Source organism: Citrobacter sp. wls829 (assembly GCF_005280825.1).
Taxonomy (GTDB): Bacteria; Pseudomonadota; Gammaproteobacteria; order Enterobacterales; family Enterobacteriaceae; genus Citrobacter; species Citrobacter gillenii.
Genome location: NZ_SZWP01000055.1, coordinates 57,672 through 115,342, shown reverse-complemented (window position 1 = coordinate 115,342; position 57,671 = coordinate 57,672). Strand labels below are relative to the sequence as shown.

General features: G+C 53.7%; 54 protein-coding genes (2 of these 54 cut by a window edge). 24 read left to right on the top strand and 30 right to left on the bottom strand.

The window, feature by feature from the left end; all coding sequences use genetic code 11:
• Together gpsA and cysE are read left to right on the top strand one after the other, a co-directional pair.
• A protein-coding gene (gene gpsA, locus FDW88_RS10260; RefSeq protein ID WP_117342542.1) for an NAD(P)H-dependent glycerol-3-phosphate dehydrogenase crosses the window boundary here: on the top strand, positions 1–327 show its 3' portion. 693 nt of this gene lie to the left of the window's left edge; the window shows 327 of its 1,020 coding nt (coding positions 694–1,020); its start codon lies beyond the left edge, outside the window; it ends in the stop codon at positions 325–327.
• A gap of 80 nt (positions 328–407) precedes the next feature.
• Positions 408–1,229: a serine O-acetyltransferase gene (gene cysE / locus FDW88_RS10255; protein WP_096759099.1), complete on the top strand. Its 822-nt coding sequence runs from the start codon at positions 408–410 to the stop codon at positions 1,227–1,229.
• Positions 1,230–1,408: 179 nt separating this feature from the next.
• On the opposite strand, the gene trmL is transcribed toward cysE, so the two are convergent.
• The 6 genes from trmL to FDW88_RS10225 all read right to left on the bottom strand — a co-directional run bounded on the left by trmL (position 1,409) and on the right by FDW88_RS10225 (position 7,718).
• Positions 1,409–1,882 carry a tRNA (uridine(34)/cytosine(34)/5-carboxymethylaminomethyluridine(34)-2'-O)-methyltransferase TrmL gene (trmL, locus tag FDW88_RS10250; protein WP_003827329.1) on the bottom strand — a complete coding sequence of 158 codons (474 nt, stop codon included), beginning with the start codon at positions 1,880–1,882 and terminating at the stop codon, positions 1,409–1,411.
• A 46-nt stretch (positions 1,883–1,928) separates the two neighbouring features.
• Positions 1,929–3,269 carry an aromatic acid/H+ symport family MFS transporter gene (locus FDW88_RS10245; protein WP_117342540.1) on the bottom strand — a complete coding sequence of 447 codons (1,341 nt, stop codon included), beginning with the start codon at positions 3,267–3,269 and terminating at the stop codon, positions 1,929–1,931.
• Between the two features lie 209 nt (positions 3,270–3,478).
• On the bottom strand, positions 3,479–4,669 hold the full coding sequence (gene lldD, locus FDW88_RS10240) for an FMN-dependent L-lactate dehydrogenase LldD (RefSeq protein ID WP_096759102.1): 1,191 nt from the start codon (positions 4,667–4,669) through the stop codon (positions 3,479–3,481).
• Entirely contained in the window at positions 4,666–5,442 is a 777-nt protein-coding gene (gene lldR / locus FDW88_RS10235) for a transcriptional regulator LldR (protein ID WP_096759103.1), read from the bottom strand. Before lldR ends, lldD begins: the two co-directional genes overlap by 4 nt.
• A complete protein-coding gene (gene lldP, locus FDW88_RS10230) occupies positions 5,439–7,094 on the bottom strand; it encodes an L-lactate permease (RefSeq protein ID WP_137362501.1) in 1,656 nt (551 codons plus the stop codon). Before lldP ends, lldR begins: the two co-directional genes overlap by 4 nt.
• A 261-nt stretch (positions 7,095–7,355) precedes the next feature.
• Entirely contained in the window at positions 7,356–7,718 is a 363-nt protein-coding gene (locus tag FDW88_RS10225) for a YibL family ribosome-associated protein (RefSeq protein ID WP_096759105.1), read from the bottom strand.
• Between the two features lie 292 nt (positions 7,719–8,010).
• Here FDW88_RS10225 and FDW88_RS10220 point away from each other — a divergent pair, with 292 nt between their 5' ends.
• Entirely contained in the window at positions 8,011–8,217 is a 207-nt protein-coding gene (locus FDW88_RS10220) for a hypothetical protein (protein WP_096759106.1), read from the top strand.
• A 12-nt stretch (positions 8,218–8,229) separates the two neighbouring features.
• On the opposite strand, the gene mtlR is transcribed toward FDW88_RS10220, so the two are convergent.
• The 3 genes from mtlR to mtlA form a co-directional block, all read right to left on the bottom strand.
• The gene (mtlR, locus tag FDW88_RS10215; RefSeq protein WP_096759107.1) at positions 8,230–8,820 is read right to left on the bottom strand and encodes a mannitol operon repressor MtlR; all 591 of its coding nucleotides are present in this window, start codon (positions 8,818–8,820) and stop codon (positions 8,230–8,232) included.
• The gene (gene mtlD, locus FDW88_RS10210) at positions 8,817–9,965 is read right to left on the bottom strand and encodes a mannitol-1-phosphate 5-dehydrogenase (RefSeq protein WP_137362500.1); all 1,149 of its coding nucleotides are present in this window, start codon (positions 9,963–9,965) and stop codon (positions 8,817–8,819) included. Before mtlD ends, mtlR begins: the two co-directional genes overlap by 4 nt.
• A 128-nt stretch (positions 9,966–10,093) precedes the next feature.
• Positions 10,094–12,007, bottom strand: a complete 1,914-nt coding sequence (mtlA, locus tag FDW88_RS10205) for a PTS mannitol transporter subunit IICBA (RefSeq protein WP_115257184.1) — start codon at positions 12,005–12,007, stop codon at positions 10,094–10,096.
• Positions 12,008–12,537: 530 nt separating this feature from the next.
• On the opposite strand from mtlA, the gene FDW88_RS10195 reads away from it, so the two are divergent.
• The 9 genes from FDW88_RS10195 (at position 12,538) to FDW88_RS10155 (ending at position 22,740) form a co-directional block, all read left to right on the top strand.
• A complete protein-coding gene (locus FDW88_RS10195) occupies positions 12,538–12,894 on the top strand; it encodes a DUF3302 domain-containing protein (RefSeq protein WP_117342538.1) in 357 nt (118 codons plus the stop codon).
• Positions 12,895–12,896: 2 nt separating this feature from the next.
• Complete coding sequence (locus FDW88_RS10190) at positions 12,897–14,033, top strand: HlyD family secretion protein (RefSeq protein WP_115257186.1); 1,137 nt, start codon at positions 12,897–12,899, stop codon at positions 14,031–14,033.
• Between the two features lie 70 nt (positions 14,034–14,103).
• Complete coding sequence (locus FDW88_RS10185; RefSeq protein ID WP_115257187.1) at positions 14,104–14,712, top strand: glutathione S-transferase; 609 nt, start codon at positions 14,104–14,106, stop codon at positions 14,710–14,712.
• A gap of 97 nt (positions 14,713–14,809) precedes the next feature.
• Positions 14,810–16,201, top strand: coding sequence for an L-seryl-tRNA(Sec) selenium transferase (gene selA, locus FDW88_RS10180; RefSeq protein WP_137362499.1), 1,392 nt, complete (start codon positions 14,810–14,812; stop codon positions 16,199–16,201).
• Positions 16,198–18,042: a selenocysteine-specific translation elongation factor gene (selB, locus tag FDW88_RS10175; protein WP_137362498.1), complete on the top strand. Its 1,845-nt coding sequence runs from the start codon at positions 16,198–16,200 to the stop codon at positions 18,040–18,042. The genes selA and selB overlap by 4 nt, the downstream gene beginning before the upstream one ends.
• A gap of 189 nt (positions 18,043–18,231) precedes the next feature.
• Entirely contained in the window at positions 18,232–19,383 is a 1,152-nt protein-coding gene (gene yiaY, locus FDW88_RS10170; RefSeq protein ID WP_135911233.1) for an L-threonine dehydrogenase, read from the top strand.
• Positions 19,384–19,475: 92 nt separating this feature from the next.
• Complete coding sequence (gene aldB, locus FDW88_RS10165; RefSeq protein WP_096759116.1) at positions 19,476–21,014, top strand: aldehyde dehydrogenase AldB; 1,539 nt, start codon at positions 19,476–19,478, stop codon at positions 21,012–21,014.
• Between the two features lie 260 nt (positions 21,015–21,274).
• Entirely contained in the window at positions 21,275–21,598 is a 324-nt protein-coding gene (locus tag FDW88_RS10160; RefSeq protein WP_137362497.1) for a DUF3302 domain-containing protein, read from the top strand.
• A 5-nt stretch (positions 21,599–21,603) separates the two neighbouring features.
• Positions 21,604–22,740 (top strand): HlyD family secretion protein, encoded by a 1,137-nt coding sequence (locus FDW88_RS10155; RefSeq protein WP_135911235.1) that lies wholly within the window; start codon positions 21,604–21,606, stop codon positions 22,738–22,740.
• Between the two features lie 16 nt (positions 22,741–22,756).
• Here FDW88_RS10155 and FDW88_RS10150 read toward each other — a convergent pair whose 3' ends face one another.
• On the bottom strand, positions 22,757–23,710 hold the full coding sequence (locus FDW88_RS10150; RefSeq protein ID WP_115257191.1) for a LysR family transcriptional regulator: 954 nt from the start codon (positions 23,708–23,710) through the stop codon (positions 22,757–22,759).
• A 121-nt stretch (positions 23,711–23,831) separates the two neighbouring features.
• On the opposite strand from FDW88_RS10150, the gene FDW88_RS10145 reads away from it, so the two are divergent.
• Complete coding sequence (locus FDW88_RS10145) at positions 23,832–24,572, top strand: MipA/OmpV family protein (protein ID WP_096759120.1); 741 nt, start codon at positions 23,832–23,834, stop codon at positions 24,570–24,572.
• A gap of 86 nt (positions 24,573–24,658) precedes the next feature.
• Here FDW88_RS10145 and FDW88_RS10140 read toward each other — a convergent pair whose 3' ends face one another.
• Positions 24,659–26,614, bottom strand: a complete 1,956-nt coding sequence (locus FDW88_RS10140; protein ID WP_137362496.1) for a glycoside hydrolase family 127 protein — start codon at positions 26,612–26,614, stop codon at positions 24,659–24,661.
• A 10-nt stretch (positions 26,615–26,624) separates the two neighbouring features.
• Positions 26,625–28,025, bottom strand: a complete 1,401-nt coding sequence (locus FDW88_RS10135) for an MFS transporter (RefSeq protein WP_096759122.1) — start codon at positions 28,023–28,025, stop codon at positions 26,625–26,627.
• Positions 28,026–28,277: 252 nt separating this feature from the next.
• Between FDW88_RS10135 and FDW88_RS10130 the strand changes: the two genes are divergently transcribed.
• Positions 28,278–29,093, top strand: coding sequence for a helix-turn-helix domain-containing protein (locus FDW88_RS10130; protein ID WP_117342529.1), 816 nt, complete (start codon positions 28,278–28,280; stop codon positions 29,091–29,093).
• A 39-nt stretch (positions 29,094–29,132) separates the two neighbouring features.
• Here FDW88_RS10130 and araD read toward each other — a convergent pair whose 3' ends face one another.
• The 8 genes from araD to yiaK form a co-directional block, all read right to left on the bottom strand.
• Complete coding sequence (gene araD / locus FDW88_RS10125; protein ID WP_137362495.1) at positions 29,133–29,831, bottom strand: L-ribulose-5-phosphate 4-epimerase; 699 nt, start codon at positions 29,829–29,831, stop codon at positions 29,133–29,135.
• Positions 29,825–30,685, bottom strand: a complete 861-nt coding sequence (locus tag FDW88_RS10120; RefSeq protein WP_137362494.1) for an L-ribulose-5-phosphate 3-epimerase — start codon at positions 30,683–30,685, stop codon at positions 29,825–29,827. Before FDW88_RS10120 ends, araD begins: the two co-directional genes overlap by 7 nt.
• On the bottom strand, positions 30,678–31,340 hold the full coding sequence (gene ulaD / locus FDW88_RS10115) for a 3-keto-L-gulonate-6-phosphate decarboxylase UlaD (RefSeq protein WP_117342526.1): 663 nt from the start codon (positions 31,338–31,340) through the stop codon (positions 30,678–30,680). Before ulaD ends, FDW88_RS10120 begins: the two co-directional genes overlap by 8 nt.
• The gene (locus FDW88_RS10110; RefSeq protein WP_117342525.1) at positions 31,337–32,842 is read right to left on the bottom strand and encodes an FGGY-family carbohydrate kinase; all 1,506 of its coding nucleotides are present in this window, start codon (positions 32,840–32,842) and stop codon (positions 31,337–31,339) included. Before FDW88_RS10110 ends, ulaD begins: the two co-directional genes overlap by 4 nt.
• Positions 32,843–32,934: 92 nt before the next feature.
• Positions 32,935–34,254 (bottom strand): MFS transporter, encoded by a 1,320-nt coding sequence (locus FDW88_RS10105; protein ID WP_137362493.1) that lies wholly within the window; start codon positions 34,252–34,254, stop codon positions 32,935–32,937.
• A 31-nt stretch (positions 34,255–34,285) separates the two neighbouring features.
• On the bottom strand, positions 34,286–35,218 hold the full coding sequence (locus FDW88_RS10100) for a DUF4862 family protein (RefSeq protein ID WP_117342524.1): 933 nt from the start codon (positions 35,216–35,218) through the stop codon (positions 34,286–34,288).
• Positions 35,219–35,241: 23 nt separating this feature from the next.
• Positions 35,242–35,706, bottom strand: coding sequence for a YhcH/YjgK/YiaL family protein (locus FDW88_RS10095; protein ID WP_117342523.1), 465 nt, complete (start codon positions 35,704–35,706; stop codon positions 35,242–35,244).
• 11 nt (positions 35,707–35,717) lie between these two features.
• Positions 35,718–36,716: a 3-dehydro-L-gulonate 2-dehydrogenase gene (gene yiaK, locus FDW88_RS10090; protein ID WP_096759132.1), complete on the bottom strand. Its 999-nt coding sequence runs from the start codon at positions 36,714–36,716 to the stop codon at positions 35,718–35,720.
• A 217-nt stretch (positions 36,717–36,933) separates the two neighbouring features.
• Between yiaK and yiaJ the strand changes: the two genes are divergently transcribed.
• Positions 36,934–37,749 carry an IclR family transcriptional regulator YiaJ gene (yiaJ, locus tag FDW88_RS10085; RefSeq protein WP_096759133.1) on the top strand — a complete coding sequence of 272 codons (816 nt, stop codon included), beginning with the start codon at positions 36,934–36,936 and terminating at the stop codon, positions 37,747–37,749.
• A gap of 117 nt (positions 37,750–37,866) precedes the next feature.
• Positions 37,867–38,340 (top strand): 4Fe-4S dicluster domain-containing protein, encoded by a 474-nt coding sequence (locus FDW88_RS10080; RefSeq protein WP_117342522.1) that lies wholly within the window; start codon positions 37,867–37,869, stop codon positions 38,338–38,340.
• 36 nt (positions 38,341–38,376) lie between these two features.
• Here the strand turns inward: FDW88_RS10080 and avtA are convergent, their stop codons facing one another.
• Positions 38,377–39,627 (bottom strand): valine--pyruvate transaminase, encoded by a 1,251-nt coding sequence (gene avtA / locus FDW88_RS10075; RefSeq protein ID WP_096759134.1) that lies wholly within the window; start codon positions 39,625–39,627, stop codon positions 38,377–38,379.
• 176 nt (positions 39,628–39,803) lie between these two features.
• Positions 39,804–41,834, bottom strand: a complete 2,031-nt coding sequence (malS, locus tag FDW88_RS10070; RefSeq protein ID WP_137362492.1) for an alpha-amylase — start codon at positions 41,832–41,834, stop codon at positions 39,804–39,806.
• Positions 41,835–42,150: 316 nt separating this feature from the next.
• Here malS and FDW88_RS10065 point away from each other — a divergent pair, with 316 nt between their 5' ends.
• Complete coding sequence (locus tag FDW88_RS10065; RefSeq protein WP_096759137.1) at positions 42,151–42,975, top strand: protein bax; 825 nt, start codon at positions 42,151–42,153, stop codon at positions 42,973–42,975.
• A gap of 85 nt (positions 42,976–43,060) precedes the next feature.
• On the opposite strand, the gene xylR is transcribed toward FDW88_RS10065, so the two are convergent.
• Positions 43,061–44,239, bottom strand: coding sequence for a D-xylose utilization transcriptional activator XylR (gene xylR, locus FDW88_RS10060; protein WP_115257197.1), 1,179 nt, complete (start codon positions 44,237–44,239; stop codon positions 43,061–43,063).
• 362 nt (positions 44,240–44,601) lie between these two features.
• Between xylR and xylA the strand changes: the two genes are divergently transcribed.
• The 3 genes from xylA to yiaB all read left to right on the top strand — a co-directional run bounded on the left by xylA (position 44,602) and on the right by yiaB (position 47,966).
• Positions 44,602–45,924: a xylose isomerase gene (xylA, locus tag FDW88_RS10055; RefSeq protein WP_096759139.1), complete on the top strand. Its 1,323-nt coding sequence runs from the start codon at positions 44,602–44,604 to the stop codon at positions 45,922–45,924.
• Between the two features lie 72 nt (positions 45,925–45,996).
• Positions 45,997–47,451, top strand: coding sequence for a xylulokinase (xylB, locus tag FDW88_RS10050; protein WP_137362491.1), 1,455 nt, complete (start codon positions 45,997–45,999; stop codon positions 47,449–47,451).
• Positions 47,452–47,618: 167 nt separating this feature from the next.
• On the top strand, positions 47,619–47,966 hold the full coding sequence (gene yiaB / locus FDW88_RS10045) for an inner membrane protein YiaB (RefSeq protein ID WP_115257199.1): 348 nt from the start codon (positions 47,619–47,621) through the stop codon (positions 47,964–47,966).
• Between the two features lie 13 nt (positions 47,967–47,979).
• Here the strand turns inward: yiaB and FDW88_RS10040 are convergent, their stop codons facing one another.
• Positions 47,980–48,975, bottom strand: a complete 996-nt coding sequence (locus tag FDW88_RS10040; RefSeq protein WP_137362490.1) for an acyltransferase — start codon at positions 48,973–48,975, stop codon at positions 47,980–47,982.
• A gap of 175 nt (positions 48,976–49,150) precedes the next feature.
• Here FDW88_RS10040 and FDW88_RS10035 point away from each other — a divergent pair, with 175 nt between their 5' ends.
• From FDW88_RS10035 to glyS, 3 genes are all read left to right on the top strand, one after another.
• Positions 49,151–49,459 (top strand): YsaB family lipoprotein, encoded by a 309-nt coding sequence (locus tag FDW88_RS10035; protein ID WP_115257200.1) that lies wholly within the window; start codon positions 49,151–49,153, stop codon positions 49,457–49,459.
• 95 nt (positions 49,460–49,554) lie between these two features.
• Positions 49,555–50,466 (top strand): glycine--tRNA ligase subunit alpha, encoded by a 912-nt coding sequence (gene glyQ, locus FDW88_RS10030; RefSeq protein WP_001168551.1) that lies wholly within the window; start codon positions 49,555–49,557, stop codon positions 50,464–50,466.
• Positions 50,467–50,475: 9 nt separating this feature from the next.
• Positions 50,476–52,545 carry a glycine--tRNA ligase subunit beta gene (gene glyS / locus FDW88_RS10025; RefSeq protein WP_137362489.1) on the top strand — a complete coding sequence of 690 codons (2,070 nt, stop codon included), beginning with the start codon at positions 50,476–50,478 and terminating at the stop codon, positions 52,543–52,545.
• Between the two features lie 62 nt (positions 52,546–52,607).
• Here glyS and cueP read toward each other — a convergent pair whose 3' ends face one another.
• The 3 genes from cueP to FDW88_RS10010 form a co-directional block, all read right to left on the bottom strand.
• Complete coding sequence (gene cueP / locus FDW88_RS10020) at positions 52,608–53,147, bottom strand: copper-binding periplasmic metallochaperone CueP (protein ID WP_096759144.1); 540 nt, start codon at positions 53,145–53,147, stop codon at positions 52,608–52,610.
• A gap of 187 nt (positions 53,148–53,334) precedes the next feature.
• On the bottom strand, positions 53,335–53,547 hold the full coding sequence (cspA, locus tag FDW88_RS10015; RefSeq protein ID WP_004126446.1) for an RNA chaperone/antiterminator CspA: 213 nt from the start codon (positions 53,545–53,547) through the stop codon (positions 53,335–53,337).
• A 281-nt stretch (positions 53,548–53,828) separates the two neighbouring features.
• Positions 53,829–54,119, bottom strand: a complete 291-nt coding sequence (locus FDW88_RS10010) for an HTH-type transcriptional regulator (RefSeq protein WP_115257202.1) — start codon at positions 54,117–54,119, stop codon at positions 53,829–53,831.
• A gap of 378 nt (positions 54,120–54,497) precedes the next feature.
• Between FDW88_RS10010 and FDW88_RS10005 the strand changes: the two genes are divergently transcribed.
• Complete coding sequence (locus FDW88_RS10005) at positions 54,498–55,208, top strand: DUF3053 domain-containing protein (RefSeq protein WP_096759146.1); 711 nt, start codon at positions 54,498–54,500, stop codon at positions 55,206–55,208.
• 58 nt (positions 55,209–55,266) lie between these two features.
• Here the strand turns inward: FDW88_RS10005 and ghrB are convergent, their stop codons facing one another.
• From ghrB to FDW88_RS09990, 3 genes are all read right to left on the bottom strand, one after another.
• Positions 55,267–56,241 carry a glyoxylate/hydroxypyruvate reductase GhrB gene (gene ghrB / locus FDW88_RS10000; RefSeq protein ID WP_137362488.1) on the bottom strand — a complete coding sequence of 325 codons (975 nt, stop codon included), beginning with the start codon at positions 56,239–56,241 and terminating at the stop codon, positions 55,267–55,269.
• A 22-nt stretch (positions 56,242–56,263) separates the two neighbouring features.
• Complete coding sequence (locus FDW88_RS09995) at positions 56,264–57,544, bottom strand: MFS transporter (protein ID WP_137362487.1); 1,281 nt, start codon at positions 57,542–57,544, stop codon at positions 56,264–56,266.
• A 64-nt stretch (positions 57,545–57,608) separates the two neighbouring features.
• A protein-coding gene (locus FDW88_RS09990) for a sugar kinase (RefSeq protein ID WP_137362486.1) crosses the window boundary here: on the bottom strand, positions 57,609–57,671 show its final stretch. The gene runs 876 nt beyond the window's last position; 63 of the gene's 939 nt are visible here — the last part of the coding sequence; its start codon lies beyond the right edge, outside the window; its stop codon occupies positions 57,609–57,611.

The window sequence follows — 57,671 nt, the reverse complement described above, 5'->3', positions numbered from 1 at the left end:
GCGCTGGGTGCCGATCCGGCGACCTTCATGGGCATGGCGGGTCTGGGCGATCTGGTGCTGACGTGTACCGACAACCAGTCGCGTAACCGCCGTTTTGGCATGATGCTCGGTCAGGGCATGGATGTTCAGGGCGCGCAGGACAAGATTGGCCAAGTGGTTGAAGGCTATCGCAATACGAAAGAAGTTCGTGAATTGGCGCACCGTTTTGGTGTCGAAATGCCAATAACCGAGGAAATTTATCAAGTATTGTATTGCGGAAAAAATGCGCGCGAGGCAGCATTGACGTTATTAGGTCGTGCACGCAAGGACGAGCGGAGCAGCCACTAGCCGTAAGGAACCGTTTTACTATAACGACCCGACCCGCGTAGAACGGGTTGGTCGTTTTGCTACCTTCTGTGGAGTACGCAATGCCGTGTGAAGAACTGGATATCGTCTGGAAAAATATTAAAGCAGAAGCCCGGGCACTGGCGGATTGTGAGCCAATGCTGGCCAGTTTTTACCACGCAACGCTGCTCAAGCATGAGAATCTCGGCAGCGCGCTAAGCTATATGCTGGCGAATAAGCTTGCGTCGCCAATCATGCCGGCGATTGCTATTCGTGAAGTGGTGGAAGAAGCCTACGCCGCCGATCCGGAAATGATTGCCTCGGCGGCCTGCGATATCCAGGCAGTGCGCACGCGTGACCCGGCTGTCGACAAATATTCCACCCCGCTTTTGTACCTGAAGGGCTTCCATGCGCTGCAGGCTTACCGCATCGGCCACTGGCTGTGGCATCAGGGGCGTCAGGCACTGGCGATCTTCTTGCAAAATCAGGTGTCCGTGACTTTCCAGGTCGACATTCATCCGGCGGCAAAAATTGGTCGTGGGATCATGCTCGATCATGCCACCGGAATTGTGGTGGGTGAAACCGCGGTGATCGAAAACGACGTCTCGATCCTGCAATCCGTCACCTTAGGCGGGACCGGTAAAGCGGGCGGCGATCGTCACCCAAAAATTCGTGAAGGCGTGATGATTGGCGCGGGCGCAAAAATTCTCGGCAACATCGAGGTTGGGCGCGGGGCGAAAATTGGCGCGGGTTCTGTCGTCTTACAGCCCGTACCGCCACATACCACCGCCGCAGGCGTTCCGGCACGGATTGTCGGTAAACCTGACAGCGATAAGCCGTCCATGGATATGGATCAGCATTTCAACGGGATACATCATACGTTCGAATGCGGCGATGGCATCTGATTTCGAGCTATCTTACTTGCCATATTGAACCTGGGCTGTGCTCGTCATCCTCACGTACTGCGTGTACGCTCCGGTGACTGTGCGCAGTCCGTGTGCAATCTGTCTGCGCCGATAACGCTCGAAACGAATAACATCAAATTAATGTAGGTCGGATAAGGCGCTAGCCGCATCCGACAAAATCAACTGCGTAATACGGCGCCCGGATACCCCAGCTGGCGCCAGGCCTCATACACCACCACCGACACCGCGTTAGACAGGTTCATGCTGCGGCTGTCCGGCATCATCGGAATACGAATTTTTTGTTCTGCAGGCAGCGCGTCGAGAATGCTGGCGGGCAGGCCGCGCGTTTCCGGGCCAAACATCAGATAATCACCATCCTGATAGCTTACCGCGCTATGGGCCGGCGTCCCTTTGGTGGTCAGCGCAAAAAGACGTTGCGGATTTTCTGCAGCCACAAAGGCGGCGTAATCAGGGTGGCGCAGTACGGCGGTAAATTCGTGATAATCCAGCCCCGCGCGACGCAGGCGCTTGTCGTCCCAGGTAAAGCCCATGGGCTCAATAATATGCAGACGAAAGCCGGTATTGGCGCATAGGCGGATGATATTGCCGGTATTTGGCGGGATTTCTGGTTCGAATAAAACGATGTTAAGCATACTGCCCCCTTAATAACGGGGGGCAGGATAGCAGAAAGGACGGGTACTATGCGACGGTCAGAGGCTGCGGTTTATAGCGTTGCAGCTTATAAAGCGTTGCGGCAGCAGCCAGCAGCGCGGGAACGCTGAGGAACATCAATATGCTGTCAGCCTGCCATTGCAGAGAAAGTAATTGGGCGCTGGTCATGGTCCCGGCGACGCCACCAAAGCGGCCCACGCCCTGCATCCAGGCAATACCTGTTGCGCGACAGTGGGTCGGGTAAAACGTTGCCGCCAGCGTCTGTAGTCCGGACTGTGCACCGTTCATGGTGATCCCCATCAGGAAGATCAGGGCGCCAAACAGAATGATGTGGTTATGTTCAAACCCGAGCGCCAGTGCAAACAGCATTGTCAGGATAAAACCGATGGAGACGACTTTGTGTGCTTCCCAGCGATCCATCAGCCAGCCGGCCAGCAGGATCCCCGCGGTACCGCCGAAGGTGAACAGTGATGTCAGCCAGGCAGATTCTGCCAGCGGGTAACCCATTCCCAGCATCAGCGTCGGCATCCAGCTCAGCAGCACATAATAGATAACCAGCCCCATAAAGTAGGTCATCCACAGCATCAACGTGCCCGGCAGCCACGGCATGCTGAACAACTGCGCCACGCTGCCTTTTTTGACGTCAGTCCGTTCTTCATCCAGATAAAAATGGGTGACCTGGTCTATATCACCTGGCATAAAGCGACGGGCAATTCGTTTGACCTGCGCAATCTCTTTCCCGCGATGGACCAGATACTTGACCGACTCCGGCAGAAATAACACCAGGAGGATGGTCAGCGCCAGCGGGGCAATTGCCCCGGCGAGCAGGACGCTGTGCCAGCCGTAGTTAGGAATCAGCCAGGAGGAGATAACCCCGCCACCTGCTGCACCGAGCGGGAAACCGCAGTACATGGTGTTAATCGCCATCGAGCGGCAGCGTTTTGGCGCAAATTCTGACACCAACGTGATGGCGTTCGGCATTGCTGCACCCAGCCCGAGTCCGGTGAGAAACCGCCAAAACGTTAACATATTCAGCGTCTGGGCATAGGCGGTGCCCAGACTGGCGAGACCAAAGAACAGGCAGGAAAAAACCAGTACGCGTTTACGTCCCATGCGATCGGATATTGGCCCGGCCAGCAGGGCGCCAAATGAGAGCCCCAGCAGCGCGGCGCTTAATACCGGCCCGAGATCTTGTTTCTTGATCCCCCAGTCGGCTGAGAGGGTAGGGGCAATGTAGCCCATCGCCGCCGTGTCGAAGCCATCAATGGCCAGCACCAGAAAGCCAAGGACGATGATGACCCAATGAAAGCGTGAAAAAGGACTGTCATCTATCGCCTGCTGGATATTCACTTTACCGGAATAAACCATGTCACCCTCGCCCGTTATGATGGTTGTTGTCGTGTGGATTATTATTGTGTGGGTTGTTGTTGTATTAGCTTGTATATACATTTGGCAGGTGAATAAAAAGTTGTCAAATATATTGAGTGTAAATGTTAACTGGTCGTTATTTTTGCATAAAAAATGGCCGGGCTGAGAACAGACCGACCATTCAGAGTGTAGGGTTTTACGGGGTACGGTTACGCGGCGCTACCCTGGACGAGAGGTGCCAGAGCGGCGGGCAGTTGCTTTCCCAGCTCTTGTACCAGTGAGTCACGGCTGATTTCACGAATGGATTTTGCACCGGTCAGCGTCATCGCCACTTTCATTTCTTTCTCAATAAGGTTCAACAGGTTAGCGACACCTGCCTGACCGTGGGTCGCCAGTGCATACAGGTAAGCACGGCCCAGCAGTACGGTATCCGCACCCAGTGCAATCATGCGCACCACGTCCAGACCGTTACGGATGCCGCTGTCTGCCAGAATCGCAATATCGCCTTTCACCGCGTCGGCAATGGCGGGTAGCGCACGCGCAGAAGACAGCACGCCGTCCAGCTGGCGGCCGCCGTGGTTCGAGACCACGATGCCGTCGGCGCCAAAGCGTACGGCGTCGCGGGCATCTTCCGGGTCGAGGATCCCTTTGATTACCATCGGACCGTCCCAGAATTCACGGATCCACTCGAGGTCTTTCCAGGAGATGGACGGATCGAAGTTGTTTGCCAACCAGCCGATGTAATCCTCCAGGCCGGTGGGTTTACCCAGGTAGGTCGAGATATTGCCTAAATCATGCGGACGACCGTTCAGGCCAACGTCCCACGCCCACTGCGGATGGGTTACCGCCTGCCAGTAACGGCGCAGCGCGGCATTCGGACCGCTCATCCCGGAATGTGCGTCACGGTAGCGCGCGCCGGGCGTGGGCATATCGACGGTAAAGACCAGCGTGGAGCAACCCGCTGCTTTAGCACGCTCCAGCGCGTTACGCATAAAACCGCGATCGCGCAGGACGTACAGCTGGAACCACATCGGACGCTTGATCGTCGGGGCAACTTCTTCAATCGGGCAGACGGAAACCGTCGAAAGCGTAAACGGAATACCTTTGGCGTCAGCGGCAGCGGCGGCCTGAACTTCGCCCCGGCGGGCATACATGCCGCACAAGCCAACCGGCGCTAATGCCACCGGCATCGACAGTTTTTCGTTGAACAGGGTGGTTTCCAGACTCAGGTCGGCCATGTTCTTCAGCACGCGCTGGCGTAGTGCCACCTCCGATAAATCTTCGACGTTACGGCGCAGGGTATGCTCTGCATAGGCACCACCGTCGATGTAGTGGAACAGGAAGGGGGGCAGAATGCGCTGGGCTGCGGCGCGATAATCGCTGGCTGCTGAAATAATCATGAGTTGTTCTCCCTGCTAATTTCATTATGGTCACCGGGCAGACGGGTAATACGCGCCTGGCGGGCCTGGTCTTCATCAAAGCGTTTAATGGTGGTGTGGACAAAGCTGAGGTGCGCCATCATCGCCTTACGTGCGCCATCAGCGTCGCCGGCGACAATCGCGTCCAGCACGGCAAGGTGCTGTGCTGTGAGCTGTGAAAACACAGGTGGCACCAGGTACATACGCTGGCGGCTCTGTTTTACCGAGGACTGCAATACGTCGAAGAAACCGCGCATGGTCTGGAGCAGCACCACGTTGTGCGACGCTTCCGCAATGGCGAGGTGAAAGCGAACGTCTGCTTGTGAGGCGAGATCCGGGTCCTCACTCTGCGTGGCCTCAAAACAGAGCCTGATTTTCTCTTTGTCGGCGGTTGTGGCGCGCATCGCGGCATGCCACGCGGTGCTGGCCTCAATGGCGTGGCGGGCTTCGAGAATATCGAAGCTGTAATCCGGATCGTCCGCCATCAGGCTTTTCAGCGGCTGAACGATGTTTTGTTCGGACCAGGCTTCATGCTGCCAGCGGACAAACGTCCCGCCGCCGCGACGGCTGAGCAGCACGCCTTCACTGACCAGCTTTGCCAGCGCCTCGCGCAGTGAATTGCGCGACACGCCGAGCTGTACGGCCAGCTGGCGCTCGGCAGGCAACTTCATGCCCGCCTCCAGCTGTTGTTCTTCAATCAGCGCCCGCACGCGAGTAGCGACCTCGTCGGACAGGCGTCTGGGCATCACTATCATGGGATCATCCAGGTTAAGACATAGGCCTGAAGCGTGGTAATCACACCCACCATACAGGTGAATATCAGGCTGTGTTTCACGGTAAAGCGGAACAGGTCAGATTCTTTACCCACCAGTCCCACGGCCGCACAGGCTATGGCGATAGATTGCGGGGAGATCATTTTGCCGGTTACGCCACCGGTGGTATTTGCCGCCACCAGCAGTACATCGGAGACACCGATTTGCTGCGCTGCCGTTGCCTGTAGGGCTGCGAACAGTGCGTTAGAAGAGGTATCTGACCCGGTCAGGAATACGCCCAGCCAGCCGAGGAACGGCGAGAAGAAGGTAAAGGCGCTGCCGGTGTGTGCCAGCGCTAATGCCAGCGTCGAAGACAGGCCTGAGTAGTTAGAGATAAATGCGAATGCCAGTACCATCCCGATGGAATAGATGGGCAACGCCAGCTCTTTCAGCGTGCTGCCGAAGGTTTGCAGGGCGGCAGAGGGCTTCATTTTCAGCCAGACGATAGACAGCAGGGCGGCAAACAGAATGGCGGTGCCGGTCGCTGAGAACCAGTCAAACTTGTATACCGCCGCGTAGGCCGTGGCTTCGTGTACCACCGGCGGCATGCGGGCCACCAGTTTGTCGAGGAACGGTACCGGAACATTCACCACCCAGTGATACATCACGCCGCCAGGGGCAAACAGCGCTTTAAACGGTGGGATGCTCCACAGCGTGACCGTTGCTGTCAGAAACAGGAACGGTGACCAGGCGCGAACCACCTGGCCGGCGGTGTAGTGAGTGCGGGCCAGCGTTTGATCGACCTGTGAAGCACCCATGTCGCCAAAGCGGAAGATGCGTACCGGCTGCCAGCGTTTCAGGAACAGCGTCAGACACACCAGTGACACCAGAGAAGAGATGATGTCCGGCAGTTCTGGCCCGATAAAGTTAGAGCTGAGGTACTGCGCGATGGCAAAGGAGCCGCCTGCGACCATTACCGCCGGCCAGGTCTCTTTCACGCCGCGCCAGCCGTCCATAATCGCCATGATCCAGAACAGCACGATAATCGTCAGGAACGGCAGCTGGCGGCCTACCATCTGGCCGATTTCAAAACTGTCCAGCCCGGTAACCTGACCAGCAACCAGGATCGGAATACCCATTGCGCCAAACGCCACCGGCGCGGTGTTTACAATCAGGCACAGACCTGCGGCGTACAGCGGGTTAAAGCCCAGGCCAACCAGCAGTGCGGCGGTAATCGCCACCGGGGCGCCAAATCCTGCAGCCCCCTCGAGGAATGCGCCAAAGCAGAAGCCGACAATCAGCATCTGCAGACGCTGGTCCGGGGTAATCGACAGAATTGAGGAGCGGATAATGTCGAACTGCCCGGTCTTGACCGAAATCTTATAGACGAATACGGCGGCGATGATTATCCAGGCAATCGGCCACAGACCATAGAAGAAGCCGTACACCACGGATGCCAGCGCGTGATCGACCGGCATTTTGTAGAACAGCAAGGCGACCAACAGGGCAATCCCTACCGTCCACGTCGCAGCGACATAACCTTTCAGCTTGAGCTTAATCAGCGCGAAGAAAAAGAACAGAATAGGGAGTGAGGCAATCAGGCTTGAAAGCCAGATGTTACCGGCCGGGTCGTAGTTTTGTTGCCAGAGATTCATTGCAGGTCTCCTGGGGGCCGCCGACATAATGCAATGAGTCTGTGCTCATCTCGTCGTCACACTATGTGTAAAAGTGGCCCTGCCAATATTGTTGTGTAGGGGTAATGACAACGAATGGTTAATCAAATGTTATTTATTGGCAACGGCATTGTAAGTTAATTTTAACGAAATGTGAGGGGGTATTCGGATCTGGCTAAAATTGGTAGGGCCAATTGGCGGAGAAATAGGAGACCGGGCAAACGGACGTTGCCCGGAGGGTGATCAAAACTCAGTCTTTGAAAAGCCAGTCATCTCTTTCAGGCCCATTTCACGACCCAGTTCGGTCATCGGGTGTACGATCACCAGGCCGCGCACGCTTTTCTTCAGCTTGCCCATGTCGGCCTGCTCTTTTTTGGTGATGGCGCGACGGAACGGGAGCTTGCTGAGCTTTTGTGCTTCTTTGCTCAACTTCTGACCGTGAACTTCACGCAGGCGCACGATCTCGGCTTCCAGCGTTTCTTTTTCTTTTTCCAGCTCGGCATATTTGTCGGCGGCTTCAACCAGTGACAGGTCTGCCTGCTGGTGGCGGATGGCGTCCAGGCGATCGCTCAGACGTTTAATTTCGTTTTTTTCGACTTCTTTCATAGGATAGCTTCTGCTAAAAATAGGATGAATATCCTATAGTATGCGCGCAGAGGGGGATTATTCTCAACTAATCGAAGATAAATAATCAAATGCTGCAAGTATTATTTCGCTAATGAAAATGTTAGCTGTTTGATTAAAAAGGGATTTTAAGAAATAAGATCGTTGATGGTGCTTTTTGTCGGTGGCGGCATAGTGAAGCACGTTTTCCTCAATATAATTAACCATCCGATCCTAAACTTAAACCATCGACCGCGTAGGCGGGTCGCGGATAATACATGGAGGATTAATCATCATGGCGAAAATAGGCGAGAACGTTTCGATTCTTATTGATAAAACCATCGATTTTATGGCGTCAAGCCAGGCTTTTCGTGAGTACTTGAATAAAACGCCGCCGCGTAACACGGTGCCTTCTGAGGTCCCGCAGGAAAACGTGCCGCTGTATCTGCAGCGTCTGGAGTACTATCGCCAGCTGTATCGACCGCAGCAGGATGAGAAGTAAATCGGTATGACGTTATTTCTGAAAGGCTTTCTTTAAGCTGATTTTAGAAATCAGCTCGGTCAGAGAGAGCACCATGGTTGAGCGTACCATTTGCTGGTAGCGCTGGATTTGCATGGCGTACAAACCTGAGTCTGAGGTATCAAACTGGGGCGGGGGCGGGAGCGCCGTCACGCAGTGCAGTTCACCAAACGGTCCGAGAATTTCGTCGTCGGTGAACGCATATTCATTACCGTCGTGATTCAATTCCTCACGCAGCGCCATCAGCAGTTCCGCATCTTCATACTCAGGGCGGCTGAGCACACCCAGGCCGTAGATCAGCTTCAGACGGACCGACAGATCGCCCAGCGGCCCGTCGCCGTCGAGCAACGGTTCCACTGCATATTTAACCGCGTAGTCGTCTTTGCGAAATACCTGAAGCACCAGGATATTCACCGCCTCGGTGAGTAAATCTACGGCGGTGATGAGGAAGCTGCGTACGGTTTTGCCAGCATTCAGACGCTCAAGCACACGATTTTCAAAGGCCTGCGTTTGTTCCATTATTGCCTGCATATCTGACAATCTGATATTCGGGCGCAGGCTGACCTGCGCCGCACTGTGGATCATTTGGTTGCGTTATATGCGTTAACCGCCTCCGCCACCACGTCGCTGTTGGCATCCAGCCCGGAAACCTGTGCCAGCGCGGCCTGTGGGCCTTTTTCGTCAATCAGCGCTGCCAGTTCCTGCGCCTGCGGGTCTTCTTCACTGCGGTAATGCATCGCCGCAGCAATACCCTGCACCAGATTAAAGTGCGGCAGGCCGTACTCCAGCGTGCCGAGCAGCGGCTTGATTAAACGGTCGCCTGCGCTCAGTTTACGCAGCGGCTGGCGGCCCACGCGCTCAACGTCATCTTTCAGGTACGGGTTTTCGAAACGACTGAGGATTTTCTGAATGTATGCTGCATGTTTTGCCGCATCAAAGCCATAGCGTTTGATCAGTACCGCGCCGCTCTCTTCCATCGCACCTTTTACCACTGCGCGGATTTTCTCGTCGAGAATCGCGTCACGGATGGTCTGATGACCGGTCAATTTTCCGAGGTACGCGGTTATAGCATGCCCCGTGTTCAGCGTGAAGAGCTTACGTTCGACAAATGCCATCAGGTTATCAGTTAATTCCATTCCCGGGATGTTCGGCAGCTCGCCTTTGAACTGGGTTTTGTCGACAATCCACTCGCTGAAGGTTTCTACGGTAACTTCCAGTGGGTCATTGGTGGCAGAGGCGGAAGGCGGAACAATACGGTCTACGGCAGAATCGACAAAACCAACGTGTTCTTCAACCCAGGCTTTATCCGCATCGTCCAGCGCGTTCAGCACGTGACCTTTCAGCTGGGTGGTGCCGCGCACCATGTTTTCACAGGCAATAATATTCAGAGGGGTGCTAATACCCTGCGCTTTACGCTTGACCAGCCCTTTGGCGATGGCAGGCGCAATGCGCTCCAGCACGACCGGACCAACCGCGGTGGTCACGAGATCAACCTGGGCAATCAGTTCAACGACATCGTCGCCGATGCTGCTGACGGCGTTAACGCCGGAAACGGTATCAACCTGCTCATTTTCACCGACAACATGAACCTGATAGCTATGACGGGCATTCAGGGCGTCGAGAACCACCTGATTTACATCCGCAAACGTCAGTTGTATCCCCGCGTCTGCCAGCAGTTTGCCGATAAAGCCACGACCGATATTACCTGCGCCAAAATGTAATGCTTTCATAGTATTAACCTTCATTAATGTTTTTACCCAAGAGGGCTGGGGTGAGGCTTTTCCCTCAACCTAACCCTCTCCACAAGGGAGAGGATTTTGTAGGCCCGGTAAGCATGAGTCCTACCGGGCAATAACGCTTACTTACGACCTGCCAGCAGTTCCAGCACTTCATCCACGCTGGTGGTCTGCGCCAGACGTTCGATCACGGATTCATCATCCAGCGCGTTGGTCAGGCTGGTAATCACCTGGATGTGCTCATTGTTACGCGCGGCGATACCAATCACCAGGCGGGCAATGTCGTCTTCTTCTTCACCGAAGCGCACACCTTCCGGGTACTGACAGAACACGATGCCGGTTTTCAGCACGCGATCTTTAGCTTCGATGGTGCCGTGCGGTACCGCAATGGACTCACCCAGGTAGGTAGAGGTCAGTTTTTCGCGATCCAGCATTGCCTGGACGTATTCCGGCTCAACATAGCCGCCTTTCACCAGTTGCTCACCGGCAAACAGAATGGCTTCTTCTTTGTTGGTGGCTTTACGGCCAAGGAAGATATTCTCCGCACCCAGTTTGAACAGGTTGTTATCACCTTCATCAAAACTGTCTTTCAGGTGGTCACGTACCTTCTCTTCGTTAACGTTGTGGCGCTGTGCGGCAACCAGACGCTCGGTCAGGCTGGTGTACAGACCGCTGTCGAGGAAGTTGGTCAGCGAAATGTGCTGCGCCTGCGGAACCTGGCGCATAGCGCGTTCGGTCAGGTCACGGTGTGTAATGACCAGATCCACATCCGGCGGCAGATTGTTAATCGCGCTGTTGGTGACGGAGATCTGAGACAGACCGGCATCCTGCACTTTCTTGCGCAGTACGCCTGCACCCATTGCGCTGGAGCCCATACCGGCATCACAGGCAACGATGATTTTACGCACATGGCTCAGGTCGTTGGTGACATCGCCCGCAGACAGCGGAGATGAACCTTTGGATTCTGCTTTCATGTCGTGCATGCGACGGGTCGCTGCATCAATGTCATCTTCTTCTTTCACTTTGCTGGTTTTCAGCAGAATGGCTGAGACCACAAAGGAGACCGCCATGGCCGCACAGATTGCCGCGATGTTAGCGAAGTACGCACCTTTTGGCGTCATGGCCAGTACGGCCAGGATAGAGCCCGGAGAGGCCGGAGAAACCAGACCGCCGCCGAGGATAGTCAGCGTAAATACGCCGGTCATACCGCCGAGGATAACGGCCAGGATCAGACGTGGGTTCATCAGCACGTACGGGAAGTAAATTTCGTGGATACCGCCCAGGAAGTGGATGATAGCCGCGCCGCCCGCAGACTGTTTAGCGCTACCGCGACCGAAGAACATGTACGCCAGCAGGACGCCCATACCCGGACCCGGGTTTGCTTCAATCAGGAAGAAGATGGATTTGCCCATCTCATGGGACTGCTGAATGCCCAGCGGTGAGAAAATACCGTGGTTGATGGCGTTGTTGAGGAACAGGATTTTCGCCGGTTCAACAAAGATAGACGCCAGCGGCAGCATGTCATGGACAACCATGAAGTTAACGCCTGCTGCCAGAATTTTGGACAGGGCTTCAACCAGTGGGCCAATGCCGAGGAACGCCAGGATAGCGAGGATCATCCCGATGATGCCGGCGGAGAAGTTGTTCACCAGCATCTCAAAGCCGGATTTAATCTTACCGTCAACCCAGTTATCGAAGTGTTTAATCGCCCAGCCGCCCAACGGACCGGCAATCATTGCGCCGAGGAACATCGGCATATCGGCACCGACGATCACACCCATTGTGGTGATGGCACCGACCACACCGCCGCGATCGCCACCCACCAATTTACCGCCGGTGTAACCAATCAGCAGCGGCAGAAGATAGGTGATCATAGGGCCAACGAGCTTAGCCAGCGTTTCGCTCGGCAACCACCCTGTCGGAATGAATAATGCGGTGATAATACCCCACGCGATAAACGCGCCGATATTCGGCATCACCATGTTGCTGAGGAATCGACCAAAGCTTTGCACTTTGATCTTAATATCGGATGACATAAAAACACCCCTTCTTATGTTTACTATCGCGCAGGCTGAAAGCCCGAGGTTTGTTAATGTAGCGGCAGGAGGTAGCCGGACCCTGTAGATACTGCGAAATCTGGCACTGAATCGTTCAACTGTCCAGTCGACGCCTTTTTATGTGATATTCGTCACGTAAATATAGGGTGTATGGCGGTAGTTAATGTGACATTCATCACAAAACACCAGTACAAAAAAACACCTCACGGTTAGAATTCACCCAAAAAGGCAGAAAAATGTGAATTGGTTCACGTTTTATGTTGGCGTGTTTGTTGAGTCTTTGTGATCTGAATCACAAGAAATTTTCATCTGTTTTTTTCCCAGTGTGATCTGAAGCAGATTCTCCCCCGCCCATTTTTTGCGGAAAATAAAGCAACTTTTACTCAGAAAATATATTTTTTTTGTGGTATGGCAAAAATTGCCAACTCCAGTTATGTTCAAGACATCAGCCAGGGTACATACGGCTGCCAGCACAAAAAAACTCTAATTAGTGTGAATTCGAGGCAGGTATGTTTCTAAATTATTTCGCGTTGGGCGTGCTCATTTTCGTCTTCCTGGTTCTGTTCTACGGAATCATCGCCATCCATGATATTCCCTACAACATGGCTAAAAAGCGTAACCATCCCCATGCCGATGCGATTCATACGGCGGGCTGGATTAGCTTGTTTACGCTCCATGCCATTTGGCCGTTCCTGTGGATTTGGGCCACGCTCTACCAACCCGAACGCGGCTGGGGAATGCAAAACCATATTCAGCCAATGACGGGCAACCCTGATATTGACGCTCTTGCGAAGCGCGTAGCCGATCTGGAACAAAAACTGGCTGCGGTGCAACCCGCCGCTGATAAGAACACGCAGGAGCGCTGATCATGGATCTGTTGATTGTTTTGACCTACGTGGCATTTGCCTGGGCCATCTTTAAGATATTCCGTATCCCGGTAAACCAATGGACGCTTGCTACCGCAGCTTTAGGTGGCGTGTTTATTGTTGCGGGCCTCATTTTATTAATGAACTATAACCACCCGTATACTTACACTGCGCAAAAAGCGGTGATCTCCATTCCAATTACGCCGCAGGTTACGGGGATTGTGAGTGAGGTTACCGATAAAAATAATCAGCTGATTAAAAAAGGCGAGGTGTTGTTCAAACTCGATCCAGGCCGCTACCAGGCGCGCGTCGACAGGCTGCAGGCCGACCTGGTTACCGCAACGCACAATATCGATAATTTAAAAGCGCAACTTTCGGAAGCGGTCGCCAACACCACGCGAGTGTCCGCCGAGCGCGATCGTCTGTATAAAGATTATCAACGCTACCTGAAAGGCAGCCAGGCGAAGGTTAACCCGTTTTCTGAAAGCGATATCGACAACGCCCGCCAAAACTACCTGGCACAAGATGCGCTGGTGAAAGGCTCCGTTGCGGAACAAACCCAGATCCAAAGTCAGTTAGACAGCATGGTTAACGGCGAGCAGTCGCAGGTTGCCTCTCTGCGTGCTCAGCTTGCTGAAGCCAAATACAATCTGGATCAGACCGTCGTGCGTGCGCCAAGTAATGGCTATATCACGCAGGTGCTGATCCGTCCGGGGACCTATGCCGCTGCGCTGCCTCTGCGACCGGTGATGGTCTTTATTCCGGAACAGAAACGCCAGATTGTGGCCCAGTTCCGCCAGAACTCATTGCTGCGTCTTGAACCGGGCGATGAAGCGGAAGTGGTGTTTAATGCGCTACCAGGCCAGGTTTTCTCCGGTAAATTGACCAGCATTCTGCCGGTTGTGCCGGGAGGCTCTTATCAGGCTCAGGGCGCATTGCAGTCCTTAACGGTGGTGCCGGGTACCGATGGCGTGCTGGCAACGATTGAACTGGAGCCGAATGCCGAAGTTGACGCCTTACCGGACGGCATTTATGCCCAAGTGGCGGTTTACTCCGACCATTTCGCCCACGTGTCGGTGATGCGTAAAGTACTGCTGCGTATGACCAGCTGGATGCATTACCTTTATTTGGATCATTGAGACCGTCGTCACCTGCCATTTGCCGTGGCCTGAGCCATACTGATATTTTTGTTGGCAAAAAGGACACGGCATGAAACTCATTGGTAGCTACACCAGCCCTTTTGTGCGAAAAATCTCTATTCTGTTGCTGGAAAAGGGCATTACCTTCGAATTCGTTAATGAACTCCCCTACAACGTCGAAAACGGCGTGGCGCGCTACAACCCGTTAGGAAAAGTGCCCGCGCTGGTCACCGATGAGGGCGAGTACTGGTTCGATTCGCCAATCATCGCCGAATACATTGAGCTGCTGGATATTGCGCCAGCCATGTTACCGCGCGATCCGCTGGCGGCGCTGAAAGTGCGTCAGATTGAAGCGCTGGCGGACGGTATTATGGATGCTGGACTTGTCTCCGTACGCGAACAGGCCCGGCCAGCCGCACAGCAATCAGAAATCGAACTGCTGCGCCAGCGCGAGAAAATTACCCGCAGCCTGGATGTGCTGGAAGGCTATCTGGCAGACGGCACCCTGAAAACGGACACGGTGAATCTGGCCACCGTCGCCATCGCCTGCGCCGTGGGTTATCTCAATTTCCGCCGCGTCGCACCCGGCTGGTGTGTTGACCGACCGCGACTGGTCAAACTGGTGGAAACGCTCTTTCAGCGTGAGAGCTTTGCCCGCACAGAACCGCCAAAGGCTTGATGCGTATTATGTCCGCCTGAGCAAACTCACGGTACAATCCCCCCATATTGCTATCCCTCTCCCCGGCGGAGAGGGCCACCAACAGCCAGGCCCTTTCATGACAACCGACATGCGTTCACTCTACAGCCAGCTTCCTGCGATCGATCGTTTATTGCGCGACAGCGCCTTTCTTGCCTTACGTGAGTCTCACGGCCATACCCGGGTGGTGGAGCTGCTTCGCCATATGCTCGACGAAGCCAGGGAAACGATTCGCGACGCGCAGGCGCTCCCGGCGTGGAGTGACGACTGGGCGCAAGAAGCCAGCGCCCGGCTGGAGCGCGAGTCGCACAGCGCGCTGCGTCCGGTCATCAACCTGACGGGTACGGTGCTGCACACCAACCTGGGTCGTGCGTTGCAGGCGCAAGAAGCGATTGAGGCGGTGATGCAGGTGATGCACGCGCCGGTGACGCTGGAGTATGACCTCGACGGCGCCGGTCGTGGGCATCGCGATCGTGCGCTGGCGGACCTGTTGTGTCGCATTACGGGAGCCGAAGATGCCTGCATCGTTAATAACAATGCGGCAGCGGTACTGCTGATGTTGGCTGCGACCGCCAATGGTAAAGAGGTGGTGGTTTCACGCGGTGAGCTGGTGGAAATTGGCGGCGCGTTTCGTATTCCGGACGTGATGCGCCAGGCCGGGTGCGTTCTACATGAGGTCGGTACCACTAACCGGACGCACGCCAGCGATTACCGTCAGGCAGTGAATGAAAATACCGGTCTGTTGATGAAAGTGCATACCAGCAATTACAGCATTGAAGGCTTTACCAAAACGGTGGATGAAGCCGAGCTGGCGGCGATCGGTCATGAGCTGGATGTTCCGGTGGTGACGGATCTGGGTAGCGGCTCGCTGGTGGATCTCAGCCTGTACGGTTTACCCAAGGAGCCGATGCCGCAGCAGTTGATTGCCGCGGGTGTTAGCCTGGTCAGCTTCTCGGGCGACAAGCTGCTGGGGGGGCCGCAGGCCGGAATTATCGTCGGTAAGAAAGAGATGATTGCCCGGCTGCAGCGTCATCCGCTGAAACGTGCGCTGCGGGCCGATAAAATGACCCTGGCGGCACTGGAAGCCACTCTGCGGCTCTATTTACACCCGGAAGCACTGGCGGAAAAATTACCCACGCTGCGCCTGCTCACTCGTAAGGAAGAGGCGATCCGCGAACAGGCCCAGCGCTTACAGGCACAGCTCGAACAACATTATGGCGGCGAGTTTGCACTGAACGTGATGCCCTGTCTGTCGCAGATTGGCAGTGGTTCGCTACCGGTTGATAGACTGCCCAGCGCGGCATTAACCTTTACCCCGCATGACGGGCGCGGTAGCCGCCTTGAGGCCCTGGCTGCCCGCTGGCGCGCGCTACCGGTGCCGGTCATTGGGCGAATTTATGATGGCCGCTTATGGCTGGATCTGCGCTGTCTTGAAGACGAGCCCCGGTTTATGGAGATGATGCTGAAATGATTATTGCAACAGCCGGACACGTTGACCACGGAAAAACCACGTTATTACAGGCGATTACCGGTGTGAATGCCGATCGTCTGCCGGAAGAAAAAAAACGTGGCATGACCATCGATTTGGGCTATGCCTACTGGCCGCAGCCGGATGGCCGCGTGCTGGGGTTTATCGACGTTCCCGGACACGAAAAGTTTCTGTCCAACATGCTGGCGGGCGTCGGCGGCATCGATCACGCGCTGTTGGTGGTGGCCTGCGATGATGGCGTGATGGCGCAAACGCGGGAGCATTTGCAGATCCTGCAACTGACGGGCAATCCGCAGCTCACCGTGGCGCTGACCAAAGCCGATCGCGTGGATGACGCGCGTATTGACGACGTGCGTGCAGAAGTGCAGTCAACGCTGGCGAACTTTGGTTTTGCCGGGGCGACACTTTTCGTGACCGCTGCCAGTGAAGGGCTGGGTATTGATGCATTACGTGAGCATCTGCTGCAGCTGCCTGCGCGAGAGCTGGCCCGCAATCACACCTTCCGGCTGGCAATTGACCGCGCCTTTACGGTGAAGGGGGCGGGCCTGGTAGTTACCGGCACGGCGCTCAGTGGTGAAGTGAACGTTGGCGACACGCTGTGGCTGACTGGGGTCAACAAACCGATGCGCGTGCGTAGTCTGCATGCGCAAAACCAGGCCACTGAGTACGCTCATGCCGGGCAGCGTATTGCCCTGAATATTGCCGGCGATGCGGAGAAAGAACAGCTCACCCGCGGTGACTGGCTGTTGTCCGATGCACCGCCGGATGCCTTGACCCGCGTCATTGTCTCTTTAGAGCACGCCGCCCCGCTGACACAGTGGCAACCGCTGCATATTCACCACGCGGCCAGCCACGTGACCGGGCGTATTTCCCTGCTCGAAGGGACGCTGGCGGAGCTGGTGTTTGATACGCCGCTGTGGCTGGCCGATAACGACAGACTGGTGCTGCGCGATATTTCTGCCCGCACGACGCTTGCGGGTGCACGCGTGGTGACGCTCAACCCGCCGCGTCGTGGCAAGCGTAAACCGGAGTATCTGCAGTGGCTATCGGCGCTGGAAAACGCACAGAATGACGGCGACGCGCTGGCAGTGCATCTGACGCGTGGCGCGGTGAGCATCCCCGATTTCGCATGGGCGCGCCAGCTTAACGGCGACGGTATGCGCCCGTTGATTGAGCAACATGGTTTTATTCAGGCTGGATATAGCTTGTTGAATGCCTCTGTTGCCGCCCGCTGGCAGCGTAAAATTTTGGATACGCTGGCGACGTACCACGAGCAGCATCGCGATGAGCCGGGACCGGGGCGTGAGCGTCTGCGGCGCATGGCGCTGCCGATGGAAGACGAAGCGCTGGTCCTGCTGCTGATCGAAAAAATGCGCGATAGCGGCGTTATCCATAGCCACCATGGCTGGCTGCATTTACCGGACCATAAGGCCGGCTTTAGCGATGAGCAGCAGGCCATCTGGCAAAAAGTTGAGCCTCTCTTCGGCGATGAGCCGTGGTGGGTGCGGGACCTGGCGAAAGAAACGGGCACTGATGAGCAGGCCATGCGTCTGGCGCTACGGCAGGCAGCGCAGCAGGGCATCATTACCGCGATCGTCAAAGATCGCTATTATCGTAACGATCGCATCGTGGCTTTTGCCAATATGATCCGCGAACTGGATCTGGAAAAAGGATCAACCTGTGCCGCTGATTTCCGCGACAGGCTGAATGTGGGACGTAAATTGGCTATCCAAATTCTGGAATATTTTGACCGTATTGGGTTTACCCGTCGCCGGGGAAATGATCATTTATTACGCGATGCATTACTGTTTCCCGAAAAGTAATGACACAATTAATTCATAGAAAACATGAATTAATACAAAATAGCGGTTGATTTATATAAGCACATTAGATTTTAAACCTAATGTGCTTTTTTAATTTCTGGTGTTATTAAAATAACAACCACGATCATATTTTGATGGGATTTTCACACGTATGCTGCCTACCTCTTTAGAGTAATTAAGGATTGTACAATGGCTGCTTCAACATTTTTTATCCCATCTGTGAACGTAATAGGTACTGGTGCATTGAAGGATGCCATGAATACAATGGCGGAATATGGATTCCGTCGTACGTTAATCGTGACGGATGCCATGCTGACCCAATTAGGGATGGCGGGCGATATTCAAAAGGCCTTACAGGAACGTGATATTTTCAGTGTTATTTTTGATGGTACACATCCTAACCCAACTACCAGCAACGTTGCGGCGGGTCTGAAACTTCTGCAAGAACACCAGTGTGATAGCGTTATTTCCTTGGGCGGCGGCTCACCACACGACTGTGCGAAAGGCATTGCGCTGGTGGCGGCTAACGGCGGCGACATTCGTGACTACGAAGGCGTTGACCGTTCTGCAAAACCACAGCTGCCGATGATTGCCATCAACACCACGGCGGGTACGGCATCTGAAATGACCCGTTTCTGCATCATCACTGATGAAGAACGCCACATTAAAATGGCGATTGTTGATAAGCACGTAACCCCGCTGCTGTCGGTAAATGATTCCTCGCTGATGGTCGGTATGCCGAAGTCTCTGACGGCGGCCACCGGTATGGATGCGCTGACCCACGCCATTGAAGCCTATGTTTCCACTGCTGCCACGCCGATTACCGATGCTTGTGCACTCAAAGCGGTAACGATGATTGCTGAAAATCTGACGGTTGCCGTGGAAGAGGGCAGCAACGCGCAGGCGCGCGAAGCCATGGCCTACGCGCAGTTCCTCGCCGGTATGGCCTTTAACAATGCATCTCTGGGTTACGTTCACGCAATGGCGCACCAACTGGGCGGTTTCTATAACCTGCCGCACGGGGTGTGCAACGCCGTCCTGCTGCCGCATGTTCAGGTGTTCAACAGCAAGGTTGCTGCGGCTCGCCTGCGTGACTGCGCGGCTGCAATGGGTGTGAATGTGGCGGATATGAGCGAAGCGCAAGGCGCTGAGGCCTGCATCGCGGCGATCCGTGAGCTGGCGCAGAAAGTGGCAATTCCGGCAGGCCTGCGCGACCTGAACGTGAAGGAAGAAGATTTTGCTATTCTGGCGACCAACGCCCTGAAGGATGCCTGTGGTTTTACCAACCCGATTCAGGCGACGCATGAGGAAATCATGGCGATCTATCGCGCGGCAATGTAAACCGTGACATCTGTCGTAAAGCAGTAAATGGCTGGCGAATAATTCGCCAGTCCCGTCTACCTTTGTAGTACCCCTACAGCAAGGAGACGGTCATGACCAATAACCCCCCTTCAACGCGTATTCATCCCGGCGAGTATGGTTATCCCCTGAAGTTAAAAGCCCGATACGATAACTTTATCGGCGGCGATTGGGTGGCACCGGTGGACGGTGAGTATTACCAGAACCTGACGCCGGTCACCGGGCAGTTACTGTGCGAAGTGGCCTCTTCCGGCAAAAAAGACATCGACCTGGCATTGGATGCCGCGCACAAAGTCAAAGATAAATGGGCGCATACGTCCGTTCAGGATCGTGCTGCGCTCCTGTTCAAGATTGCCGATCGCATGGAGCAAAACCTGGAGCTGCTGGCGACGGCAGAAACCTGGGATAACGGTAAGCCAATCCGCGAAACCAGCGCGGCAGATGTGCCGCTGGCCATTGACCATTTCCGCTATTTCGCCTCCTGTATTCGAGCCCAGGAAGGGGGGATCAGTGAAGTCGACAGCGATACGGTGGCGTATCATTTCCATGAACCGCTCGGCGTAGTCGGGCAAATTATCCCGTGGAACTTCCCGTTGCTGATGGCGAGCTGGAAGATGGCGCCGGCCCTGGCAGCGGGTAACTGCGTGGTGCTGAAGCCAGCTCGTCTGACGCCGCTGTCGGTGCTGCTGCTGATGGAAGTTATCGGCGATTTGCTGCCACCGGGCGTGGTGAACGTGGTCAACGGTGCAGGCGGAGAAATCGGCGAATATCTGGCGACATCAAAACGCATTGCGAAAGTGGCGTTTACCGGATCGACGGAAGTCGGCCAGCAGATCATGCAGTACGCCACACAGAATATTATCCCTGTCACGCTGGAACTGGGTGGCAAGTCGCCGAATATCTTCTTTGCCGACGTTATGGATGAGGAAGATGCGTTCTTTGACAAGGCGCTGGAAGGCTTTGCGCTATTTGCCTTCAACCAGGGCGAGGTGTGTACTTGCCCGAGTCGTGCACTGGTGCAGGAATCTATATACGAACGTTTTATGGAGCGAGCCATTCGCCGTGTGGAGAGTATCCGCAGCGGTAACCCGCTTGATAGTGTCACGCAAATGGGCGCGCAGGTCTCGCATGGGCAGTTAGAAACCATTCTGAACTACATTGATATCGGTAAGAAAGAAGGGGCGGATGTCCTGACCGGCGGGCGGCGTAAGCAACTGGATGGGGAGTTAAAAGAGGGCTACTACCTCGAGCCAACCATCCTGTACGGCAAGAACAATATGCGCGTTTTCCAGGAAGAGATCTTCGGCCCGGTGCTGGCGGTCACAACCTTTAAAACTATGGAAGACGCGCTGGAGATCGCCAACGATACCCAATACGGACTGGGTGCTGGCGTCTGGAGCCGTAACGGTAATCTGGCCTACAAGATGGGACGTGGTATTCAGGCCGGACGCGTCTGGACCAACTGCTACCATGCCTACCCGGCACATGCGGCGTTTGGCGGCTATAAACAGTCGGGTATCGGGCGGGAAACTCACAAGATGATGCTGAACCACTACCAGCAGACCAAGTGCCTGCTGGTGAGCTACTCTGATAAACCGCTGGGGCTGTTTTAATCTCCTGTCACTTATTGCCCGGTATCGCATAGCGAGCCGGGCATCAAGTTATGCTCTGCAGTTTACTCAGGTAAATGACTGGGGTGAGCGAACGAAGCCAACAAAGAAGCAGCTCAAAAGACGATGGGTATATATAAACCCATATAGCGTTATATAAATAAGGCAATTGCATCCAATCTGGTCATTCCACTATTATGCTCAAATCTATTATTTAAAACTAATAGCATACAAATTCTTTATTTTTAATCCCTGAGGCAAATATGTTTCTTGATTATTTTGCATTAGGAGTGCTTATTTTTGTATTCCTGGTCATTTTTTATGGGGTTATTATTCTGCATGATATTCCCTATCTAATTGCAAAAAAACGTAACCATCCTCATGCCGACGCTATCCATGTTGCGGGATGGGTAAGTCTGTTTACGCTGCATGTTATTTGGCCCTTTTTATGGATTTGGGCAACGCTTTACCGCCCGGAGCGCGGTTGGGGCATGCAACACGCTGATTCTTCCCTGATTCAACTTCAGGAGCGGGTAGCCGATCTGGAAAAGAAACTGGCCGAGGTTAAGACCTCCCCGGCGGAGTAATATCGATGGATTTACTGATCGTTTTGACCTATGTGGCTTGTGCATGGTCTGTATTTAAAATTTTTAAAATTCCTGTAAATAAATGGACAGTACCGACTGCAGCATTGGGCGGTATTTTTATTGTTTGCGGACTTATATTACTGATGAACTATAACCATCCGTATACATTTAAGGCGCAAAAGGCGGTTATTTCTATTCCCGTCGTGCCGCAGGTGACCGGGGTGGTAACAGAAGTCACGGATAAGAAAAACACGCTGATCAAAAAAGGCGAGGTGCTGTTTAAGCTTAACCCAGGGCGTTATCAGGCGAGGGTTGACCGCCTGAAAGCCGATATTGTCACGGCACAGCATAAAGAGCAGGCGCTGGTTGCGCAGTTAGATGAAATGAAAGCGAACACGCAGCAGAAAAAGGCCACGCGTGACAAGTTGGCAAAAGATTACCAGCGTTACGCGCAGGGTAGCCAGGCGAAGGTAAATCCTTTTTCTGAACGCGATATCGATGCGGCACGGCAAAACTATCTGGCGCAGGAAGCGTCGGTAAAATCGTCCCTCGCAGAGCAACAGCAAATACAGAGCCAGTTAGACAGCATGGTGATGGGTGAGCATTCACAAATTGCCAGCCTGAAAGCCCAGCTGGCGGAAGCAGAATTTAACCTCGATCAAACCGTGGTTCGTGCGCCCAGCGATGGCTATGTTACCCAGGTGCTGATCCGACCGGGCACCTATGCCGCTGCGCTGCCGATGCGTCCGGTGATGGTGTTTATCCCGGATCAAAAACGACAGATTATTGCCCAGTTCCGCCAAAACTCACTTCTGCGACTGGAGCCAGGTGACGAAGCTGAAGTGGTATTTAACGCGCTACCGGGGAAAGTTTATAGCGGAAAACTGGCCGCGATTAGCCCGGCGGTTCCGGGTGGCACGTATCAGTCGAACGGCGCGTTGCAATCCTTAAACTCCACGCCGGGTTCGGAAGGGGTGATCGCCACGATTGAACTGAATGAGAATGTGGACGTCAACGCGTTGCCTGATGGTATTTACGCTCAGGTCGCGGTGTATTCGGATCATTTCGCCCATGTATCGGTGATGCGTAAGGTCCTGTTACGCATGACCAGTTGGGTGCATTACCTGTATCTCGACCACTAGGTGCAGACTATTTTACTTACTCAGGTGGCTGTTGTAGCACCTGAGTAAGCTGCTCGCGAATCTCCGCCAACATCTCATCCAGAATAAACTGCACTCGCCAGGGTTGGTATTCACGCTTACGGAAAATCGCGACCAGATCCAGCCACCACTCGTGCTGTTCAGAGAAGCACGGAACCAGCGCCCCAGCCTCAATATCAAGTTGAACGCTTTCATTAGGCGCAAAAACAATGCCCAGATGATTACGTGCCAACGCCAGCGCGGATTGTGTATTATCGCAGACGTAATTTCCTGTCACCCGATAGTCATGCATCTCCTTGCCACCGGCTGAATTGAATCGCCAAATATTGGCGTCATCAATCATCATTGAGTCAATCAAAATACAGGAATGTTGCTCCAGTTCTTCAGGGCTACTGATGGGGTGTTTATCGAGATATCCCTGGCTGGCAAAAGCCGTAACCGCATATTTAGTAATGAAACTGGCAACCAGTGTTTCATCTTTGGGATGTGCGTAGGAAATTAAAACATCACAATCATCAGGGAATTCGACCCCTTCATAAAATGCTTTACGTTCCAGGTTATAGGTTTTCAGCGAGAGGCTAATTCCACCAATATTCTGAATTTTTGCAATAACATGTTGCGATAAGTAAGCAATAATTCCCGTCGGTGCATATACCGTGACCCGACCACGTTTTTCATGCTTATAATCGGCAATAAAATTGTTCAGCTGCTCGTTTCTGTCTAACATGTCATTGATGTAGGGTAGCAACGCGGTGCCAAAGGGCGTCAGGGTAAGTTGTCGGGTGGTTCTGTCAAACACCTTTAATCCAACTTTTGATTCAAAATCAGCAAGATATTTGCTGACGTTGGCCTGCGCAATGCCGAGTACGGTTGCGGCATGGCTGATGTTTTCACTGGCAGCAATGACCGAAATAATTTTCAGTTCCCGGTGTTTGAGTTGTAATTTGTTCATCGCTGAATCCAATATATATATGATTTTATATATTACTATATAAATATGCGTCTTGCACTGATGAAATTGTAAGCATTATTATGCGCCTGCTTTGTAGCTTATTTTAAAATGGAAAGTTGGCATGTTAATTAAACGCAATATTGCGGCGCTAGTTGCTTTGTCTTTTATGGCAAGTGCATCAGCCGCAGAGTTTTCTCTTGGCGGTGGGGCTGTATATAACGAATCTCCTTATCGTGGATACAATGAAAATGTCCATGCAGTACCGCTTATCAGTTATGAAGGCGAATCATTTTATTTTAGGCAAACAACGCTAGGTTATATTCTGTCGAAGAGTGAAAGTAATGAATTTAGCATTACTGCTTCGTGGATGCCGCTTGAGTTTGACCCAGGCGATAACGACGATCATGCGATGAAGCAGCTCGACAAGCGTGACGCAACCGCAATGGCGGGGGCCGCATGGTATCACCATGAGAAATGGGGCAGCGTTAAAGTCTCTGCCGCAGCGGATGTAATGGACAACAGCAGCGGTTGGGCTGGCGAAGTTTCTCTGTTCCGTCCAATGCCGATGGGCAAGCTGACGCTGACGCCGTCCATTGGTGTGCTCTACTACGATGAAAAATTCAACGAATATTACTACGGCATCTCAGGCAATGAGTCTCGCCGTAGCGGGTTATCTAGCTATTCCCCAGGCGATAGCTGGACACCGTATGCCGGTCTGTCCGCAAAATATGCGTTAACCGCTAACCTGACACTGCTGGCCAGCGCCAACTATAGCGTGCTGCCAGATGATATTAAGGATAGCCCAATGGTTGATCGCGATGACAGCTTCACTTTCCTGTCAGGGGTGAGCTGGCGTTTCTAATTCTCACCCGTTTGTCCTCATGGAAGAGGGCAATTTTTTCATGATGTTTTGACGGATGGCGCCAACAGTCGCCATCCGTCATATCATTACTGCTCGTTGACCCAAATCCGCATTTCACCTTCACCACGGTTCGCCCAGCTAAACCACGGAATAAACGTCAGCGTATGCGTTTGCCGGGAAGCGGGGGAGACATCGTAGTGCCACAACGATTGCTGCGTGGCATCATCAGCGCTTTGCTTCACCCCTTCCGTTTGAATCAGTATTTTATGGCTGAATAGCCCTTTCCCCTCAAAGACTCTGAATTCACTCTCTTTGGGCAGCCACAGGTTATGCAATTCCTCGCCGTTATCCGCCTGCTCCAGACAATAGACTAACGGTCCACGTTGAATGGCAACCTTACCGGCAACATGGCGAACCAGCGGATTACCGTATACCCGACGCACCGGCATCGGGAGCGTCAGGCTCAGCGTATCCCCTTCTTGCCAGGTGCGGGTTATGTGCAAATAGCCTTTGCGAATATCTTGTTCTACAGGCAAACCGTTCAGCATTACCTGCGGCGCGGAGCACCAGTCCGGCAGGCGTAGTGCCAGGGTGTGGTGTACTGGCTGCACGGAATCAATGGTGATATTAACCTGCTCATGCCACGGATAATCTCCGCTAATGCGGAGTTTCAGCGTCCCGTTTTCAACGGGTATTTCCATGCTGTTGCCCACATACATATTGATATACAGCGCGTCCTGGCGCGGCGTGTAGAGGTAATGGCCAATCGACGTTAACACGCGCGCGATATTCGGTGGGCAGCAGGCGCAGCCAAACCAGCGCTGGCGAATGGGCTTCACGTGGTCATAAATATGGTTAAATTTTAGAGATTTAGGATGCACTTCCAGCGGGTTAACGTAGAAAAAGTGTTTCCCGTCAAGCGCCATACCACCCAGTACGGTGTTATACAGCGCGCGTTCCATCACGTCGGCGTACTGACTGTCGGCCTCCATCTCCAGCATCCGGCGGGCGAACATCATCAGACCAATAGAGGCGCAGCTTTCCGCATACACAGAGTCGTTGGGCAGATCGTAATCGCTGCTAAATGCCTCGCCGCTGCTTTGCGAGCCGATCCCGCCGGTAATGTACAGCTGGCGCTGGGCCATATTGTTCCATAGTCGCAGGCAGTCCTGGCGCTTGCCTTCGTCCTGGCTTAAGCGGGCCAGGTGGGCCACTCCTGTCATCAGGTAGACAAAGCGCACGGCGTGACCGATGGCGGTTTGCTGTTCAGATATTGGCTGGTGCGCTTGGCTGTAAGGCTTGTCTTTCACCATCCACGCCGGGCCGTAGGTGTGCCAGTAGGACGTGCGACCGCGTTTTTCGTACTCTTCATCGTAGAAATGCGGCTGTGTGCCACGCTGCTCAACAAAATAATTTACCAGCGTCATATACCGTGGTTGCTGCGTGACTTCATACAATCGCATGAGCGCCAGCTCAATTTCCGGGTGTCCGGGATAGCCATGCAGCTGGTTTTCACCGGGTCCAAAAACGTTGTCGATATGGTCTGCCAGACGACATACCACCTCCAGTAAGCGGCGTTTTCCCGCCGCCTGAAAGAAGGCCACACCCGCTTCGATCATGTGACCCGCGCAGTACAGCTCATGACATTCGGCCAGATTCGTCCAGCGTTCTTCAGGGGCCTTAACCGTAAAATAGGTGTTGAGATAGCCATCTTCGCACTGGGCGGCGGCGACCAGTTCAATCACCTCATCGGCGGTTTTTTCCAGCTCGGTATCCGGTTTCTGACACAGCGACCAGGCCACGGCCTCCAGCCATTTGGCCACGTCGCTATCCTGAAAAACCATGCCGTAAAACTCACCGGATTGCTGGCCCGCAGCAATGCGGAAATTCTCGATAGCGTGGCTGGGATCGGCTTCTGCAATGCGGTCATTGAGCGCATCCCACTGATAGGGGATCACCACGTCGCGCACCAGTTGCTGGTATTGTCCGAGGAACGGATCGCTGACCGTGAGCTTATGCAGGTCGACTTCTTGTGCGTTCATTTCGTGCTCCTTAAGGCTGTACATGACGCTGACGCAGATCGGTAGCAATGCGCGACATCATCGGGTTATTGAGTTTGCAAAGGCGGATAGACAGCGCCAGCAGTAGGTGGAACAGGGCGGGCAGCAGCGTCTCCATGGCGGTAATACCTTGCAGCGAACTGGCGGTTTGGTTGCCAGCGCCAGGCTGATAGGCGACAAAAATAAACAACACGCTGATGATCCCGGCACTGGAGGCCCAGGCCAGCTTGATGAAAAACAGGTTGAAGGCGAAATTCATGCCGGAGGAACGCACGCCGGTTTTCCATTCGCCGTAATCATCAGCAAAGGCCATCAGCGAGAAGTGCAGCGGCAGCGTGAAGCCGAGAATAATGCCGTTGCCGAGAATCACCGCCAGCCATAACGTCTGGTGCGCTGGGCCGGTTGGCAGGAACCACATTAACGCTGCCAGCGCCGCCAGTACCAGGTTGGTGTAGTAATAGAGTTTGACGGTGTCGATGCGTCGCGTCAGCGGGCTAACCACCACCGAACCGATGATCGAGGCGAAGGTGACCATGGTGAAAAACAGCGAGGTGTAAGCGGTACTGCCTTCCAGCACGTAGGTAATGAAGTACATGTACCCGCCGCCACGAATATTAAAGACATTGATCAGCAGGAAGGACATCACCAGCATCAGCAGCAGTTGGTCATTTTTACGCAGTCCGCCGATGTGTTCGCGCAGCGTAAATTTCCCCATCATCGCCAGCGGTACCCGCTCGCGCACCCAGAAGAAACAGCACAGGAACATGACGACTGCGATGGCACACAGGATGCCCACGCCAAACTGATAACCCTGCGCGGCGTTGCCCTGACCGAGTATCTCCACCATCCACGGCAGGCCGACGGAGACTAAAAAACCGGCGACACCGCACAGCACAAAGCGCCAGGACTGGCAGGCGATCACTTCATTGTGGCGCGTCGTCATGGTGTTGATCAGCGCACAATACGGCACATTGATCGCGGTATAGCCGACGGAAAGCAGCAGATAGGTGCCAAATGCCCAGGCGATTTTTACCCCCATGCTGGCGTCCGGGACGGTAAAGGTCAGAACGCCAATAATGCCGATGGGAACGGCCACCCACAGCTGCCATGGGCGAAAGCGTCCCCAGCGGCTTTGCGTGCGGTCGGCGAGGACACCCATGATCGGGTCAGAAACTGCGTCAAATACGCGCAGGGCAATAAACAAGGTGCCGACCAGTGCGGGCGTTAAGCCAAACACATCAGTATAGAAAAAAGTCAGGAAGTTCATGATCAGGCAGGTAATAACGGTCCCGCCTGCATCGCCTAATCCGTAACCTATTTTTTCACGCAGAGATAATTTGTCGTCTTGTGCACGTTGTGCCAAATCGTTGGTCGTAATCGGAGCCGAAGTCATAAATAACTCCCGGAGAGGATGTTCAGAAAGTACCCCGCTACATTGCGGGCTTTTATTGTGTCATTTGCAAAGTACGTTATTTATTCTGCACCAAATACACAGACCAACAAGGGAAGGGAAAAGTATAAAAAGATGACAATTCCGACTTAATTAAAAAAGTGTGATTTCGATCCGGCGAGATACTATTTTATCGTGAATAATCAAAGATGAAGGCAGGTTTTTAGGGTGCTAAAAGCGGGAAATTGAATAGTTATGCTTGAATTATCCATGTCACTTCCGATTAAAGTACAAAATGGCGGGCTGTTTATTTCTCGTGGCGTGGGAAGTCATCCGGCGAGGCAACTTCATTCCTGGGAAATTATCTTTGTCGAAAAAGGGACATTAACGATTCGTGAAGGGAACGCTATTTTTAGCGTGCAGGCTGGAGAGAGTTTGCTGTTGTGGCCGCAGCGTTTACATGTCGGCGTGGGACAATTTCCGCCCGATTTAAAATTTTATTGGCTGCATTTTGAAGTGAAGTCCGGTGAGCGTGTTTCACCGCCTGAAGCGCTGCTTTCGATCCCGCAACAGACTCGGGTGGATGAGCCACAATATATTATTTCGCTGTTTCGCCAGTTTTTACGTGAGCAGGAGAATATCCATCGCAGCGTTGCGCTGGAGCTGATCCTGTTGCTGATTTTGCAGCAAATATCCGCTGCCGCCAGCGAACAACCTGCCGATACGCCCGGTAATGCGCTGGCGTGGAAAGCGCAGCAAATGATACATACGCAGTTCCATTTACCCCTATCAGCCTCATTGCTGGCGAAAGAGCTGCATTGCAATGCAGACTATCTGGGGCGTGTATTCCGGGGTGTTTTTCGGCTGACGTTAACCGAAGCGCTGCATCGCCAGCGGGTGAGGGCGGCAGAAAAGCTGTTGATCAGTGATTCGCTGTCGCTGACCGAGGTGGCGTTTAAATGTGGATTTAACGACGTGGGGTATTTTCGCAAAATTTTCCGTACGCACACCAGTCTGACCCCGGCGGCGTGGAAGCGCCGTTATTGCAAAGAGCATATTAATTCGGCGTAGGTTAAGCCTCCTCTTGTTCAGAAGAGGCTTAACTCAGCGTCAGTTTTGCCCGTAATAGGCATTTACCCCGTGCTTGCGCAGGTAATGCTTATCGAGCAGTTCGGATTGCATGTCAGGCAACTGCGGGGCGAGCTGACGCGAGAACAGCCCCATATAGGCACACTCTTCGAGTACTACGGCGTTGTGTACGGCGTCGGCAGCATCCTTACCCCACGCGAACGGGCCGTGCGAGTGGACGAGTACAGCCGGGACCTGCATCGGGTTCAGGTTACGTTGTTCAAAGGTGTTAATAATCACCTCACCGGTTTGATACTCATACTCGCCGTTAATTTCTTCGACAGTCATCAGCCGGGTGCAGGGGATCGCGCCATAGAAATAGTCGGCATGCGTGGTACCCCAGGCGGGGAGATCGAGTCCGGCCTGCGACCAGATCGTCGCGTGGCGGGAATGGGTATGCACGATCCCACCGATCTGCGGAAAACGGCGATACAGCGCCAGATGGGTTGGCGTATCAGAAGACGGTTTCTTGCTGCCTTCGATCACCTTACCGCTGGCGACCTCCACCACCACCATATCGTCGGCGGTCATGACCTCATACTCGACGCCGGAAGGCTTGATCACCATCAGTTTGCGCGTTTCGTCCACTGCGCTGACGTTGCCCCAGGTAAAGGTGACTAAACCATGCGCCGGGAGCGCCAGGTTTGCCGCTAATACTTCGGCTTTTAGTTGCTCTAGCATGTGAATCCCCCTTCCTGCATCCGCGCTTCTATCCAGCGTCGCGCCTGGATAATCTCCAGCACCGGCTCGCTGGCTTTTTCGGTCCACATTTCAATCAGAAATGCGCCGCGATAGTTCAGTTCATGCAATGTTTTAAAGATGCCAACAAAATCCACACAGCCTTCACCAAACGGCACATCGCGAAACTGACCAGGATGCGTTGCGGTCACTGGCAGCGTGTCTTTCAGGTGGATGGCGGCAATACGGTCGATGCCCAGCTGCAGTTCGGCGGTGACGTCGTTACCCCAGGCGCTGAGGTTGCCGACATCCGGGTAGACGGTGAACCACGGCGATGACAGCATCTCATCCCACTTTTTCCACTTGCTGATCGAGTTCATGAAGGCGGTATCCATTATCTCCACCGCTAGCATTACCTGCGCGGCGGCAGCCTGTTCCACCGCCCACGCCAGCCCTTCGGCAAAGCGTTGCTGGGTGCCGTCGTCGTGCTCTTCGTAATAGACGTCGTAACCTGCCAGTTGAATGGTGCGGATACCGAGATCGCGCGCCAGACGAATGGCTTTGGTCATGATTTCGCGCGCCCGCTCGCGTACCGCCTCATCGCGGCTGCCGAAAGGGAAGCGACGATGGGCTGACAGGCACATGGAGGGAATGGCAACGCCGGTTTCCAGCATTGCGCTGACCAGCGATGCGCGCTGGGCTGGCGTCCACTCCAGGCGTGACAGGCGTTCATCGGTCTCATCCACCGACATTTCGACGAAATCAAAGCCGCAGCTTTTCGCCAGCACCAGCCGTTCCGGCCAGGAAAGATCTTTCGCCAGAGCTTTCTCATAGATACCTAATGGATGATTACGCATGCTGTGTTCCCCAGATGGCGTCGATTTGTGCGTGGAATTCGCCAGCGACCTGCGCCGGATGGGCTGCGCCTGCTAGCGCGCGTCCGGCGATAAATGCTTTGACGTTAATGTCGCGGAATAGCGGCAGGTCGGCAGGGGTAATGCCGCCGGTAATCGACAGCTCAAGGCCGATATCGGACAGCGCCTTCATGCGCGCCAGATCTGCGTCGCCCCACTGCTGTCCGCTGGCCTGCGCGTCGCGTCCGCGATGGTAAATCGCCTGGCGAACGCCGACGCGATACCATTCACGGGCGTCGTCCAGCGTCCAGTTGCCGAACAGCTCCATTTGAATTTCACCGCTGCAGGATTGCGCGACGGCGTGGCCTTTTTCGACCGTGGCGAGCGGCGCGGCACAGATGATGGTCATCCAGTTGGCGCCAGCTCCGAAGGCCTGCTGTGCCAGCGTTTCTCCGGCATCGGCTACCTTCCAGTCGGCGACGATGATTTTTTCCGGGCACTGGGCGCGCAGGGCTTTCACTGCGCTAAGGCCTTCGGTTAAACAGAGGATCGTGCCAGCTTCGACGATATCGACATGGTCCTGTAAAAGGGCGACATCGCGCTGGGCTGCTTCCAGGCTAGTGTGGTCGAGCGCCAGTTGCAGTAATGGTCGGCTCATAATGCGTGCTCCTTAATGCGGGCGTGATAGCCCTGTAGTGCGGTAATCAAATCCAGGTATTGGCGGTATTTGCGCTGATAGAGGGCGTGGGTGGTCATGTCCGGCAGCAGCGTGCGCACCGGGTGCTTCAGGGAGCGCTGGGCGTCGCTAAAGTTGTGGTAAACGCCGGTGCCGACACGTGCTGCGAGGGCTGCGCCAAAGCAGCCGGTTTCTTCTACCTGTGGCAGCTCGATGCGCAGGCCGCTGACGTCCGCCAGCATCTGCATCCAGACGTTGGAGTGTGCCGGACCGCCGGTCACGCGCAGGGTATGCACCTCGGTAAAGCGTTCACGCATGCGGTTGAGATGGGTCATGTGGCTGAATACCACGCCTTCGTAAACCGCCTGCAACAGGTGGGCGCGAGTGTGCAGCGCCTGCATGCCATAAAAGCCGCAGGTCATCTCCAGCCCGGCGTTGCTGCCATAGAGAAAGGGCAGAAAAAAGAGTTCGCTACCTGATTTCGGCAGGCTGGCAACGGCCTGATTGATCTCATCAAAGGAAATCTCGCCCCACTGGGCGGTGAACCATTCCAGATTACCGGAAGAGGTCGGGCTGGCTTCGTGAACGATATACTGTCCGTCATTGACGTAGCGGCCATAGACATAGGGATGCGCCTCCTGGTCGCGCAGGCCGTGAGCGATCCCGCTGGTGACCGCCCAAGTACCCATTACCGCGTTGAGTGTGTATTCATCTTCAATACCGGCGCAGAGTGCGGTGGAAACCACGTCAAACAGACCGCCGACGACGGGCGTACCCGCCGCCAGACCGGTGATGGCGGCTGCCTGAGCGGTGATTTCCCCGCATATTTCTGCTGAGCCGACGATGGGCGGCAGCGCGTCATTGATTTCGCTGATGCCCAGCCACTCGGTCAGGCGCGGGTCGTACTGGCCCGTCGCCATGTTGTAGAGGTTGGATTCGGATATATTGCTCTCTTCGCAACCCTTGACGCCGGTTAAACACCAGCGCAGATAGTCATGCCCCATCATGACGCAGCCAATTTGCGCGTAGCGTTGGGGGGTGTGCTCTTTTACCCAGCGCAGTAGAGATGCGGGATGCCCGGTCCACAGTGTCTGACGAGTGACCGGGTAGAGTTGTTCGGGGATCCCGTCCTGTTGCCAGCGCTGGACGATGTCCATCGCCCGGCGGTCAGAAGAGAGGATGGCATTGCCCAGCGGCTTATCCTGCTTATCGAGAAGAAAGAGCCCTTTACCTTGAGCAGAAATGCCGACGCCCTGAATTTGTTGTGCGGATACGCCGGTGCGGTGTAAGAGTCCGGCGATGGTGGCTGCGCAGTGCTGCCAGAGCTGGTGCATGTCACGTTCGGCGTAACCCGGCAAGGGCGACACCGTCTGTAACGATTGCCGGTGAATTCCGTGCTCATGACCTTTAGCGTCGTATAAACCGGCTTTCAGATACGTACCGCCACAATCGATACCCAGCCAGAAGGTCTCTTTTTCACTCATCTTTGATGTCTCAGCTTTGCCGGATGGCGCTGTGCTTATCCGGCCTACGGGTGTTTACAGATCCGGTAAGCGCAGCACCACCGGGCAGGGTTTTACGCAGTGCGTTTATGTGGATTCAGTACTTTTAGCGGGGCAGCACCTGCATCACATTTTGCCGGCAGCAGTAATGCCATCAGTGCGGCCAGCGCCAGTGAAATAGCCAGGCAGTAAACACCCGCATCTTTGCTATAGAGAGTGATGAGCACGCCGACCGCGTAAGGACCGCAGAAACCGCCGAGGTTGCCCAGCGCGTTGATGACGCCACGCGCACCGCCTGCCATTTCAGCGCTGAACAGACGCGCCGGAATGGTCCAGAACACGCCCGCCGCCGATTGCAGGAAGAACCCGCAGCCAACCAGCGCGGAGTAGGCCAGCCAGATGTTATTTTTCAGCACCACGGAGAGGAACATGCACAGGGCAAAGCCAATCAGTGGCAGGCAAACAAACACTTTACGTTTGCCCGTCCGGTCAGAGAGGGTGGAGAACAGGAACATCCCGGCAATGGCGCCGACGTAAGGCAGAATGGCGAGCATGCCAACTTGCCCCATGCTGCTGTGGGTCAACTCTTTGAGGATGGTAGGCAGCCACAGGGTGTAACCGTAAATCCCGGTCTGATAGAAGAAATTCAGTGCGATAAGTTGCCACATAGTTTTGTCGGAAAGCACTGCGCTAAGAGAGGCGTTTTTCACCTCGGTTCCGGCAATCGCCCTTTGCTCTGCTGCCAGGGTCTCGACCAGATAGTTCTTCTCGGCTGCTGAAATCCAGCGTGCTTCCTGCGGACGGTCATAAACGGTATAGGCCCACAGTGCCAGCACAGCCACAGAGAGCAGACCTTCAATAATGAACAGCCAGCGCCAGTCCAGAACCGTAATGATCCAGCCGGAGAGCGGTGCAGTAATGATCCCGGCAATCGGGACAAACATAATCACAATCGCATTGGCTCGACCGCGTTCGGCATCGGGGAACCAGTTACTGATCATCGTCAGCACCACGGGCAACATGCCACCTTCCGCCACGCCGAGTAAGAAGCGCAGAACCAGCAGTTGATACTGATTGGTGATCAAGCCCGTCAGAACGGAGATGACCGCCCACGCAACCAGCGACCAGCCGATAAATTTCTTGCCGCTGCCGTGCACCGCAATTTTTCCACCGGGAACCTGTAAAAACAGATAGCCGATAAAGAAAATACCGCCAGCCAGTCCCGCCATGGTGGCGGAAATACCTAACTCAGCATCCATTCCACCGGGCATCGCAAAAGCGATGTTGACGCGATCCATATAAGAAATAATACAGGCGATCAGAATTGGAGGAATAATTCTCAGCCAACGCTGGCGCGGCACATCATTTTGTGTAGAGCGAGAGGTCGTGTTCATATTAATATTCTCGTAGAGTCGTCTTTTATTTTTATAATTTTGCTTGGTTTAATGCAGTGATGCCGTCACGTAATATCGCTACGCGATGGTTAACGTCTGCATCGGCGTTTATTTCCAGCAATTTAATACCCGCAAACTGCAGGGGATCGGTTCCTGCACAGGTCAATAATTCGCTGGCATGTTCGGTGGTCATCAGACTCTGCGGGCAGAAAGGGGCAAACGGCGCGTGTAAGTCCTGCCATTCGCCATATTCTCCCGTCAGCGTGGTGCCGGAGAACATCAGGGCCCCCAGCTTACCAGCCTGTTTGGCCTGTCGGGTGTGGGCCAGTGGCAGGGTCGTGTTCTGCCCTTCAATGGCGGAACGCGCCCAGTTAATACACACGCTGATGTCGTAGTCGGTAATCACTTCCAGCACGTTTTCTAACGGCAGGAAACCTTTACGTGGTGCGGGGCCGGTCATGGCATCGCAGTGTTCCAGTACTAGATCGCAGGACCAGTCCCAGTTGGCAATCTCTTTAAGGGAACGGGCAAATGACTCGGTGGCCTGAACGACGTTCGGATTTCCCGCCAGCGGGGCGGCATGCAGCTCCAGCGCGATGATTTTCCCGGCGTTGGCGGCATTGATGTTAGTAATTTTCTGATGAAGATGGCGATAGTACTCTACGCAGGCTTTACGCTGATCTTCGTCGCTTGATGCCAGCCCAAAGCCGCCGTTAGTACCGCGACGGCGCATGGTCTCCATAATGGCCGTCACCACTATCTGCCAGCTGCCCGGCGTATGGCGTAATAACCATTCATCACCCAACGGGTGAAGGTGTTCAAGACAAGGCTGTTCCAGGCCGCGAATATCCGGTGTATCTGAGAGTTGTCGCCAGAATTCCTTCTCGTCCTCTTCACTTTGTTGGTGAAATGAGGGTGCACAGGGGTACGCACCGATAATATAACCGGCATGCTTTACGTTCATTTTGTGCTCCTGAAAATAATTTTCTATAAAGAGTCTATTGCCACTTTAACCACTATTTTGCGGATCGGTGTTGCTACCGTTTTATGGCATCCGGGACGATGAACATCCTGCGGGAAAAATATGGCATAGCTTCCCGGAACCATTTCAAAAAAAGATTCATGTTCACTGTCGTGATAAAAAATAATATCGCGCTGTGCTAATAACGATTCGCTGATTTGGTTATTCCCGGTATCAATGGCGATACCGATTTTTTCTTCACCCGAGGCCAGAAACTGAATATCCAGATAGCGGCGATGGACTTCTGGACGGTTTTCGGTAACGTCGCGGGTGGTTAAATCGATAACCTGCGCGAAGATATTTTTACCGTCGATCTCCACCACGCCGGGTTCCAGTTTGCTGAAGTCCGTGCTGCGCAGAAAGTCGAGTGCCCTCTCAATGGTGGCCGGAAGACGACACGGGTTTGGCTGAGCGATATGACCAAAGATCATGGTTTATCTCCTTATAACGCTTGGATTTTGGCCCATACGCTGTCATCAACGGTGATCCCGTTGCGGCGGTTTTCTTCCAGTAAGCGGGTGAACTCGTGACCGGGCAGACGGATTGGCGTGTCCTCATCGGCGCGTTCAGCGGTGGTGATGAAGTCCATAATGCGCTGCAGTTTGGCGTCGCGAGATGCGCCGTCGATCAACTTGTCTACTTCAATGGCGATGAAAATCTGCGAAATGCCGTACTCATCGCTATTGTCTTCGGTGACTTCGGCAACGGAAGCACCGTCTGAAAGCAGGGTGGCAATCATGTCCAGCACGATCGACAGGCCGGAACCTTTCCAGTAGCCCATTGGCAAAATGCGGCGATTTTTCTCGATAACGGCAGGTTCTCTGGTGAGATTACCTTCATCGTCAAATCCGCCGTCTACCGGGAGTTCACGACCGGCCAGACGGTTAACTTCCAGCATGCCGTAGGAGAACATCGACATCGACATATCCACCATGGTGATCGGCGTTGATGGGATGGCGACAATCAGCGGGTTGGTGCCGATACAGCACTCTTTAGAGCCCCACGCAGGCATCACGGCGATGGAGTTGGTCCAGCAGATGCCGATGTAACCTTTTTCTGCCGCCTGCCAGCCATAGCTGCCGCCACGCATCCAGTGATTCGCATTACGCAGCGCCACCAGGCCAATGCCGTGATCGGAGGCCAGTTCGATGGCTCTGTCCATCATCTTTTTCGCGGTCAGGTTGCCAATAGAGCGTTGAGCATCCCACTGTTCAATCGCGCCCAGGCTGGTCGTGCGCTGCGGTTTGGCCTCAGGAATGATGTCGCCGTTATCCAGTTGCTGAATGAAGCGAGGAAAACGGTTCACGCCGTGCGAATAGACGCCGGACTCTGTGGTACGTGCGAACATTTCAGCACAGGCATCTGCGGTTTCAACGGCAATACCGCGCGCCAGCAGTACCCGATTGAACGCTTCTTTCAACTGCTCAAAAGTGACTTTCATTCCTGTTTCCTTAATTAAATTTGATCGCTTTTTTATCTCTAAATTTCACTATGCGAAATCTGATTTCAAATATAGCGATCAAATTTTGACAGATCAACGGGGTGGCCTGTTTTTTAAAATTATCAAAATCAAATGGTTATGTTTTTTTGGTTCAGATCGTGAACTGAAACACACTTTGCGCTACCATCAGAGCGCGACGAAAAGGGGAGCGGAAGCGATGGGCACAAAAGAAAATGAGATGACGCAAGAAAAAGAGAGGCCAGCCGGAAGTCAGAGCCTGTTTCGTGGTTTGATGTTGATTGAGATCCTGAGCAACTATCCGAATGGCTGCCCGTTGGCACACCTGTCTGAACTGGCGGGGCTGAACAAAAGTACGGTGCACCGACTGCTGCAAGGGCTGCAATCTTGTGGATACGTGACGCCTGCTCCTGCGGCTGGCAGTTATCGCCTGACGACCAAATTTATCGCCGTTGGGCAAAAGGCGCTTTCATCTCTGAATATCATCCATGTCGCCGCGCCGCACCTTGAAGCGCTGAACATCGCTACGGGTGAAACGATAAACTTTTCCAGCCGTGAAGATGACCACGCGATTCTGATTTATAAGCTGGAGCCTACTACCGGTATGCTGCGTACCCGTGCCTATATCGGCCAGCATATGCCGCTGTATTGCTCGGCGATGGGCAAAATTTATATGGCGTTTGGTCATCCGGACTATGTGGCTTCTTATTGGGAGAGCCACCAGGATCTGATTCAGCCGCTGACCCGCAATACCATCACCGGTTTACCGGCAATGTATGATGAGCTGGCGCAAATCCGTGAAAGTAGCATGGCGATGGACCGGGAAGAGAATGAGCTGGGTGTGTCCTGCATTGCGGTTCCGGTGTTTGATATTCATGGACGCGTGCCGTATTCGGTCTCGATTTCTCTCTCTACTTCTCGTCTGAAGCAGGTCGGGGAGAAGAATCTACTCAAACCACTGCGGGAAACGGCTCAGGCAATTTCGAATGAACTGGGCTTTACCGTTCGCGATTAGGCGAAATGCCTGAGTGGCTCATACACCTGACAAAATTCCACCGTTTCCCCTGTCCGATCAAAGCGGTGGTGGCTGCCTCTCTGGCACTCTGTGGTTTTAACGGCGACGGAGAAGGCAATGAACGGGTTTATTATGGCGGATGCGGCGAAATGCATTGGATGTCGAACCTGCGAAGTGGCCTGCGTCGTCGCGCATCAGGAAAACCAGACGTGTGCGACGGTCTCCTCTGGGGCATTTATCCCGCGTATTCGGGTGATTAAAGACGACGCGTTTACCACGGCGGTAACGTGTCATCAATGCGAAGACGCGCCTTGTGCGAATGCCTGCCCGACCACCGCTATTCGCCGCGAACATGGGCATATCTTCGTGGAACAGGCACGCTGCATTGGCTGTAAGAGCTGTATGCTGGCCTGTCCGTTTGGGGCCATGAATGTGGTTGCACAGCGCTCGCGGGTGCAGGCGGTTAAATGTGATTTGTGCTGGCATCGCGAAACGGGCCCGGCGTGTGTAGAATCCTGCCCGACCCGTGCGTTGCAATGCGTTGACGCCGCAAAAATTCAGCAGCAGCGTTTGCGTTCACAGCCGTTGTAATGCGTGACCCGACCGGTTAGGCGGTCGGGTTTGCCATCAGCCTTCACGCCAGGCGCGTTCTATCTCTTCAGCCAGAATCTTCACGCCAGCCTCGATTTTCTCCGGCTCCGGAACGTAGTTCATCCGCATGCACTGGTGGGTGTGCGGCCACGGCTTGTCCAGCCCCGGGAAGAAGTAATCACCGGGAACCATCAACACGCCGCGTGCTTTCAGGCGCTGATACAGCAGCTCGGTGGTGATAGGCAAGTCCTTGAACCACAGCCACAGGAAAATCGCCCCTTCTGGTTTATGGATCAGGCAGCGCTCTTCGGATAAGTAACGGCGAATGATCGCCACGGTCTCCTGAACGCGCTGATAATAAAACGGCTTGATCACGGTCTCCGACAGGCGCAGGAGATCGTTGCGTTTAATCATCTCGCACATGATAGCCGGACCCATACCGCCAGGGGCAAGGCTGATGATGCCGTTCATGTTGGTGATCGCGGTGATGATTTTTTCATTGGCGATAATAATACCGCAGCGCGAACCTGGCAGCCCGAGCTTGGAAAGGCTCATGCACAGTACAATGTTGGGGTTCCACAGCGGACGGGCTTCGCTAAAGATAATGCCGGGGAACGGGACGCCATAGGCATTATCAATGACCAGCGGAATACCGTGCTGATTGGCGAGGCGGTCCAGCTTCAATAACTCTTCGTCAGTAATCACATTGCCTGTCGGGTTGGTGGGGCGCGACACGCAAATCATGCCGGTCTCTTCGCCAATGTGCAGGTGTTCAAAGTCAACGTGATACTTAAACTGACCTTCCGGCAGCAGCTCGATATTCGGGCGCGCAGAGACGAAGAGCTCCTCTTCCAGCCCGGAATCGGCATAGCCAATGTATTCCGGTGCCAGTGGGAACAGGACTTTTCGGGTGGTCCCGTCGGCGCGACGTCCGGCGAAAAGATTGAATAAGTAGAAAAACGCGCTCTGACTGCCATTTGTCAGTGCAATATTTTGTGGTTCGATATCCCAGCCCAGCTTCTCGCGCAGCAGCGTGGCCAGTTCGGCCAGTAGCTCGGTTTTCCCTTGTGGACCGTCATAATTACAAAGCGCATCAGTGACTTTGCCGTTTTCCAGCATCTCGGCTAGCAGAGACTGGAAGTACTCCTGCATCTGTGGGATTTGCGCCGGGTTACCGCCGCCAAGCATGATCGCGCCGGGCGTACGTAAACCGTCGTTGAGGTCCTCCATCAGGCGGGTGATGCCTGAATGGCGGGTAAATTTGTCGCCAAAAAGTGAGAATGTCATAGCAGGTGGTCTGTCGAGCTGAGTAATAAAGTGGCTAACCATAGCGCTACCTATGGCGGGGTGCAAATCAGGCCTGTGAGACTAAATTGACGTTTTGTGCTATAAATTTGTAACAGGGTGGTGTTTTGTTTTGTATAACGCTTCTCGCCCCACCGGGTACGAGAAGCCAGGGGGGATTAGGGCTGACCTGCCCAAATGACCATCACTTTGTCGTCACCGTGCTCGCGGGAAAATCCGTATCCTTGTTTCAACGTCAGCGTGGTTTGTTTACCAGCGCCGATGGCGGCATGTCTGGCCCTGAACTGGCTGATTTTCTGCCAGTGTGCGACGCTGGCGGCCGATTTACCGCTGACATCCTGCCAGTTCATATCGGATCGCGTGCCTTGTAAAGGGTCTGAGCCGGTCGGGCCGAAAGGACGCGCGGATTCGTCACCGTAAAACAGCTGCACCGCGCCCGGTGCCAGTAGCAACAGCTCGGCGGCTTTATCTCCACCTTCGCGGAACAGGCGCGTGTCGTGCGATGAGAGATAGCTCAGGACGTTAAAATCCTGCAATTTATCCGCCATCTGCTGCCAGGTGAGATCCATATTGGCCAGGCAGTCGACGGCGCTGGCCGCCTGTTCCTGATAATCAAAATTGATCATCGCATCAAAGCCGTGGCGGTAATACTCACTGCGCATAACGCCGTGACCCCAGGCTTCGCCGGTCATCCAGAAGGGTTTATCATCCAGCGCTTTGTCCGGGTTGGCTTTCTTCCATTCGGCCAGCGCTGCGCTGGCCTGGGTTTTCAACTGCTGCCAGGCGGGAAGTTCGACGTGCTTGGCGGTATCGACTCGAAACCCGTCAATCCCGTAGTCGCGCACCCACTGACTGAGCCAGTGGGTCAGATAATCTCGTGGCGCGTAGCCCGCAATGGCTTTGGCGTGGGTATCCGGTTTGTTATTGTAAAACACCGGTAACCCGGAAGGCGTGTTGGACTCGGTTTTCAGATCGGGCAGGAAGGCCAGCGACATCGTCAGGTCGTCAAAACCGGGGCTGTCGTAGTCGCCGATGTCGGTACGGATCCAATTTTTCCCCCACCATTTTTCCCAGGCGGCTTTATCACTGAAATTGATGTAATCATTAAAGCTGTGCCAGCTCTGTCCGGCGGCGGGCTTCCAGTCCGTCCAGTGTTCACCGAGCGTATGTTTCAATTCATCGCCCGATAAATATAACGCGCCAAACTGATAAGCCTGCATATCGGCCAGCGTCGCGTAACCGGCATGGTTCATCACCACATCGAACAGAATGCGGATACCGCGCTGGTGAGCGCCATCGACCAGCGCACGCAGATCGGCCTTGTTGCCCATATTGGCATCAAGCGTGGTCCAGTCTTGCGTGTAATAACCGTGATAGGCGTAGTGGGGGAAATCCCCTTTGGTGCCACCACCTACCCAGCCGTGAATCTGCTCAAACGGAGCGCTGATCCACAGGGCGTTAACGCCTAACTGTTGCAGATAGTCGAGTTTGCCGGTGAGGCCACGTAAATCGCCACCGTGAAACGTCCCAATCTCCTGCATGCCGTCGTTGTGGCGACCGTAGCTGTGGTCATTGGTCGGATCGCCGTTTTGAAAGCGATCCGTCAGTACGAAATACACTGTGGCGTTATGCCAGTCGAAGGGGGCAGGGGCGTCCGTTTCTGCGCGTTCAAGCAGTAATAGCCCGTTGCTACTGGCTGCGGGTTGGAGGGTGATTTGACCGTGCTTAACCATTGCCGTCTGCTGGCTGTAGTAATCACGTACCACGGCACCTTCAGGGAAAGTCTGACTCACATCCAGCGTCAGCGGTGAGCCATCCCATTTCGGACACTGGCGAATCAGGTTGCTCACCGGCTCAACGGCGGATGCTAGTGACAGCATCAACGTAGGCGTTCCGGAGCGGGTATCCACTTCCAGCGTGTAACTACCGTCTTTGAATAAACGCCACTGTGGTGGCTCGCCTGTGCAAGGTTTTAGCGACAGCATCTGGTTGAGTTTAATGGTTTCGGCAGGCTGCCAGCACTGTTGGTCAAAATTTAGTATTAAAGGACGGGTACCCTTCGTCAACGTTGCATGGCTGACAAACTTACCCGTACCCTCCACTTCGAAGGTGGGGAACCCTTGAGAAGTCCATGACGAGGCGATGGTGATGCCTGGCATAAGCGCCAGCGCAAAGGCGGCAAGTTTCATAACGCTGTCCTGAATGCTGCGATTTTAGCCAGTTTGCCAGCGAATTACGGTCGGAGACTCATCCTTTGGGTGGATTCCGCCAGGATGAGACGTGAGGGTGAGCGATCGTGCGCAAAAAACGGCATTATTTTGCGATAACACCCGCATTTTCTTCGAATTAATACCAATCTTAACCGTTAGCGCGTGACATAGTTTCGGAATTGGACTATTCCTTTGGGTGCTCTTGACGGCTATTTTTGCTATGATTTGAGATTCATCTCTCATTTTTATGAAAAATATAAGGTGTTGGAATGTATAAATCCGACCAGGAGACCTAATGATATTGACTCCCATTCGACGATATGGGGCCATGATTCTAATGTTACTCACCATTGCATTTTCCGGTGAGGTGCTGGCAAAGACACACACGGCAACAACGAGTCAGAAGCCCCAGGCAACCAAGACAAGTAATACACAGGTAAGCAGTAAACAAGAGTATTCTCGCAATAGTGCAAAGAGTAGTTCACTTCCTGATTTGCGAAAATACCCTTCCGGAACACCAAGGAAAAAAGCGTTTCTCCGGACGGTTATGCCTTACATTACTAGTCAAAATGCGGCCATTACTGCTGAACGTAACTGGCTGATTTCAAAGCAGTACCAGAATCGCTGGTCGCCGAGCGAGCGTGCGCGCATGAAAGATATCGCCAAACGCTACAAGGTGAGCTGGTCTGGCAACACGCGTAAAATTCCGTGGAACACGCTGCTTGAGCGCGTGGATATTATCCCTACCAGTATGGTGGCAACCATGGCTGCGGCAGAAAGCGGCTGGGGTACGTCGAAGCTGGCACGTAGCAACAATAATCTGTTTGGCATGAAATGTGTCAAAGGTCGTTGCACCAATGCGCCGGGTAAGGTGAAAGGCTACTCTCAGTTTGACTCAGTGAAAGAGTCAGTGACGGCTTACGTCATTAATCTGAATACGCATCCGGCATACTCTTCTTTCCGTAAGTCACGCGCTCAGCTGCGTAAAACCGATCAGGAAGTCACCGCCACGGCGATGATTCATAAGCTGAAGGGGTATTCCACCCAAGGGAAGAGCTACAACAACTATCTGTTCGCGATGTACCAGGATAACCAGCGCTTAATTGCAGCGCATATGTAATTCCTGCGCCTGATGGCGCTACGTTTATCCGGCCAACCAGATGACTCGTCGGCCGGATAAAGCGCAGTCGCCATCCGGCAACACATCACATCAGCACTTCGCTGTTCACATCGCGGTATTCTTTTGGCGTCGTGTCGTACTCTTTCTTGAACACCGAATAGAAATACTGCAGAGACGGGTAGCCGCACATTTGTGAAATCTCGTTGATGGAAAGCGTGGTGGAAATCAGCAGGCTGCGCGCTTTCTCCAGCTTTTCGGCATGGATCACAGCATGAATGGTCTCCCCGACCTCCTCTTTAAAACGCTTCTCCAGATTCGACCGTGAAATCCCCACTGAATCCAGTACCTGTTCGACCTTGATGCCCTTACAGGCATGGTTGCGGATGAAGTGCATCGCCTGAATAACGGCCGGATCGGTAAGTGAACGGTAGTCGGTTGAACGACGTTCCACGACGCGTACCGGAGGGACCAGAATGCGTTGTAGCGTCGGCTCTTCGTTCGCCAGCACGCGGTGCAGGAGTTTTGCGGCCTGATAGCCCATCTGACGAGCACCCTGAGCAACGGATGATAACGCCACGCGCGACAGGTAGCGGGTCAGTTCTTCGTTATCAATGCCAATGACGCACAGTTTCTCCGGTACCGGAATATGCAGATGTTCACAGGCCTGCAAAACGTGCCGTGCACGCGCGTCGGTGACGGCGATAATCCCGGTTTGCGGCGGCAGAGTTTGCAGCCAGTCGGCTAACCTATTTTGTGCGTGTTGCCAGTTTTCTGGTGCAGTTTCCAGGCCCTGATAGACCACGCCACGGTACTTTTCTTTCGCTACCAGTTGGCAAAAGGCATATTCACGCTCCTCGGCCCAGCGTTTGCCGCTGGAAGGTGGTAGACCGTAAAATGCAAAGCGGTTCACCCCTTTTTCTTTCAAATGCAGAAAGGCGCTTTCAACCAATGCGTGGTTATCGGTGGCAATGTAGTGGACCGGTGGATAATGTTCAGCAAGATGGTAAGAACCCCCGACGCCAACGATGGGGACATCGACATCGGCAAGTAATTGCGCAATGTCATCGTCGTCATAATCGGCAATAACACCGTCGCCTAACCAGTCTTTAATATTATCAATACGCGCGCGAAAATCTTCCTCGATGAATATATCCCATTCAGATTGCGACGCTTGTAAATATTCACCCACGCCCTCAACCACCTGGCGGTCGTAGGCTTTATTGGCATTAAATAAAAGAGTGATACGGTGACGTTTATCAAACATAAGAGCCTGTCCTGGAAAGGGTGAATATGGGCCTGTCGATACTACCAAAACCGTGGATAATGCTGCCTGATTATGTGTGACAAATTTTTGATTTGCGTAGCGCTACGCAAAACTCACATACCCTAAGCGGGAAGGCAATTGTCATATCTTATCCGCGGATTATGGTTTTTAGTTTATTCATCAGGATTCGATCCCGATCGTCTTTTTATTTCTTTATTTAGCGCGTTTTTTTGGGAGCCAGCGCACATTTGGGTATTCTCTTAATAGCGGTGTGAAATAACGTAATTGAGCAATAAATCAGGAAATTCCAGTATGGCGATATCGCAGTTTACTTGCCGTATTACCTGATTATGGAGCTTATTATGCAGGCTTATTTTGACCAACTCGACCGTGTTCGTTTTGAAGGGACAAAATCCACTAACCCGCTCGCATTTCGCCATTACAATCCTGATGAGAAAGTGTTAGGCAAGCGTATGGAAGATCACCTGCGTTTTGCCGCCTGCTATTGGCACACTTTCTGCTGGAATGGTGCAGACATGTTCGGCATGGGAGCCTTTGACCGCCCATGGCAGCAACCCGGTGAAGCGCTGGCGCTGGCGAAACGCAAAGCGGATGTGGCGTTTGAGTTTTTCCACAAGCTGAACGTGCCTTACTACTGCTTCCATGATGTAGATGTTTCGCCTGAAGGTGCTTCGCTGAAAGAGTACAAAAACAACTTCGCGCAGATGGTTGATGTGCTGGGCGCTAAACAGGAACAAAGCGGCGTGAAGCTGCTGTGGGGGACGGCAAACTGCTTTACTAACCCACGTTACGGCGCAGGTGCGGCTACCAACCCGGATCCGGAAGTGTTCAGTTGGGCGGCCACCCAGGTGGTGACTGCCATGGATGCTACGCATAAATTAGGCGGCGAAAACTATGTTCTGTGGGGCGGTCGTGAAGGCTATGAAACTCTGCTTAATACCGATCTGCGTCAGGAACGCGAGCAGATTGGCCGTTTCATGCAACTGGTGGTTGAGCACAAACACAAAACCGGTTTTCAGGGTACCTTGCTTATCGAACCGAAGCCGCAGGAGCCGACCAAACATCAGTACGACTACGATGCGGCGACCGTTTACGGCTTCCTGAAACAGTTCGGCCTGGAAAAAGAGATCAAACTGAATATCGAAGCCAACCACGCCACGCTGGCTGGCCACTCGTTCCACCACGAAATCGCCACCGCGATCGCGCTGGGCCTGTTTGGCTCTGTCGATGCCAACCGCGGAGATGCGCAGCTGGGCTGGGATACCGACCAGTTCCCGAACAGCGTGGAAGAGAATGCGCTGGTGATGTACGAAATCCTGAAAGCGGGTGGTTTCACCACGGGAGGCCTGAACTTTGATGCCAAAGTGCGTCGCCAGAGCACCGATAAATACGATCTGTTCTATGGTCATATTGGGGCGATGGACACCATGGCACTGTCGCTGAAAATCGCAGCTCGCATGATTGAAGATGGCGGCCTGGATCAGCGCGTTGCAAAACGTTATGCCGGTTGGAATGGTGAGCTGGGCCAGCAAATTCTGAAGGGCCAGATGACGCTGACCGAAATTGCGCAGTACGCTGAACAACATAATCTGGCGCCGGTGCATCAGAGCGGTCATCAGGAACAGCTGGAAAATCTGGTAAACCATTATTTGTTCGACAAATAACGGATCGTTAAGAACGTTCGTCAGCCCGGATAGCTTTGCGCTGCCGGGCATTTCTTTAAGGAACGATACCCTATGTATATCGGGATAGATCTGGGCACATCAGGCGTAAAGGCCATACTGCTGAATGAGCAGGGTGATGTTGTGGCCTCGCAGACGGAGAAACTCACGGTTTCGCGTCCTCATCCGCTATGGTCGGAGCAGGATCCTGAACAGTGGTGGCTGGCAACGGATCGCGCCGTCAAAGCACTGGCTCAGCAACATTCACTCAGTGAGGTGAAGGCGCTGGGGATTGCCGGTCAAATGCACGGTGCGACGCTACTTGATGAGCAGCAGAAGGTATTGCGCCCGGCGATCCTGTGGAATGACGGACGCTGCGCACAAGAGTGCGAGATACTGGAAAACCAGGTTCCAGAGTCTCGCGGCATCACCGGCAATCTGATGATGCCGGGTTTTACGGCACCCAAATTGCTGTGGGTTCAGCGCCATGAACCGGAGATTTTCCGCCAGGTTGATAAAGTCCTGCTGCCGAAAGATTACCTGCGTTTGCGTATGACCGGGGAATTCGCCAGTGATATGTCTGATGCCGCCGGTACGATGTGGCTGGACGTTGCGAAGCGCGACTGGAGCGACGTCATGCTGGCTGCCTGTCACCTGACCCGTGCGAATATGCCTGCGTTGTTTGAAGGCAGCGAGATTACCGGCACGTTGTTGCCTGCGGTCGCGCAAGCCTGGGGCATGTCCGAGATCCCGGTGATTGCGGGTGGCGGAGATAACGCGGCAGGCGCGGTTGGCGTCGGTATGATGAATGCCGGTCAGGCGATGCTTTCGCTGGGCACGTCCGGTGTTTACTTTGCGGTAAGCGACGGATTCCTCAGTAAACCAGAAAGTGCGGTACACAGTTTTTGTCATGCTTTACCTGAAAGATGGCATCTGATGTCCGTTATGCTCAGTGCGGCATCCTGCCTGGACTGGGCGGCAAAATTAACCGGGCTGAGCAGCGTTCCTGCGCTAATAACTGCGGCACAACAGGCGGATGAGCAGGCTGAACCCGTCTGGTTTTTGCCGTACCTGTCGGGTGAACGTACGCCGCATAATAATCCGCAGGCGAAAGGCGTCTTTTTTGGTCTGACGCATCAGCATGGGCCGGCAGAACTGGCGAAAGCAGTGCTGGAAGGCGTGGGATTCGCGCTGGCAGATGGTATGGATGTGGTGCATGCCTGTGGTGTTAAACCGGCCAGCATTACGCTCATTGGCGGCGGGGCGCGCAGCGAGTACTGGCGCCAGATGCTGTCTGATATCAGCGGGCTGCAGCTGGATTACCGTACCGGTGGTGACGTTGGTCCTGCGTTGGGGGTGGCACGTTTGGCACAAATTGCGATGAATTCCGATAAGCCATTATCTGACCTATTGCCTCAACTGGCGCTGGAACAGGCGCATTATCCTGACGCAGATCGCCATGCGCTTTATTTGCAGCGTCGCGAAACCTTCCGTCGTCTCTATCAGCAATTGCTGCCGCTGATGTCATGATCATATTTCCCCTCTGCTAAATGGAGGGGATTTTTATAATCTATGTATTTTTTAAATTAATAATTTACGTGTATGGATTTATTCTGAAAATATAACTTAGTGCTATTTTTCTGTGTTGTCTTTAGTGGGTTATTCATATTGTATCCGTGATGGATAAGGAGATCCCAATGAAGACTACGAGGTTTATGGCATGGCTATTATTCCTTTCGGGTGCACTCATTTACGTTATTGGTTTATGGCGCGCCTGTCCCTTATTGAACGGGAAAGGATACTTTCTGGGTGTCCTGATGACAGGGATGTTTGTGACGTACGCTTACCAGCGTGCTGAAAATAGTAATCAGAATGACGAACACTTTACGCGTGTGTGCCAGATGGTGGCATTGATAACAGTAGGGTTGCTGCTGCTGGGGATGCTGAACGCTCCCTTGTCACTCATCGAAATGGGCGCCTATCCAATGGCATTCTTCGTGTGTTTAGCGGGGCAAATTATGCTGATGCGCCCGCTAAAAGAGTAACGACGGGTGAGTGTTAACTCACCAGTCGGCGTGTATCGATGCGTTGCAGCAGAACCGAAAGTAGCAGGCTGCCCGCCAGCGTGGCGCTGAAAATCCACAGCATATCCAGCGGCGGCCAGTTCTTGAGCTCGATACTGTTAGTGCGCAGCGCATGAATGATCAGCGCGTGGAAGCCATAGATACCCAGTGAGTGGCGGGAAATCAGGCCCAGTACGGGGATAGTGCGTGCGCTGAGGGTGTTTTTGACCAGCGTCAGCAGCGAGACTGCGCAAATAAATACGGCTGGGCCGCAGTAGAGATACCAGGTGTCGGCGAAATTCCCTCGCCAGCGGAGCTCGTATAAGGTTCCGCGAGAGATAACAAAGACGGCGGTGACGCACAGTGCCGCACAGACCCAGGTGAGCGCGCGTTTTTGTGTATTCATCATGCCAACCGCCCTGCCCAGCAAGCCGTACAGGATGTAATAGACCGTGTCGCCGCTGATGTACAGGTTGATAGGCAGCCACTCAACGCCCCCCATTTTTAGCGAGACGGTGTTGGGATTAGCAAGGATGCCAAGCACCACCATCAGCGCCAGCAGCATTTTTCCGCTAATACTTTTCACTTGAATCAGCGGTGAGACCAGGTAGATGACGGCGATGGCGAAGAAAAACCACAGGTGATAGAACACCGGTTTTTGCAGCAGATTTTTCAAAGACAGCTCGGCGTTAATCGAGGTGAACAGTGAGATGTAGGCCAGTGCGACGGCGCTATAAAACAGAACGCAGAGCGCAATACGGAGAAAATGTCGCGGCTGGGCGCTGCGCTCGCCAAAGAAAAGAAAGCCTGAAATCATGAAAAACAGCGGTACGCTGACGCGTGAAGCTGAATTGAGCACATTGGCAAGATCCCAGGCTAACGGGCTGACGCTGTGCGCATTGGTGATGTACCAGGTGGTGGTATGGATCATAACCACCATTAAACAGGCAATCCCGCGCAGGTTATCAATCCAGAAAATTTTGGGCTGCATCAGTTCCTCTGTTTCCATTAAAAAAAGTCTGACTGGCATTTCGCGGATGTATCTCACTGGAATAATCTGAGTTTTTACGCTAAAGCTTGTGATGGTCCGATGAGATTCTCAAAATAGGCCCCGTTTCCAGACAGTAATAATAATAAGACTGACCCGCAAATCAGAGGGTAATAAAATGATGATGAAGTATTTCTTTCCCGCGATGGCTGCCCTCCTGCTGGCAGGATGCGCGGACCCACAGCCGCCGGCACCGACTCAGAAAGCGCAAAAGGCCAAAGTGAGCTCTTCACGTTCGCTGGATATGGAAGCATTATGCAAAAATGAAGCGGCTGAACGTTATAACACCGGGACGCAGAAAATAGACGTAACCGGCTTCGAACAGTTCCAGGGCAGCTATGAGATGCGTGGTTCTACCTTCCGTAAAGAGAGTTTTGTCTGCTCATTTGACGCAGACGGGCAGTTTTTGCACCTTTCCATGCGCTAAGTTCCTCCTTTTTCCCGTTTCGTACTGTATATCTTGCAGCCAGCGGGTATACTGATCGCTTCCTTTAAATCCACACGTATCCAGCACGAAATAATATGCAAAAGTTTGATACCAGGACCTTCCAGGGCTTGATCCTGACCTTACAGGATTACTGGGCTCGCCAAGGCTGCACCATTGTTCAACCATTGGACATGGAAGTCGGCGCGGGTACTTCTCACCCAATGACCTGCCTGCGCGCGCTGGGGCCGGAGCCGATGGCGACTGCTTATGTGCAGCCTTCTCGTCGTCCGACCGACGGTCGCTATGGCGAAAACCCGAACCGCTTACAGCATTACTATCAGTTCCAGGTCGTCATTAAGCCGTCCCCGGACAACATTCAGGAGCTGTACCTTGGTTCGCTGAAAGAGCTGGGTATGGATCCAACCATTCACGACATCCGTTTCGTGGAAGATAACTGGGAAAACCCAACGCTGGGTGCCTGGGGTCTGGGTTGGGAAGTGTGGCTGAACGGCATGGAAGTGACGCAGTTCACCTACTTCCAGCAGGTTGGTGGTCTGGAATGTAAGCCTGTGACCGGAGAAATCACTTACGGTCTGGAACGTCTGGCGATGTACATTCAGGGCGTAGACAGCGTTTACGACCTGGTCTGGAGCGACGGCCCGCTGGGTAAAACCACTTACGGCGATGTGTTCCATCAGAACGAAGTCGAGCAGTCGACTTACAACTTTGAATACGCTGACGTGGACTTCCTGTTCACCTGCTTCGAGCAGTATGAGAAAGAAGCCCAGCAGCTGCTGGCGCTGGAAAACCCACTGCCGCTGCCTGCTTACGAACGTATTCTGAAAGCCGCCCATAGCTTCAACCTGCTGGATGCGCGTAAAGCCATCTCCGTCACCGAGCGTCAGCGTTATATTCTACGCATTCGCACCCTGACCAAAGCAGTGGCAGAAGCTTACTATGCTTCCCGTGAAGCCCTTGGCTTCCCGATGTGCAACAAAGACAAATAAGAGGCGGCCATGTCTGAGAAAACTTTTCTGGTGGAAATTGGCACTGAAGAGCTGCCACCAAAAGCACTGCGCAGCCTGGCTGAGTCCTTTGCTGCGAACTTCACTGCGGAGCTGGACAATGCTGGCCTCGCACACGGCAACGTAGAGTGGTTTGCTGCGCCGCGTCGTCTGGCGCTGAAAGTGGCTGCCCTTGCTGAATCGCAACCTGACCGTGAAGTAGAAAAGCGCGGCCCGGCGATTGCCCAGGCGTTTGACGCTGAAGGTAAACCGAGCAAAGCGGCAGAAGGTTGGGCGCGCGGTTGCGGTATCACCGTTGATCAGGCTGAACGGCTGACCACCGACAAAGGTGAATGGCTGCTGTACCGTGCGCATGTGAAAGGCGAAAGCGCAGAAACGCTGCTGCCAAACATGATTGCCACGTCGCTGGCTAAGCTGCCGATCCCGAAACTGATGCGCTGGGGCGCGTCTGACGTCCACTTTGTGCGTCCGGTTCATACCGTCACGCTGCTGCTGGGCGACAAAGTCATCCCGGCAACGATTCTGGGTATTCAGTCCGATCGCGTGATCCGCGGCCACCGCTTTATGGGCGAGCCTGAATTCACCATCGACAATGCCGACCAGTATCCTGAAATCCTGCGCCAGCGCGGCAAAGTCATTGCCGATTACGCCGAGCGTAAGGCAAAAATCAAGGCCGATGCCGAAGAGGCGGCGCGTAAGATTGGCGGTAACGCTGACCTGAGCGAAAGCCTGCTGGAAGAAGTCGCGTCTCTGGTTGAATGGCCGGTGGTGCTGACGGCGAAGTTCGAAGAAAAATTCCTCGCGGTACCGTCTGAAGCGCTGGTTCACACCATGAAAGGTGACCAGAAGTACTTCCCGGTGTACGCGAACGACGGCAAACTGCAGCCGAACTTTATCTTCGTCGCTAACATCGAATCGAAAGATCCGATGCAGATTATTTCCGGTAACGAAAAAGTGGTTCGTCCGCGTCTGGCGGATGCCGAATTCTTCTTCAATACCGACCGCAAAAAACGTCTGGAAGATCATCTGCCGCGTCTGCAAACCGTGCTGTTCCAACAGCAACTGGGTACCCTGCGCGACAAGACGGATCGTATTCAGGCGCTGGCGGGCTGGATTGCTGAACAGATTGGCGCTGATGTCAACCACGCCACCCGCGCGGGCCTGCTGTCCAAGTGTGACCTGATGACCAACATGGTCTTCGAGTTCACCGACACCCAGGGCGTGATGGGCATGCACTACGCACGTCATGATGGTGAAGCGGAAGATGTAGCGGTAGCGCTGAACGAGCAATATCAGCCACGCTTTGCCGGTGATGACCTGCCGTCTAACCCGGTGGCCTGTGCGGTAGCCATTGCCGATAAAATGGACACCCTGGCGGGTATCTTCGGTATTGGTCAGCATCCAAAAGGTGACAAAGACCCGTTTGCACTGCGTCGTGCTGCGCTGGGCGTGCTGCGTATCATCGTTGAGAAGAACCTGAACCTCGATCTGCAAACGCTGACCGAAGAAGCGGTACGTCTGTACGGTGACAAGCTGTCCAACGCGAACGTAGTGGACGATGTCATCGACTTTATGCTGGGCCGCTTCCGTGCCTGGTATCAGGACGAAGGCTACACCGTTGATACCATTCAGGCGGTGCTGGCACGTCGTCCGACGCGTCCGGCTGATTTCGACGCACGTATGAAGGCGGTTTCGCACTTCCGTACGCTGGAAGCCGCGTCTGCGCTGGCTGCAGCCAACAAACGTGTTTCTAACATCCTCGCGAAAACGACAGAGCCGCTGAACGACCGTGTGAATGCAGCAACGCTGAAAGAGCCGGAAGAAATTACGCTGGCGATGAAGGTTGTGGTACTGCGTGACAAGCTGGAGCCTGCGTTTGCTGAGGGTCGCTATCAGGAAGCGCTGGTTGAACTGGCCGAACTGCGCGAACCGGTTGATGCGTTCTTCGAGAAAGTAATGGTTATGGTGGAAGATAAGGATTTACGTATCAACCGTCTCACCATGCTCGAAAAACTGCGTGAGCTGTTCCTGCGCGTGGCGGATATTTCACTGCTGCAGTAACCGTCTGTATTGACGTAAAAAATGCCGGATACGCAATTGCTTATCCGGCATTTTTTATGCCGTTAGCGCAGCTGCAATTCGGTCAGACAGGTCTGGCTGTCATTCATCGTTTTGATGGCGTGAGACGCTTTTTTGCCGTTGTAGCTCACTTCAATTGTGCCTTCCATATTGCGTGGTAGCCATACGCCGATAAAACCATTGCGGTAGCTGGTCATTGCTTTCTGCACCACCACGTCTCCCTTGCTATCCGTCACTTTGACATCAAAGGTCTTCTCGGGCATTTCTCCCTTGCAGCCAGAAAGGCTGTGGTTAAAGCAGGGGTGAGTTTGCCATTCGTACGGGGCAAAGGAGAGATAGAACTTGTCACCAAGCGGTAGCGTATAAACCTGTTCACCGGAAGAGAGTTTTAGTTCGGTGCTGGTGATGGAAGCAGAATAGGGCAGTGGTCGACTCTGAGGCGACTGGTCAATGGCGTCGACAATTTGCTCAACGGATTTCCCGCTTAGCCCATGTTGCGCCAGAAAGGTTGATTCCGGGGTAGCAGCGAATACGCTACTTGTGGTGAGTAAACCTAATAACAGCAACAGTGAGGTTTTCGACATAGCTTCAATTCCTTGTGAAAATTGTGGAATACATGCCGACGTACTATAAAGCTTACCCTTAGGGAAAGGTCAAAGGTGTGGTGGGTAAAGTAATGCAAAGAAGAAAGCTGGGGAAATTTATTGCGAGAGACAGATAAAAAAAATCCCCGCCGTTTGGCAGGGATCTAGAATTTTGAGCTTTTTAAGCTTACAGGCTGGTTACGTTGCCAGCTGCCGGGCCTTTAGCGCCGCTTTCGATGGTGAAGGAAACTTTCTGACCTTCGTCCAGAGATTTGTAGCCTTCGTTCTGGATAGCAGAGAAGTGTACGAACACGTCTTTTGAGCCATCGTCAGGAGTGATGAAACCGAAGCCTTTATCAGCGTTGAACCATTTTACGATACCAGTCATTTTACCGGACATAGTGTATTACCTTTTAAAAAATAAGTGTGCCTTTCGGCGATATGGCGTGCTTTACAGATTTTTTAACAGTAAAGGAAAATGCTCACTACGAAGGGTATCAATGATAACTCTTGAAGGGACTTGCCTTACTAAACTGCTGTAATGGTCTGTACGTCAAACCGTTGAGTGCATTAACTCATTTTACGCCGGAGGATGCAACTACTATTTTCTTTTTTGTTGCTGGAGCTGGTGGTAGAACGGTCCATTTACAGGACCGTTCTGAAGAAAAACCAGAAAAAACATCAATCCATCAACTGCTTACTTAATCTCGGGTCGGCCTGAATCAGGCGCATCAATTTCAATTCGGTACTGGAAGGCTTTACGCGTTTAGACTCCCACTCATGAACCATCGCAACCGTTACGCCCATTACTCGGGCAAAATCATCTGTTTTTAAACCCGTCCCTCGTCGTAGCTGTTCAAATTCGGTAAACGGGTTGGCTTTTTGCGTCAAGGTGACGGTCTGCGATACATCTTTAAAAACAATCTGTTCCAGACTGCTAAGCAGTTCAAGCATAGGATCTTTATATTCCATTGAGGACTCCTAAAATCACACAGCGGGATCGTGAATTTCATCGAAGCTCATTAAGAATAGTCGCAAAAAAAGACGCCGGGCGTGGGGTGCGCGCGGTGGGCGCGTTTCAGCGGATCGCGGTGGCCGACCTGTAGTTTGCTAACGATCTGATAACGGTCGGGATCTCCTCTCGGCCAAACTCATTTGTAAAGATGACAAAATTTTTACGCCATTCGGCTGATGGCGCATTGTTCAGCAAAACGCAGGGCCACCGAAACGGGTATTTTCCCCGACAAGATTACGCGGAAAGGGTATCTTGCGGGGCTGACCTGGACTATCCTTGTCATCGTCAGGCACGCGGGTGTCGTTGTGCGCATTTTTGGGTGAAGGAGTATTAAAATGGCGACAGGTAAGTCCTGCTCTCGCTGGTTTGCGCCTGTTTTGGCGCTCTTAATGGTAGTTGGCCTGAGTGGGTGTTTTGATAAAGAAGGCGATCAACGCAAAGCGTTTGTCGATTTCCTGCAGAATACTGCAATGCGTAGCGGAGAGCGTTTACCGACGCTGACCGCCGATCAGAAAAAACAGTTTGGCCCGTTTGTCTCCGATTACGCGATTCTTTATGGTTATTCACAGCAGGTGAATCAGGCGATGGACTCCGGTCTGCGCCCGGTTGTGGATAGCGTAAATGCCATCCGTGTTCCTCAGGATTACGTGACCCAGCGTGAACCGCTGCGTCAGGCAAATGGTGCGCTGGGCGTGTTAGGGCAACAGCTGCAGAATGCGAAGCTGCAGGCCGATGCCGCACGTGGTGCGCTGAAGCAAAGCGAGGATCTGAAACCCGTCTTTGATCAGGTCTACAGCAAAGTCGTGACTGCTCCGTCAGAGGCGCTACAGCCGCTGATTCCTGCCGCGCAAATCTTTACGCAGCAACTGGTACAGGTGGGTGATTTTATCGCGCAGCAGGATACGCAGGTGAGCTTTGTGGCGAACGGTATCCAGTTCCCGACCTCACAACAGGCAAGCCAGTACAACACGCTGATTGGCCCGCTGGCAGCCCAGCATCAGGCATTTAATCAAGCCTGGACTGCTGCGGTGAACGCAGCCCAGTAATTCAGGGAATAACGATATACAGAATGCCGGGTACGCAGTAGCGCCACCCGGCATTTTTTTATCCTGCTACCTGCGGATTCACACAGTTCTTCTCGACGTTCCCTTGCAGTGCATCAATTAAGTTATCTACCGCACAGGCCGCCATGTTGTAGCGGGTTTCATGGGTTGCCGAACCAATATGCGGTAGCGCCACCACGTTTGGTAACGACAGCAGCGGAGAGTCTACCGGCAGCGGTTCCTGCTCAAACACATCCAGACCGGCGGCATGAATTTCCCCGCTTTGCAGGGCGGCAATCAGTGCGGTTTCGTCCACGACCGGGCCACGTCCAGCGTTGATGAAAATGGCGGAGGACTTCATTTTGGCGAACTGCGCGGCGCCAAACAGATGGTGAGTCTCATCCGTTAGCGGCAGGATCAGACAGACAAAATCCGATTCCTGCAACAGCGTATCCAGATTGCAGTAGCGCGCGTTGAAGCGCTCTTCCGCTTCCTTATGCTGGCGGCGTGCATTGTAGAGAATGGGCATGCCAAAGCCGAAATGGGCGCGTTGTGCCAGTGCGAGGCCGATGCGGCCCATACCGACAATCCCCAACGTTTTGTGATGTACATCGGTGCCGAACCAATCCGACCCGATGCTCTTGGTCCATTCACCTACTTTCACGCGTTCAGCCACCTCGACTACGCGGCGAGCTGTGCTTAACACCAGTGCCATTATCGTATCCGCCACGGTTTCGGTCAGTACGGTTGGGGTGTGCATCAGTAAGACATTACGGGCGTTAAGTGCCTCGACGTCGAAATTATCATAGCCTACGGAGATTGTTGAGGTTGCGCGCAGCCTGGGCATGTTCTCCAGCAGGGCGCTATTGACGGTTTCGCTGGAGCCCAGCAGACCTTCCGCACTGGCGAAGGCCTGCGCGTGCTGTGCGACCGTTTCCGGGCGCAGGTTAGGGACTTGAGTCACCGAAAAATGTGCTTCCAGGCGCTGCAGTAAATCGTCAGGTAACGCTTTGTAGAGAATAATGGACGGCTTCATGCGAATCTCCGTAAGTTAAAATTTAAGCGTGGCGTGCGCCAACCGGAATGCGGGTATTATTAGCAGGCTTAACAATCAGAGTTAGCCACACTGAGACAAAAAGCGCCACCCCCATAAAAATGTACGAGGCGGATGGGCTGCCGGTGGTGCCATTGAGGTAGCCAACAAACCAGGAACCAAAGAATGAGCCTAGCGCGCCCATACTGTTAATCAGCGCCATGGCGCCCCCGGCGACGTTACGCGGCAGCATTTCAGGAATGATGGCGAAGAAGGGACCATACGGGGCGTACATCGCCGCACCGGCTATCACCAGCAGGGTGTAAGACATCCAGAAGTGGTCAGCGCCAACGGCCCAGGAGCCGATAAAGGCACACGCGGCGATCAGTAACAGCGGCCAGACAAACAGCTTACGGTTTTGCAGTGTGTCGGAAGCCCATGAGGCCAAAATCATCGCGACGGTGGCGGCCAGATACGGGACCGATGAAAGCCAGCCCACTTCCACCATGCCGAGATTCGCGCCGCCGCTGCGGATAATTGACGGCAGCCACAACACAAAACCGTAAACGCCGATACTCCAGGTAAAATACTGCATACACAGCAGGATCACATTGCGTGAGCGGAAAGCCTCACCATAGTTACGCACGGCTTTAATTCCCTGCTGCTCTTGTTCCAGCTGTGCCTGCAGCGCGCTTTTTTCGGACTCCGTCAGCCAGCCCACCTGGGAAGGTTTGTCTTTGACCAACACCCACCAGCAGAACGCCCAAATGACGGCCGGAAAGCCTTCGATGATGAACATTTCACGCCAGCCGAGCGCCTGAATCAAATAACCCGAAACGACGGACATCCACAGCACGGTGACCGGGTTACCGAGGATCAGGAAGGTGTTGGCGCGTGAACGCTCGGATTTGGTAAACCAGTTGCTGATATAAATCAGCATCGCGGGCATGACGGCGGCTTCTACGACGCCAAGAATAAAACGGATGGCGGCAAGCATGGGGATGTTACTGACCATTCCGGTCAGCGAGGCGCACCCGCCCCACAGGATCAGGCAGATAAAAATGAGTTTTCGTACGCTGCGGCGCTCGGCGTAAATTGCGCCTGGGATCTGGAAAAAGAAATAGCCGAGGAAAAACAGAGCACCCAGCAGGGAAGAGATCCCTTTGGTAATGCCAAGATCCTCGTTAATGCCTGCGGCGGAGGCGAAGCTGAAGTTCGCGCGGTCGAGATACGCCAGGCTGTACGTGATGAACACGATTGGCATGATGTACCACCAGCGTTTTGCTGCATTGGTTGAGCTATTCATAGACTGCCCTCTGGTTATGCTGTTACGCCGCCTCTGTATGTAGGGTACAGAGTGGGCCGGGGGTTTATTCCGCTAATTGTTCACGTGTGGGTAATCCTTCACTGTCGCCCTGAACCTGTATGGCCAG

Coding starts and splice junctions, on each gene's coding strand:
- FDW88_RS10005 (WP_096759146.1), top strand. CDS start 54,498: ATGGCGACAGGTAAGTCCTGCTCTCGCTGGTTTGCGCCTGTTTTGGCG.
- FDW88_RS10220 (WP_096759106.1), top strand. CDS start 8,011: ATGGCGAAAATAGGCGAGAACGTTTCGATTCTTATTGATAAAACCATC.
- yiaY (WP_135911233.1), top strand. CDS start 18,232: ATGGCTGCTTCAACATTTTTTATCCCATCTGTGAACGTAATAGGTACT.
- xylA (WP_096759139.1), top strand. CDS start 44,602: ATGCAGGCTTATTTTGACCAACTCGACCGTGTTCGTTTTGAAGGGACA.
- FDW88_RS10150 (WP_115257191.1), bottom strand. CDS start 23,710: ATGAACAAATTACAACTCAAACACCGGGAACTGAAAATTATTTCGGTC.
- FDW88_RS10135 (WP_096759122.1), bottom strand. CDS start 28,025: ATGACTTCGGCTCCGATTACGACCAACGATTTGGCACAACGTGCACAA.
- glyS (WP_137362489.1), top strand. CDS start 50,476: ATGTCTGAGAAAACTTTTCTGGTGGAAATTGGCACTGAAGAGCTGCCA.
- xylR (WP_115257197.1), bottom strand. CDS start 44,239: ATGTTTGATAAACGTCACCGTATCACTCTTTTATTTAATGCCAATAAA.
- yiaK (WP_096759132.1), bottom strand. CDS start 36,716: ATGAAAGTCACTTTTGAGCAGTTGAAAGAAGCGTTCAATCGGGTACTG.
- FDW88_RS10110 (WP_117342525.1), bottom strand. CDS start 32,842: ATGAGTGAAAAAGAGACCTTCTGGCTGGGTATCGATTGTGGCGGTACG.
- FDW88_RS10195 (WP_117342538.1), top strand. CDS start 12,538: ATGTTTCTAAATTATTTCGCGTTGGGCGTGCTCATTTTCGTCTTCCTG.
- FDW88_RS10140 (WP_137362496.1), bottom strand. CDS start 26,614: ATGAACGCACAAGAAGTCGACCTGCATAAGCTCACGGTCAGCGATCCG.
- FDW88_RS10100 (WP_117342524.1), bottom strand. CDS start 35,218: ATGAACGTAAAGCATGCCGGTTATATTATCGGTGCGTACCCCTGTGCA.
- avtA (WP_096759134.1), bottom strand. CDS start 39,627: ATGACATTCTCACTTTTTGGCGACAAATTTACCCGCCATTCAGGCATC.
- mtlR (WP_096759107.1), bottom strand. CDS start 8,820: ATGATCCACAGTGCGGCGCAGGTCAGCCTGCGCCCGAATATCAGATTG.
- FDW88_RS10040 (WP_137362490.1), bottom strand. CDS start 48,975: ATGCAGCCCAAAATTTTCTGGATTGATAACCTGCGCGGGATTGCCTGT.
- selA (WP_137362499.1), top strand. CDS start 14,810: ATGACAACCGACATGCGTTCACTCTACAGCCAGCTTCCTGCGATCGAT.
- FDW88_RS10185 (WP_115257187.1), top strand. CDS start 14,104: ATGAAACTCATTGGTAGCTACACCAGCCCTTTTGTGCGAAAAATCTCT.
- lldR (WP_096759103.1), bottom strand. CDS start 5,442: ATGATAGTGATGCCCAGACGCCTGTCCGACGAGGTCGCTACTCGCGTG.
- FDW88_RS10145 (WP_096759120.1), top strand. CDS start 23,832: ATGTTAATTAAACGCAATATTGCGGCGCTAGTTGCTTTGTCTTTTATG.
- mtlD (WP_137362500.1), bottom strand. CDS start 9,965: ATGAAAGCATTACATTTTGGCGCAGGTAATATCGGTCGTGGCTTTATC.
- malS (WP_137362492.1), bottom strand. CDS start 41,834: ATGAAACTTGCCGCCTTTGCGCTGGCGCTTATGCCAGGCATCACCATC.
- FDW88_RS10130 (WP_117342529.1), top strand. CDS start 28,278: ATGCTTGAATTATCCATGTCACTTCCGATTAAAGTACAAAATGGCGGG.
- FDW88_RS10105 (WP_137362493.1), bottom strand. CDS start 34,254: ATGAACACGACCTCTCGCTCTACACAAAATGATGTGCCGCGCCAGCGT.
- FDW88_RS10190 (WP_115257186.1), top strand. CDS start 12,897: ATGGATCTGTTGATTGTTTTGACCTACGTGGCATTTGCCTGGGCCATC.
- aldB (WP_096759116.1), top strand. CDS start 19,476: ATGACCAATAACCCCCCTTCAACGCGTATTCATCCCGGCGAGTATGGT.
- glyQ (WP_001168551.1), top strand. CDS start 49,555: ATGCAAAAGTTTGATACCAGGACCTTCCAGGGCTTGATCCTGACCTTA.
- FDW88_RS10095 (WP_117342523.1), bottom strand. CDS start 35,706: ATGATCTTTGGTCATATCGCTCAGCCAAACCCGTGTCGTCTTCCGGCC.
- FDW88_RS10160 (WP_137362497.1), top strand. CDS start 21,275: ATGTTTCTTGATTATTTTGCATTAGGAGTGCTTATTTTTGTATTCCTG.
- FDW88_RS10010 (WP_115257202.1), bottom strand. CDS start 54,119: ATGGAATATAAAGATCCTATGCTTGAACTGCTTAGCAGTCTGGAACAG.
- cueP (WP_096759144.1), bottom strand. CDS start 53,147: ATGTCGAAAACCTCACTGTTGCTGTTATTAGGTTTACTCACCACAAGT.
- trmL (WP_003827329.1), bottom strand. CDS start 1,882: ATGCTTAACATCGTTTTATTCGAACCAGAAATCCCGCCAAATACCGGC.
- xylB (WP_137362491.1), top strand. CDS start 45,997: ATGTATATCGGGATAGATCTGGGCACATCAGGCGTAAAGGCCATACTG.
- FDW88_RS10155 (WP_135911235.1), top strand. CDS start 21,604: ATGGATTTACTGATCGTTTTGACCTATGTGGCTTGTGCATGGTCTGTA.
- ulaD (WP_117342526.1), bottom strand. CDS start 31,340: ATGAGCCGACCATTACTGCAACTGGCGCTCGACCACACTAGCCTGGAA.
- yiaJ (WP_096759133.1), top strand. CDS start 36,934: ATGGGCACAAAAGAAAATGAGATGACGCAAGAAAAAGAGAGGCCAGCC.
- cysE (WP_096759099.1), top strand. CDS start 408: ATGCCGTGTGAAGAACTGGATATCGTCTGGAAAAATATTAAAGCAGAA.
- yiaB (WP_115257199.1), top strand. CDS start 47,619: ATGAAGACTACGAGGTTTATGGCATGGCTATTATTCCTTTCGGGTGCA.
- FDW88_RS10225 (WP_096759105.1), bottom strand. CDS start 7,718: ATGAAAGAAGTCGAAAAAAACGAAATTAAACGTCTGAGCGATCGCCTG.
- mtlA (WP_115257184.1), bottom strand. CDS start 12,007: ATGTCATCCGATATTAAGATCAAAGTGCAAAGCTTTGGTCGATTCCTC.
- FDW88_RS10065 (WP_096759137.1), top strand. CDS start 42,151: ATGATATTGACTCCCATTCGACGATATGGGGCCATGATTCTAATGTTA.
- cspA (WP_004126446.1), bottom strand. CDS start 53,547: ATGTCCGGTAAAATGACTGGTATCGTAAAATGGTTCAACGCTGATAAA.
- selB (WP_137362498.1), top strand. CDS start 16,198: ATGATTATTGCAACAGCCGGACACGTTGACCACGGAAAAACCACGTTA.
- FDW88_RS10245 (WP_117342540.1), bottom strand. CDS start 3,269: ATGGTTTATTCCGGTAAAGTGAATATCCAGCAGGCGATAGATGACAGT.
- FDW88_RS10080 (WP_117342522.1), top strand. CDS start 37,867: ATGAACGGGTTTATTATGGCGGATGCGGCGAAATGCATTGGATGTCGA.
- FDW88_RS09995 (WP_137362487.1), bottom strand. CDS start 57,544: ATGAATAGCTCAACCAATGCAGCAAAACGCTGGTGGTACATCATGCCA.
- araD (WP_137362495.1), bottom strand. CDS start 29,831: ATGCTAGAGCAACTAAAAGCCGAAGTATTAGCGGCAAACCTGGCGCTC.
- ghrB (WP_137362488.1), bottom strand. CDS start 56,241: ATGAAGCCGTCCATTATTCTCTACAAAGCGTTACCTGACGATTTACTG.
- lldD (WP_096759102.1), bottom strand. CDS start 4,669: ATGATTATTTCAGCAGCCAGCGATTATCGCGCCGCAGCCCAGCGCATT.
- lldP (WP_137362501.1), bottom strand. CDS start 7,094: ATGAATCTCTGGCAACAAAACTACGACCCGGCCGGTAACATCTGGCTT.
- FDW88_RS10120 (WP_137362494.1), bottom strand. CDS start 30,685: ATGCGTAATCATCCATTAGGTATCTATGAGAAAGCTCTGGCGAAAGAT.
- FDW88_RS10035 (WP_115257200.1), top strand. CDS start 49,151: ATGATGATGAAGTATTTCTTTCCCGCGATGGCTGCCCTCCTGCTGGCA.